Origin of the sequence: Paracoccus albicereus (assembly GCF_024359525.1) — a bacterium.
In the GTDB taxonomy this organism is placed as follows: Bacteria; Pseudomonadota; Alphaproteobacteria; order Rhodobacterales; family Rhodobacteraceae; genus Paracoccus; species Paracoccus albicereus.
In genome coordinates this window covers 113,176-168,735 of sequence record NZ_JAKZEU010000003.1, presented here as the reverse complement: position 1 = coordinate 168,735, position 55,560 = coordinate 113,176, and the positions used below count along the sequence as shown (strand labels likewise).

55 protein-coding genes (2 of these 55 cut by a window edge) are annotated in these 55,560 nt (G+C 65.1%); 31 read left to right on the top strand and 24 right to left on the bottom strand.

The genetic code is table 11. The annotated features are described in order from the left end of the window. Both MLD63_RS09610 and MLD63_RS09605 read left to right on the top strand, forming a co-directional pair. A protein-coding gene (locus MLD63_RS09610; RefSeq protein WP_255329691.1) for a YrhK family protein crosses the window boundary here: on the top strand, window positions 1-43 show its 3' portion. Its footprint begins 263 nt before the window's first position; the window shows 43 of its 306 coding nt (coding positions 264-306); its start codon lies off the left edge, out of view; it ends in the stop codon at window positions 41-43. A 203-nt stretch (window positions 44-246) separates the two neighbouring features. Further along, a complete protein-coding gene (locus MLD63_RS09605) occupies window positions 247-723 on the top strand; it encodes a DUF6173 family protein (RefSeq protein ID WP_255329690.1) in 477 nt (158 codons plus the stop codon). Here MLD63_RS09605 and MLD63_RS09600 read toward each other — a convergent pair. Beyond that, on the bottom strand, window positions 680-943 hold the full coding sequence (locus MLD63_RS09600; RefSeq protein ID WP_255329689.1) for a hypothetical protein: 264 nt from the start codon (window positions 941-943) through the stop codon (window positions 680-682). The genes MLD63_RS09605 and MLD63_RS09600 overlap by 44 nt on opposite strands. 466 nt (window positions 944-1,409) lie before the next feature. On the opposite strand from MLD63_RS09600, the gene pheT reads away from it, so the two are divergent. Continuing rightward, window positions 1,410-3,797, top strand: coding sequence for a phenylalanine--tRNA ligase subunit beta (gene pheT, locus MLD63_RS09595; RefSeq protein ID WP_255329688.1), 2,388 nt, complete (start codon window positions 1,410-1,412; stop codon window positions 3,795-3,797). A 103-nt stretch (window positions 3,798-3,900) separates the two neighbouring features. Beyond that, window positions 3,901-5,580 (top strand): pseudouridine synthase, encoded by a 1,680-nt coding sequence (locus MLD63_RS09590; protein WP_255329687.1) that lies wholly within the window; start codon window positions 3,901-3,903, stop codon window positions 5,578-5,580. A gap of 3 nt (window positions 5,581-5,583) precedes the next feature. Here MLD63_RS09590 and hemP read toward each other — a convergent pair whose 3' ends face one another. Together hemP and MLD63_RS09580 are read right to left on the bottom strand one after the other, a co-directional pair. Then, on the bottom strand, window positions 5,584-5,721 hold the full coding sequence (hemP, locus tag MLD63_RS09585; RefSeq protein WP_255329973.1) for a hemin uptake protein HemP: 138 nt from the start codon (window positions 5,719-5,721) through the stop codon (window positions 5,584-5,586). 122 nt (window positions 5,722-5,843) lie between these two features. Next, a complete protein-coding gene (locus MLD63_RS09580) occupies window positions 5,844-6,863 on the bottom strand; it encodes a zinc ABC transporter substrate-binding protein (protein ID WP_255329686.1) in 1,020 nt (339 codons plus the stop codon). Window positions 6,864-7,007: 144 nt separating this feature from the next. On the opposite strand from MLD63_RS09580, the gene MLD63_RS09575 reads away from it, so the two are divergent. The 4 genes from MLD63_RS09575 (at window position 7,008) to MLD63_RS09560 (ending at window position 9,450) form a co-directional block, all read left to right on the top strand. Beyond that, on the top strand, window positions 7,008-7,448 hold the full coding sequence (locus tag MLD63_RS09575; RefSeq protein WP_439957643.1) for a Fur family transcriptional regulator: 441 nt from the start codon (window positions 7,008-7,010) through the stop codon (window positions 7,446-7,448). Next, entirely contained in the window at window positions 7,445-8,242 is a 798-nt protein-coding gene (locus MLD63_RS09570; RefSeq protein WP_255329684.1) for a metal ABC transporter ATP-binding protein, read from the top strand. The genes MLD63_RS09575 and MLD63_RS09570 overlap by 4 nt, the downstream gene beginning before the upstream one ends. Continuing rightward, window positions 8,232-9,014 carry a metal ABC transporter permease gene (locus MLD63_RS09565; RefSeq protein WP_255329972.1) on the top strand — a complete coding sequence of 261 codons (783 nt, stop codon included), beginning with the start codon at window positions 8,232-8,234 and terminating at the stop codon, window positions 9,012-9,014. Before MLD63_RS09570 ends, MLD63_RS09565 begins: the two co-directional genes overlap by 11 nt. A 199-nt stretch (window positions 9,015-9,213) precedes the next feature. Then, entirely contained in the window at window positions 9,214-9,450 is a 237-nt protein-coding gene (locus tag MLD63_RS09560; protein ID WP_255329683.1) for a hypothetical protein, read from the top strand. A gap of 187 nt (window positions 9,451-9,637) precedes the next feature. Here MLD63_RS09560 and MLD63_RS09555 read toward each other — a convergent pair whose 3' ends face one another. The 4 genes from MLD63_RS09555 to MLD63_RS09540 form a co-directional block, all read right to left on the bottom strand. Further along, window positions 9,638-10,312, bottom strand: coding sequence for a YjbF family lipoprotein (locus tag MLD63_RS09555; protein ID WP_255329682.1), 675 nt, complete (start codon window positions 10,310-10,312; stop codon window positions 9,638-9,640). Then, a complete protein-coding gene (locus MLD63_RS09550; RefSeq protein ID WP_255329681.1) occupies window positions 10,309-12,441 on the bottom strand; it encodes a YjbH domain-containing protein in 2,133 nt (710 codons plus the stop codon). Before MLD63_RS09550 ends, MLD63_RS09555 begins: the two co-directional genes overlap by 4 nt. A gap of 112 nt (window positions 12,442-12,553) precedes the next feature. Further along, window positions 12,554-13,132: a COG3650 family protein gene (locus MLD63_RS09545; protein WP_255329680.1), complete on the bottom strand. Its 579-nt coding sequence runs from the start codon at window positions 13,130-13,132 to the stop codon at window positions 12,554-12,556. 141 nt (window positions 13,133-13,273) lie between these two features. After that, entirely contained in the window at window positions 13,274-14,653 is a 1,380-nt protein-coding gene (locus MLD63_RS09540) for an L-serine ammonia-lyase (protein WP_255329971.1), read from the bottom strand. 205 nt (window positions 14,654-14,858) lie between these two features. Between MLD63_RS09540 and dusB the strand changes: the two genes are divergently transcribed. The 7 genes from dusB to MLD63_RS09505 all read left to right on the top strand — a co-directional run bounded on the left by dusB (window position 14,859) and on the right by MLD63_RS09505 (window position 25,321). Then, the gene (gene dusB, locus MLD63_RS09535) at window positions 14,859-15,881 is read left to right on the top strand and encodes a tRNA dihydrouridine synthase DusB (RefSeq protein WP_255329679.1); all 1,023 of its coding nucleotides are present in this window, start codon (window positions 14,859-14,861) and stop codon (window positions 15,879-15,881) included. Next, window positions 15,878-16,996: a two-component system sensor histidine kinase NtrB gene (locus tag MLD63_RS09530; protein ID WP_255329678.1), complete on the top strand. Its 1,119-nt coding sequence runs from the start codon at window positions 15,878-15,880 to the stop codon at window positions 16,994-16,996. The genes dusB and MLD63_RS09530 overlap by 4 nt, the downstream gene beginning before the upstream one ends. 11 nt (window positions 16,997-17,007) lie before the next feature. Beyond that, window positions 17,008-18,477, top strand: a complete 1,470-nt coding sequence (locus MLD63_RS09525; RefSeq protein ID WP_255329677.1) for a response regulator — start codon at window positions 17,008-17,010, stop codon at window positions 18,475-18,477. Window positions 18,478-18,552: 75 nt separating this feature from the next. Continuing rightward, the gene (locus tag MLD63_RS09520) at window positions 18,553-20,853 is read left to right on the top strand and encodes a sensor histidine kinase NtrY-like (RefSeq protein WP_255329676.1); all 2,301 of its coding nucleotides are present in this window, start codon (window positions 18,553-18,555) and stop codon (window positions 20,851-20,853) included. Continuing rightward, window positions 20,850-22,238: a nitrogen assimilation response regulator NtrX gene (ntrX, locus tag MLD63_RS09515; RefSeq protein ID WP_255329675.1), complete on the top strand. Its 1,389-nt coding sequence runs from the start codon at window positions 20,850-20,852 to the stop codon at window positions 22,236-22,238. Before MLD63_RS09520 ends, ntrX begins: the two co-directional genes overlap by 4 nt. Before the next feature lie 76 nt (window positions 22,239-22,314). Next, window positions 22,315-23,691: a Trk system potassium transporter TrkA gene (trkA, locus tag MLD63_RS09510; RefSeq protein ID WP_255329674.1), complete on the top strand. Its 1,377-nt coding sequence runs from the start codon at window positions 22,315-22,317 to the stop codon at window positions 23,689-23,691. 7 nt (window positions 23,692-23,698) lie between these two features. Then, the gene (locus MLD63_RS09505; RefSeq protein WP_255329673.1) at window positions 23,699-25,321 is read left to right on the top strand and encodes a potassium transporter TrkG; all 1,623 of its coding nucleotides are present in this window, start codon (window positions 23,699-23,701) and stop codon (window positions 25,319-25,321) included. Between the two features lie 62 nt (window positions 25,322-25,383). Here the strand turns inward: MLD63_RS09505 and MLD63_RS09500 are convergent, their stop codons facing one another. Continuing rightward, window positions 25,384-26,073 carry a VPLPA-CTERM sorting domain-containing protein gene (locus MLD63_RS09500; RefSeq protein ID WP_255329672.1) on the bottom strand — a complete coding sequence of 230 codons (690 nt, stop codon included), beginning with the start codon at window positions 26,071-26,073 and terminating at the stop codon, window positions 25,384-25,386. 267 nt (window positions 26,074-26,340) lie between these two features. On the opposite strand from MLD63_RS09500, the gene hfq reads away from it, so the two are divergent. Both hfq and hflX read left to right on the top strand, forming a co-directional pair. Beyond that, window positions 26,341-26,574: an RNA chaperone Hfq gene (gene hfq, locus MLD63_RS09495; protein WP_090739774.1), complete on the top strand. Its 234-nt coding sequence runs from the start codon at window positions 26,341-26,343 to the stop codon at window positions 26,572-26,574. Next, window positions 26,575-27,891, top strand: coding sequence for a GTPase HflX (gene hflX, locus MLD63_RS09490; RefSeq protein WP_255329671.1), 1,317 nt, complete (start codon window positions 26,575-26,577; stop codon window positions 27,889-27,891). 290 nt (window positions 27,892-28,181) lie between these two features. Here hflX and MLD63_RS09485 read toward each other — a convergent pair whose 3' ends face one another. From MLD63_RS09485 to MLD63_RS09425, 13 genes are all read right to left on the bottom strand, one after another. Continuing rightward, window positions 28,182-29,093 (bottom strand): carbohydrate kinase family protein, encoded by a 912-nt coding sequence (locus MLD63_RS09485; protein WP_255329670.1) that lies wholly within the window; start codon window positions 29,091-29,093, stop codon window positions 28,182-28,184. Between the two features lie 92 nt (window positions 29,094-29,185). Continuing rightward, complete coding sequence (locus MLD63_RS09480) at window positions 29,186-29,431, bottom strand: hypothetical protein (protein ID WP_255329669.1); 246 nt, start codon at window positions 29,429-29,431, stop codon at window positions 29,186-29,188. Window positions 29,432-29,497: 66 nt separating this feature from the next. After that, on the bottom strand, window positions 29,498-30,781 hold the full coding sequence (locus MLD63_RS09475) for a TFIIB-type zinc ribbon-containing protein (protein WP_255329668.1): 1,284 nt from the start codon (window positions 30,779-30,781) through the stop codon (window positions 29,498-29,500). Between the two features lie 9 nt (window positions 30,782-30,790). After that, window positions 30,791-31,930 (bottom strand): SPFH domain-containing protein, encoded by a 1,140-nt coding sequence (locus MLD63_RS09470; protein WP_255329667.1) that lies wholly within the window; start codon window positions 31,928-31,930, stop codon window positions 30,791-30,793. A gap of 21 nt (window positions 31,931-31,951) precedes the next feature. Further along, complete coding sequence (locus MLD63_RS09465; protein WP_255329666.1) at window positions 31,952-32,959, bottom strand: DUF2927 domain-containing protein; 1,008 nt, start codon at window positions 32,957-32,959, stop codon at window positions 31,952-31,954. Further along, the gene (locus MLD63_RS09460) at window positions 32,959-34,140 is read right to left on the bottom strand and encodes a toxic anion resistance protein (protein ID WP_255329665.1); all 1,182 of its coding nucleotides are present in this window, start codon (window positions 34,138-34,140) and stop codon (window positions 32,959-32,961) included. Before MLD63_RS09460 ends, MLD63_RS09465 begins: the two co-directional genes overlap by 1 nt. Before the next feature lie 182 nt (window positions 34,141-34,322). Then, complete coding sequence (locus MLD63_RS09455; protein ID WP_255329664.1) at window positions 34,323-36,509, bottom strand: 3-hydroxyacyl-CoA dehydrogenase NAD-binding domain-containing protein; 2,187 nt, start codon at window positions 36,507-36,509, stop codon at window positions 34,323-34,325. Then, window positions 36,506-36,976: a cupin domain-containing protein gene (locus tag MLD63_RS09450; protein ID WP_255329663.1), complete on the bottom strand. Its 471-nt coding sequence runs from the start codon at window positions 36,974-36,976 to the stop codon at window positions 36,506-36,508. The genes MLD63_RS09455 and MLD63_RS09450 overlap by 4 nt, the downstream gene beginning before the upstream one ends. Then, entirely contained in the window at window positions 36,976-38,187 is a 1,212-nt protein-coding gene (locus MLD63_RS09445) for an acetyl-CoA C-acetyltransferase (protein ID WP_255329662.1), read from the bottom strand. Before MLD63_RS09445 ends, MLD63_RS09450 begins: the two co-directional genes overlap by 1 nt. Continuing rightward, window positions 38,184-38,825: a glutathione S-transferase family protein gene (locus MLD63_RS09440; protein ID WP_255329661.1), complete on the bottom strand. Its 642-nt coding sequence runs from the start codon at window positions 38,823-38,825 to the stop codon at window positions 38,184-38,186. The genes MLD63_RS09445 and MLD63_RS09440 overlap by 4 nt, the downstream gene beginning before the upstream one ends. A gap of 254 nt (window positions 38,826-39,079) precedes the next feature. Further along, a complete protein-coding gene (locus MLD63_RS09435) occupies window positions 39,080-40,852 on the bottom strand; it encodes an acyl-CoA dehydrogenase C-terminal domain-containing protein (protein WP_255329660.1) in 1,773 nt (590 codons plus the stop codon). A 4-nt stretch (window positions 40,853-40,856) separates the two neighbouring features. Beyond that, window positions 40,857-41,252 carry a MerR family transcriptional regulator gene (locus MLD63_RS09430; protein WP_255329659.1) on the bottom strand — a complete coding sequence of 132 codons (396 nt, stop codon included), beginning with the start codon at window positions 41,250-41,252 and terminating at the stop codon, window positions 40,857-40,859. Window positions 41,253-41,335: 83 nt separating this feature from the next. Then, a complete protein-coding gene (locus tag MLD63_RS09425; protein WP_255329658.1) occupies window positions 41,336-41,707 on the bottom strand; it encodes a MerR family transcriptional regulator in 372 nt (123 codons plus the stop codon). A 148-nt stretch (window positions 41,708-41,855) separates the two neighbouring features. On the opposite strand from MLD63_RS09425, the gene MLD63_RS09420 reads away from it, so the two are divergent. Genes MLD63_RS09420 through MLD63_RS09410 form a run of 3 tightly spaced genes read left to right on the top strand, consistent with a single transcriptional unit; the run spans window position 41,856 to window position 44,162 of the window. Further along, a complete protein-coding gene (locus tag MLD63_RS09420; RefSeq protein ID WP_255329657.1) occupies window positions 41,856-42,293 on the top strand; it encodes a PaaI family thioesterase in 438 nt (145 codons plus the stop codon). A gap of 9 nt (window positions 42,294-42,302) precedes the next feature. Next, on the top strand, window positions 42,303-42,806 hold the full coding sequence (locus MLD63_RS09415) for a PaaI family thioesterase (protein WP_255329656.1): 504 nt from the start codon (window positions 42,303-42,305) through the stop codon (window positions 42,804-42,806). A gap of 6 nt (window positions 42,807-42,812) precedes the next feature. Then, window positions 42,813-44,162 carry an MATE family efflux transporter gene (locus MLD63_RS09410; protein ID WP_255329655.1) on the top strand — a complete coding sequence of 450 codons (1,350 nt, stop codon included), beginning with the start codon at window positions 42,813-42,815 and terminating at the stop codon, window positions 44,160-44,162. Here MLD63_RS09410 and MLD63_RS09405 read toward each other — a convergent pair. Next, window positions 44,159-44,893 carry a sulfite exporter TauE/SafE family protein gene (locus MLD63_RS09405; RefSeq protein ID WP_255329654.1) on the bottom strand — a complete coding sequence of 245 codons (735 nt, stop codon included), beginning with the start codon at window positions 44,891-44,893 and terminating at the stop codon, window positions 44,159-44,161. The two genes, MLD63_RS09410 and MLD63_RS09405, sit on opposite strands and share 4 nt — an antisense overlap. 380 nt (window positions 44,894-45,273) lie before the next feature. On the opposite strand from MLD63_RS09405, the gene MLD63_RS09400 reads away from it, so the two are divergent. From MLD63_RS09400 to MLD63_RS09390, 3 genes are read left to right on the top strand one after another with little or no spacing between them, the layout of a single operon-like run. Further along, window positions 45,274-46,269, top strand: a complete 996-nt coding sequence (locus MLD63_RS09400; RefSeq protein ID WP_369696999.1) for a TRAP transporter substrate-binding protein — start codon at window positions 45,274-45,276, stop codon at window positions 46,267-46,269. Next, a complete protein-coding gene (locus MLD63_RS09395; RefSeq protein WP_255329653.1) occupies window positions 46,269-46,787 on the top strand; it encodes a TRAP transporter small permease in 519 nt (172 codons plus the stop codon). Before MLD63_RS09400 ends, MLD63_RS09395 begins: the two co-directional genes overlap by 1 nt. Further along, window positions 46,784-48,088 (top strand): TRAP transporter large permease, encoded by a 1,305-nt coding sequence (locus MLD63_RS09390; RefSeq protein WP_255329652.1) that lies wholly within the window; start codon window positions 46,784-46,786, stop codon window positions 48,086-48,088. Before MLD63_RS09395 ends, MLD63_RS09390 begins: the two co-directional genes overlap by 4 nt. A gap of 8 nt (window positions 48,089-48,096) precedes the next feature. On the opposite strand, the gene MLD63_RS09385 is transcribed toward MLD63_RS09390, so the two are convergent. Further along, complete coding sequence (locus MLD63_RS09385; protein WP_255329651.1) at window positions 48,097-49,014, bottom strand: LysR family transcriptional regulator; 918 nt, start codon at window positions 49,012-49,014, stop codon at window positions 48,097-48,099. Between the two features lie 97 nt (window positions 49,015-49,111). On the opposite strand from MLD63_RS09385, the gene MLD63_RS09380 reads away from it, so the two are divergent. From MLD63_RS09380 to MLD63_RS09365, 4 genes are read left to right on the top strand one after another with little or no spacing between them, the layout of a single operon-like run. Beyond that, complete coding sequence (locus MLD63_RS09380; RefSeq protein ID WP_255329650.1) at window positions 49,112-50,290, top strand: cytochrome P450; 1,179 nt, start codon at window positions 49,112-49,114, stop codon at window positions 50,288-50,290. Window positions 50,291-50,335: 45 nt separating this feature from the next. Then, window positions 50,336-50,659 (top strand): 2Fe-2S iron-sulfur cluster-binding protein, encoded by a 324-nt coding sequence (locus tag MLD63_RS09375; protein WP_255329649.1) that lies wholly within the window; start codon window positions 50,336-50,338, stop codon window positions 50,657-50,659. A 28-nt stretch (window positions 50,660-50,687) separates the two neighbouring features. Beyond that, the gene (locus MLD63_RS09370) at window positions 50,688-51,854 is read left to right on the top strand and encodes an NAD(P)/FAD-dependent oxidoreductase (protein WP_255329648.1); all 1,167 of its coding nucleotides are present in this window, start codon (window positions 50,688-50,690) and stop codon (window positions 51,852-51,854) included. 16 nt (window positions 51,855-51,870) lie between these two features. Beyond that, window positions 51,871-52,620, top strand: a complete 750-nt coding sequence (locus MLD63_RS09365) for an SDR family NAD(P)-dependent oxidoreductase (protein WP_255329647.1) — start codon at window positions 51,871-51,873, stop codon at window positions 52,618-52,620. Window positions 52,621-52,626: 6 nt separating this feature from the next. Here MLD63_RS09365 and MLD63_RS09360 read toward each other — a convergent pair whose 3' ends face one another. Then, on the bottom strand, window positions 52,627-52,944 hold the full coding sequence (locus MLD63_RS09360; protein WP_255329646.1) for a DUF1476 domain-containing protein: 318 nt from the start codon (window positions 52,942-52,944) through the stop codon (window positions 52,627-52,629). A gap of 151 nt (window positions 52,945-53,095) precedes the next feature. On the opposite strand from MLD63_RS09360, the gene purC reads away from it, so the two are divergent. The 4 genes from purC to MLD63_RS09340 all read left to right on the top strand — a co-directional run. Next, a complete protein-coding gene (gene purC, locus MLD63_RS09355) occupies window positions 53,096-53,860 on the top strand; it encodes a phosphoribosylaminoimidazolesuccinocarboxamide synthase (RefSeq protein ID WP_255329645.1) in 765 nt (254 codons plus the stop codon). An 11-nt stretch (window positions 53,861-53,871) separates the two neighbouring features. Next, entirely contained in the window at window positions 53,872-54,111 is a 240-nt protein-coding gene (purS, locus tag MLD63_RS09350) for a phosphoribosylformylglycinamidine synthase subunit PurS (RefSeq protein ID WP_255329644.1), read from the top strand. Window positions 54,112-54,192: 81 nt separating this feature from the next. Then, entirely contained in the window at window positions 54,193-54,981 is a 789-nt protein-coding gene (locus MLD63_RS09345; protein WP_255329643.1) for an ABC transporter ATP-binding protein, read from the top strand. A gap of 28 nt (window positions 54,982-55,009) precedes the next feature. Then, window positions 55,010-55,560: the 5' portion of a transporter substrate-binding domain-containing protein gene (locus MLD63_RS09340; protein WP_255329642.1), read on the top strand. 289 nt of this gene lie beyond the right edge of the window; 551 of the gene's 840 nt are visible here — the first part of the coding sequence; the start codon lies at window positions 55,010-55,012; the stop codon falls past the right edge of the window.

The following is a 55,560-nucleotide window of genomic DNA, read 5'->3' as shown; positions in this document are numbered from 1 at the left end:
GAGCCGTCTCGCTCGGAAAGTTGCGCCGCCGAAAATGCGCTGACGCCGCGTTTGTGATGATGAATTTCCTCGACAAAGCAATATTCTACCCCTATATCGACGTCACGGCGCTGCGTGGGGTCGCGGTTTCAGGTTTGACGAGCGGATTGTTACCCGGTTTTCGAAATCCACCCCCGCAGCGCTGATAGCTTCAATCCCCTCATCTCCCGTGACACACTCCACCTGATCGCTCAGGATGGAATGCGCATGACGAAGAAGAAAGCCGCCAGGGCCGCCTCGGCAGAGGCCGTCGCACCGCCCCCGGTTCCCGCCATCGCCGAAGATCTATGGCCGGTCGACAGTGCCGCCGATCAGGCCAGCCTGCATGCGGCCGAAGGCGTCTACGATCACCTTCGCGCACGGGTGAAGCATTTTCAAGAAAACCTGCCGCAGGACCATGAACTGGGCATTCGGCTGGCGAATTTCGGGGGCGGGGCGCCGGTCCACGTCCGGGGCATGGCATTCCGTAATCCGAACATCATCGAATTCTACGGGCTTCTGGACGGACGACAGTATGTTGCGGTCGTTCAGCATGTCAGCCAGCTGAACTTCATGCTGATGGCGGTGCCGCCCGCGCGCGAAGCCGAACCCTACCGGATCGGGTTCGGTGCCGAACTCGACCCGCCCGGGGATGCGAAGGCTACCAGTGCGCCTCGGCCCAGCGAAGGGTCGCGATCCCGGTGATCGCAAGGGCGGTCCCGGCCAGCATGATCAGCGGGAAGGGCGAACCGGCGATCCCCGCCATCGCGGCCACGACCAGCCACAGGGCCGCGACATGGGCCAAGGCGCGCAGGTCTCCGCGTGCCTCTGACCACAGCCACAGGCCCAATCCGCTCAGCAGTGTGGTTCCGAAGATCACCAGCGCGATTTCCCGATCGCCGAGGCTCGTCGGCACGATGTCCATGTCTTGTCCTTCCGTCAGCTTGGACGCCATTTCCAGCTTCCAAGATGGCGCCGAGTCTGCCAAGCGACAACGACCATTCACGCAAACCCGCCATGAACAGGGCAGATGGCAGACAGCCAAGGCCGCAACACCCGGACGCGCGCCGCAGCCCTCCATCAACCCTTTCTTCTGTCAGGAAAATATCCCCGCCGGAGGCGTCCCGGCGCAGCCGGGAATCCTTAACGCTTCCTGAACCGCACGGTCGCATCATGTGTACAGGGTGTGTACAGCCTGTGTACGCGCGGTGTACGGGCTGTGACTCGGCAAACTCAGCAAACGCTGGGCTTTCGAGGCCCCCTGGTGTTGCGCTGTTGCGCAGCACCGCACGCTGCTGTTGCCGTTCAGATTGGTTAACACGGCCTGCGTCCCACTGGACGTTTTTAGCCCCCGGGGCTAAGGCTTCCCGCGACCGAAAGGACGCGGACCCATGAAATTTACCCTCTCCTGGCTCAAGGATCACCTCGACACGCAGGCGAACCTCTCCGAGATCACCGAGGCGCTGACCGATCTCGGCCTCGAGGTGGAGGAAGTGGTTGATCCGGCGGCGAAACTTGGCGGCTTCACCATCGCGCGGATCGCCGATGCCCAGCCCCATCCCGATGCCGACCGTCTGCGCGTGCTCAAGGTCGAAACGGACGAGGGTGTCAAGCAGATCGTCTGCGGTGCGCCGAACGCCCGCGCAGGCCTGATCGGCGTCCTGGCCAAGCCCGGCGACTATGTCCCCGGCATCGACACCACGCTCAGCGTCGGGACCATCCGGGGCGTCGAAAGCCACGGCATGATGGCGTCCGAGCGCGAGCTTGAACTGTCCGACGAACATAACGGAATCATTGAACTTTCTTCGGGCGAGGTCGGCCAGACCTTCACCTCGTGGCTGGCCGAGAACGCGCCTGAAAAGATCGACCCGATGATCCATATCAAGATCACGCCGAACCGCCCCGACGCGCTCGGCGTGCACGGCATCGCGCGTGATCTGGCCGCGCGCGGTCTCGGGACGCTGAAGCCGATCAAGGACGTTCGGATCGAGGGCAAATTTCCCAGCCCGATCAACGTCACCATCGATCCCGCGATCGCCGACAAGGCGCCGTTCTTCGCCGGCCGCGTGGTCCGCGGTGTGTCCAACGGACCCAGTCCCGACTGGCTGCAAAAGCGCCTGCGCGCCATCGGCCTGCGGCCGATCAGCGCGCTGGTGGACATCACCAACTTCTTCACCTTCGATCTGAACAGACCGCTTCATGTCTTTGATGCGGCTAAGGTTTCTGGCGACCTCCACCTGCGCGCATCGCGCGCCGGCGAAGAGCTGGTGGCGCTGGACGACAAGACCTATCGCATGCCCGAAGGCGCCGTCGTCATCTGCGACGATAACGGCATCGAAAGCATCGCGGGTGTCATGGGCGGTGCGGCCTCGGGCTCGTCCGACACCACCGCCGATGTCTTCATCGAAGCCGCCTATTTCGACCCGATCACCACCGCCGCGACGGGCCGTGCGCTGAAGATCAATTCCGATGCGCGCTACCGGTTCGAGCGTGGCATCGACCCGGCCTTCACCCTGCAGGGACTGGATCTCGCGACTGCGATGGTGATGGACCTCTGCGGCGGCGAGCCGTCCGAGGTTGTGACGGCCGGCGCGATACCCGACCACACCCGTGCCTATCGGCTGGACACCGACCGGACGCAAAGCCTCGTCGGTCTGGACATCGACGCGGACACGCAGCGCAAATCCCTGGAAGCGTTGGGTTTCCGGGTTGAAGGTGACATGGCGCATGTCCCTTCCTGGCGTCCCGACGTGCTGGGCGAGGCCGATCTCGTCGAGGAAATCGCGCGCATCGCCAGCCTTACGAAGCTGCAGGGCAAACCGCTCCCGCGCCCTCGTGCGGGTGTGCCGCAGCCGGTTCTGACACCGCTTCAGCGGCGTGATGCGATGGCTCGTCGGACGGCCGCCGCGCTCGGTCTGAACGAATGCGTGACCTACAGCTTCATCGACCAGAAGGCCGCAACCCTGTTCGGCGGCGGCACCGATGCCGTGCGTGTTGAAAACCCGATCAGTAGCGAGATGACGCATCTGCGTCCCGACCTGTTGCCGGGCCTGCTGGCCGCCGCTGCCCGCAACCAGGCGCGCGGCTTTGCCGATCTGGCGTTGTTCGAGCTTGGCCCGGTCTTCTCGGGCGGCGAGCCGGGCGAACAGGCGGTCCAGCTTTCCGGTCTGCTGGTCGGGGCGACCGCTGCGCGTGACCCGTTCGGAAGCCGGCGGAAGGTCGATGTCTATGACGCCAAGGCCGATGCCGAAGCCATTCTGCAATCCATCGGTGCGCCATCCCGCGCGCAGATCAACCGAAAGCTCGATCCCTGGTGGCATCCCGGTCGCGCGGGCAACATCGCGCTTGGCCCCAACGTGCTGGCGACGTTCGGCGAGATCCATCCACGCGTGCTGCGCGAAATGGACGTGAAGGGACCGGCGATGGGCTTTACCGTGCGGCTGGCGGCGGTGCCGTTCCCCAAGGTGAAGACACCAACCCGACCGGCGCTGGATGCATCGGAACTGCAGGCGGTCGAGCGCGATTTCGCCTTCCTCGTCGATGCTCAGGTCGAGGCGCTGACGCTGGTGAACGCCGCACAAGGAGCCGACAAGACGTTGATTGAAAAGGTTTCCGTCTTCGACCAGTTCACCGGGCTGGAAGGCGGTCGCAAGTCCATCGCGATCACGGCGCGTCTGCAGCCGCGCGAGCGCACGCTGACGGACGCCGAGATTGAGGCCGTCAGCACAAAGATCATCGAAAAGGTCCAGAAGGCGACAGGCGGCACGTTGCGTCGCTGACTTGCACGCAACGACGCCGGGTTGATCGAGAGCCCTTCCCTCACCACCTCATTGGGCCTAAGCACGGGCCTTTGCCGCCGCAGCGATGCGCAGGAGATTTCGCATGACCGACCAGAACGACTCCGACCAAAACGAAACCGATCAGCCCGCGGCCGAAAAGCCCGCTGACGCAGACCGCATCGCCAAGGTGATCGCGCGCGCAGGCCGCGCCAGCCGACGCGAGGCCGAGCGCCTGATCCTTGAGGGTCGGGTGACGGTGAACGGCACCAAGATCGACAGTCCGGCGCTGGATGTCCGTCCCGGCGATCGCATCACTGTCGACGGCAGCCCCTTGGAAGAGGCGCAGCCGACGCGCCTGTGGCTCTACTACAAGCCGGTGGGGCTGGTGACGTCGGAATCCGACGAGAAGGGCCGTCAGACCGTGTTCGACGCGCTTCCGCGCGATCTGCCGCGGGTGATGTCGATCGGTCGGCTGGACCTGAACTCGGAAGGTCTGCTGCTGCTGACCAACGACGGCGAGTTGAAGCGCCAGCTTGAACTTCCCTCGACCGGCTGGATGCGGCGCTATCGTGTCCGCGTGAACGGCCAGCCGAGCGAGTTGACGTTCGATCCCCTGCGGCGCGGCGTGACCATCGACGGCGAAGATTTCCAACCGATGGAAGTGCGGCTGGACAGCCAGAAGGGCGCCAATGCCTGGCTGAGCGTCGGTATCCGAGAAGGCAAGAACCGAGAGATCCGACGGGCAATGGCCCATGTCGGACTTCAGGTGAACCGTCTGATCCGGGTGGGATACGGTCCCTTCAAGCTGACAGGTATGGAAGAGAACGAGGTCCGCGAAATCAAGCGCCGGGTTCTGCGCGACCAATTGGGCTCTCTGATGACCGGTGCGAGCGAAGAGGACGCCAAGGACGAAGGGCGCCCACGCCGCGCCGGAGGTGGCGATCGCTCGTCCGGTCCGCGGCGGGACGGTGACCGGACGCCGAACGCGCGCCGCGATGGAGAAGGGCGTCCGGGTCCGAAACGGGACGGCGACCGCAAGCCCTTCGGGCGCCGCGACGACCAGGACCGCAAGCCGTTCGGCCGATCCGCGGAGGGCGGCGGAAAACCGTTCGAGCGCCGCGGTGATGGCGACCGCAAACCCTATGGCCGCCGTGACGAAGGCGACCGCAAACCTTATGGCAAGCGGGATGACGGCGACCGCAAACCCTTTGCACGGCGAGAGGATGGCGACCGGAAGCCGTTCGCGCGTCGCGAAGACGGTGATCGCAAGCCCTATGGTAAGCGGGTCGATGGAGACCGTAAGCCCTTCGCACGGCGTGAAGACGGTGATCGCAAGCCATACGGCAAGCGCGAGGATGGCGATCGAAAGCCCTATACATGGCGCGACGATGCCGAAAGGGCGCCGCGTTCGGGGCCGAAATCGGGCGGCGCGCGCCCAGACCGCCGCACGGATCGCGGTGATGCGGTCAGCGCGGACACCCCACGTAAACCCCGCTGGTCCAAGGGTCAGGACGCTTCCGGTTCCGAGCGTCGTTCGGCCGATCGGTTTCCAGCCTCGCGAGAGGGTGGGGCCTCCAAACCGGGACCGCGCCGTGACGGCAAACCGTCCGGCGCCGGCAAGCCCTGGGCCAAGCGCGACGACGCCCGTGGTCCAAAGCCTACTGGCCGTCCCGGCGCTGGTCCGCGTCCGGGTGGCAGCGGTGGGCCGAAGGGCCGTCCGGGGCCCGCACGCGGGCCAAGGCCCGGTGGCGGAAAACCGGGCGGCGGCAAGCCCCGCGGCTGAACCCTACTTCGTCAGGATCAGTTTTCCGGCGCGCGTGATGCGAAGCTGGTAGACCTGTTCGCCCAACACGATGAGTGCCTGGTTGCCGCCGCGCGTCAGCGCTTCGGCGTCATGCGCCGGAAGGTGCTGTGCCAAGGCCATCGTGCCGGGGCGGGTGAAGTCGTGGGGATGGGATGCGGTCATCTGAGCCTCGCCATAACTGTGCGAGACAATTCCTGACAGTTACCATCGGATTTGTCAAAGACTGTTTTGTCGGCTGCCTCTCACCGTGCGGCAGCCTCATGACAACCGGCGATCGTATCGCCCATCTCGGTCAGGATCAGCGTGTAGAGGTCGGCTGAAAACGGGTGCGTCGCACCGCTCGGGTCAAGCGTCGCCGCGATCGTCGCATCGGTTCCGGCAAGCGCCGAGGTCAGCAGGTCGGGGTTGTGCTGGGCTTCGGGGAAGATGCAGCGGATATCCTGAGCCTCGATCTGGGCGCGAAAGTCGGAAACGCGCGCGGCGGACGGACTGGCCGCATCGCCGAGAGAGAGCGTCACGGCCGCAGGCAGGCCGAAATGATCGGTGAAATAACCGTAGGCATCGTGCGAGACGGCAAAGCGGGCGTCCTTTGAGCCTTCCAGACGTTCGGCAATCTGCCGCTCAGTCGCCTCGATGTCCTGCGCGGCGCGGTCCGCATTGGCGGCGTAGGTCTGCGCGTTGCCGGGGTCCCTGGCTGACAAGGCGTCCGCGATCGCCGACAACCAGACAATCCCGTTTTGGGGATCCAGCCAAGCATGCGGATCGGTCCCGGTGTGGTCGTGATCATGCTCTGCCGCATGATCGTGGCCTTGGTCATGCTCATCGTCGTGTTCATGTTCATGTTCATGTTCATGGTCATGGTCATGGTCGTGGTTATGTTCATGGTCGTGGTCGTCATGATCGTGACCGGCGTGCGGGTCTTCGTCGGGATAGACCCGGCGATGTGTTTCGGGCAGATCCAGCAATCGCAGCTGCGTGCCCGCCCCAAGGTTGTCCGTGGCTCTGGCGAGCCAAGGCGTCAGGTTCGGGCCTATCCAGATCAAGAGATCCGCGTTCTGCACTTGCCGCGCCTCCGAGGGCCGCATCTGGTAACTGTGCGCATTGCCGCCTTGAGGCAAAAGCACGTCCACAGTGCCAAGATCGCCCATGACCTGCTGCACCAGCGCACCCACCACCGGAATATCGGTGACCACCGCAGGTGGTTCTGCCTGCGCGGCGGCGGCAACGAATGTCAGGGCAGTGGTGGCGATCAGGCTTCTCATGGCGGGTCCTGCTAAGGTTGCGGAGGTTCTTGCATGGAGGTAATAACGTAACAGGTCAACCCGATTGTGATAAGGTAACAAATGTCCGCTCTTGGTCCCGAGGCTTTCGCCCCCCACGATCACGCGAGATGCGCAAAGCATGCGATGGACGCTGCGGTAGCACGGGTCGAAAAGCAGGGCGCTCGCATGACCCCGGTGCGGCGGCGGACGTTGGAAATCTTGCTTGAATCGCATCGCGCGATGGGGGCTTATGATGTGCTTGAGCGTCTGTCGCAGGATGGATACGGCAATCAGCCCCCAGTCGCCTATCGCGCGCTCGACTTTCTGGTCGAGCAGGGATTGGCGCATCGCCTTCAGCGGCTGAACGCTTTCGCCGCATGTCTTTCGCCTGATCGCGATCATGCGCCCGCCTTCCTGATCTGTCGGTCCTGCGACCGTGTCGCGGAAACCGATGCGCCAGTCCTTCGAGCCGCATTCCGCGAAACTGCCGCTGAACGCGGCTTCAAGGTAGAGCGCCTGACCGTCGAGGCGGTCGGGCTATGCCCCGCCTGTGGCGATGGTGACGATACCGGGGCCGACGCATGAAGACCGCGCTGATCGCGGCTCAGGGCCTGACCGTCGATCGGCCCGGAAGCCGGGAGGCTGCGCTGACGAATGTGGATTTCGCGATCGCGCCGGGTGAGATCGTGACCGTCGTCGGCCCGAACGGCTCGGGGAAATCGACGCTGATCCGTGCGTTGCTGGGAAACCTTGCGCCGCGGGAGGGGAAGGTGACGCGTCGGCCCGGTCTGCGGATCGGTTACGTCCCGCAGCGGGTGCAGATCGAGCAATCCATCCCGATGACCGTGCGGCGTTTTCTCTCGCTGCCGCGCCGCATCGGCAACGATGAAGCAGCCGCGGCGCTGACCCGTGCGGGCGTCGGCGACCTGTCCGACCGATCCATCGGCGCGCTGTCGGGCGGTCAGTTCCAGCGCGTCCTACTGGCGCGTGCGCTGTTGGGCGATCCGCAGATCCTTGTGCTGGACGAACCGACGCAGGGGCTAGACCAGCCCGGGATCGTCGCCTTCTACCAGCTTATCGAACAGGTGCGCGCCGAGACCGGCGCCGCCATCCTGATGGTCAGCCACGATCTGCTTGTCGTGATGCGGGCATCGGATCGTGTGATCTGCCTGAACGGTCACGTCTGCTGCGAGGGCACGCCGCAATCGGTCGGGTCCGCGCCCGAGTATCTCGCGCTTTTCGGCGGAAGGGGCGAGGGGACGCTGGCTCTGTATCAACACCAGCACAACCACGATCACGACCACCTTCATGACCATCCTTCGCAGGTCCATCGTCATGTCCAGCACAGCCCCGACGGGTGCAACCACAATGCTGGATGACTTCATGGTTCGTGCCGTGCTGGCCGGGCTGGGCGTCGCCCTAGCGGCGGGTCCGCTTGGCTGCTTCGTGGTCTGGCGGCGCATGGCGTATTTTGGCGATGCGACCGCTCATGCGGCGATCCTGGGCGTCGCCGCGTCCTTCGCCTTCGGCGTTTCGCTGTATCTGGGAACTCTGGCTGTCGCGGCGGGAATGGCCCTTCTTGTGGCGCGGCTGACGGCCCTTGGTCACGCCATGGACACGGCCCTTGGGGTGCTGGCGCATTCGGCGCTGGCGCTCGGCCTCGTCGCAGCAAGCTTCGTGCCGGATCTGCGGGTCGATCTCTCCTCGTTCCTCTTCGGCGACATCCTGGCGGTCGGCAGAACCGATCTGCTGTGGATATGGGGAGGGGCGCTGGCGATCCTGTCGTTTTTAATCTGGCGCTGGCAGTCGCTGGTCAGCACGACCGTGAACGAAGAGCTGGCGATGGCTGCGGGGATCGATCCGCGGGTCGAGCGGTTGGTCCTGTCGCTGGCACTCGCGCTGGTTGTCGCCGTCGCGATTCGGATCGTTGGGGCGCTGCTCATCTCGGCGATGCTGATCGTACCGGCAGCCGCCGCGCGCGGTTTCTCGCGCACGCCCGAGGCGATGGCCATCCTGGCAAGCGTCATCGCTGGCGTTTCGGTGATGGCCGGATTGTGGGGAAGTTTGTGGTTTGACACCCCTGCCGGGCCCTCAATCATTGCCGCCGCCGCTACGGTTTTCGCTGTTTCCACACTGCTTCGTCGGCCCTGAGGGACATTTCTGCAACATGCGGGAATTGCGTCAGATTTTGCCGGAACCGGCAACGCACGCAGGTGTTTGCGAATATGCAACAGTTGGCGCAAACCCGCCGTGGGACAGTCTCAATCCTGCTTTTCAACCGAATGGGTTTGTGCAAGTGTCGCAGCGATGCTGTCGGTAACGGCAGCTTTCAAAGAAACGGAGCATGATCATGACCAAATTCGCTACTTTCGCTGCCGCTCTCGGCCTGACCGCTACGTCGGCTCTGGCTGGCGGCTATGTCGCCCCCGTCGTTGAAGTTGAGCCGGACGTCGTTGACGAGCAGCCCGCTTCGTCGAACGCCGGCCTGATCGTCCCCGCCCTGCTGCTGCTGGGCGTGGTCGCGGCTGTCGCTTCGGACAACAACGATGACGACGACGACGACACCACCACCGACGGCGACAACTAAGTTCTGTCGGAAGAAAACTTGTCTGATCAGACAGGGGGGCTGGCCTTTGGCCGGCCCCTTTCTTTTGGGCGGATCAGATGGATACGATGTCGGAAACATCTCCGGTGCTTGATAGCAAAAGGGCCAGCCTGGCGGCTGACCCATTCCTTCACTACCGTCCAGATCGGCTAGCGGGCCAATCCTGCCTTCAGCGCCGCAATTCCTGGATCGTCATGTACCCCAGAGCGGGACCGATCCATTGGCGAGAAACGCTGATCGCACCGCCAGACGCCAGGTAGCTGTTCTGGAAGGTGACGCCACCCGCGCCCGTGCAATCCTCGACCATCACGCCGGGATTGGGGCCGGGGCCGATGTTGCAGGTCATCGGCAGGGGTCGTTCAAGCCCATCTCCGGTGATGTAGCGCATTGTCCGGTTGACCTGTCCCGACCGGCCGGCCAGCACCAGCGCCATCGACGGCCCCGCTTCGGCCACGCTAAGATCGTTGCCCAGACCCTTGGTTCCGACCAGCATGCCCCGTCGCAGGATCACAGCCTGCTCATTTTCCGTCATGAAAGTGCGCATGTCGCCGTTTTCGCCGACCATCGCCAGCGCCTGTGTGCGACCAGCGCTTTCCAGCCCGACAAGGATCAGCGGGCCCGGATTGACCCGCAACGCCGCTGCCGCGATGTCTTGATCGGACCGGGGCGAAGCAGGCGCCTCGCGGCTTGCTCGTGCGCCGGCCAGAGCTTCGCCGACAGCCAGCCGGGCAAGCCCGATGGGCGAGGTCGAATTGCCTGCGGGTTCCGAGCCGCAGGCCGCAAGCGTTCCGGCCAGTGCAAGAAACAGGGCGGTGGTTTTCAATCGGGTCACGCGGATGCTCATCGCCAGAATTTCCCCCACCCTTCATAAATCTTGCCGCTGTGGCTTTGACGGACGTTGTCGTACAAACGGCCGTCGCTGCGCAGCCGGGTGCCGCCGTCGCGAGACAGCGACCGGATGGTGCCGCCGATGCGATCCGTCGTCGGCTGGCCTGTTGCCCAGGACAGCGGGACAGAGATCGTGATCCCCTTGTCGAACGAGCCTTCGCCGAACTCTTCCGCCGACAGGTCGGTCTTGGACGCATAGGCGCCGACCTTCCAGCCGTTCGCGAATTCACGCGATACTGTCACTGTCGCGCCAACATCGCCCGCAAGGTATTTCCCGGCGTCGATCTGGCCCAGATAGCCTCCACCGAAATCGTAGTAGGCGGACACGAAGCCGGTCGTTGTTTCGTAGTCGCGGAAGCCGAACATATCCTCGAAGTCACGCTTGCGGACGCGGCTGATTTCAGCGCCGAGCGCAAGGCGCGAGTCGGCAGGCTTCCAAAGCACCTCGGCCGAGGCACCGCCGAATGCGCGCTCAAGCAACCCGGCTTCGACCCGCGTGTAGATCGCCTCGCTCGGATGCGCATACCACGCCAGGGTCAGGTCGGTGATGACCGGGCTGTCATTGCCCGAATACATCCGGCCGTCAGACCGGACGCGGGGCACGCCGAACGGTCCGATATCGGTGTCCAGAGCTAGATATTCGTCCGGCGTCAGGCCGCTCGGTCCGTCCTGCTCGATCGAACCGAAGGCACGCTGACGGATCGATCCGGACAGGACCAGGCCCGGCAGCGGCTCGTACCGCAACGAGGCGCGACCGCCGACTTCGTAGCGCAGGGGATCGTCGGGGTCGAAGAGCGAGGTGGTCAGATAGGGCCGGATCGCCCACTGGAAGCGCGGAAACAGGCCCGGCGTCCGAACCAGCCCTGCCGGGCGCGGGTCCGCATTCGTGACCGTAGCAACCTGCGCGATTTCACCGACAGGGCGGTTTTCCAGCCGTTCGATATCGGAACGGCGCAGCACCGTCGACGATACCGGTATGCCGGTTTCGACACTGGTGATGACGAAGGTCTCGACCGAGGGCGGCAGCGCCCGCGTCATCAGTCGCGCGGTCCGTCCAAGCGCCTCGGCCTGTTGCAGGTAGCGGCCGTTGCGAATGCGGACTTCGGCGCGATTGGCTGACAGAGCCATCGATTCAAGGATCTGGCCCTCTTTCGCAAGCGCGTCGCCAAGGGCCTTCTGGATGGCGGGCTGCGCGGTCGGATCGGCCGACCACGCGCCTGACCAACCTTCAGGATCGGCGGATGGGGCGGGACGCGGGCGCACCGGGGCAGGGGCGGGCTCCAACCCTGACGGGTAGGCCGGCTTGTTCGCGTTCAGCGCGATGTTGAACTGTGCACCGAAGCTGTCGCCACCGATCGTGTAGACGCCGACTTCGTAGTATTCGCCAAAGCGATAGGTCGCTGACAGGTTGAATTTGCTGCCGGGCTCTTCGGCTCCCTGGGTGACCTCAAGTCCGTAATTGTCGTTCGAATACTCCGCCGCCAGGCGAAGCTTGTCTGTTGCCTGCCACGTCACCGACGCGAATGGCTTGGCGCTGCCGGTGAACCAGTCATCGACGTTGGGCTTGCCGCCCTCGTCAGTGTAATCGGCCTGACGATATTCGCCCGCCAGTCGGCCCCAGGCGAGACCGGCCGAAACACGCAGGCGCGGGTTCAGGGTCTTGGTCGCGACGACATATTCGCCCGAATAGACCCCCGTGCCCAGAAAGTCCTGAAGTCCGATCGCAACCGCCGGACGCCAGCCAGATTCGTCCAGTGCCTGATAGCGCAGATCAAAGGACCGGTCCCAGATGTAGCCGCGACGCTGGTCAAGACCTTCGACACGCGAATAACGCAGTGCAGCCGTCACGCGGGGCATGATCTGAAAGGCGATGGTGTTGCGCCGATCATAGTCTGAAATACCCACCGTCGCGCTCAGCGTTCCGTCCTCGAACGCTTCGGCCGTCGGCATCTCGACCGCGCCGGGCAAACCGTAGCTGTTGACGCCGGTTCCGATCAGCGTTTCGGGCACCGCCGGTCCGGCCAGAAGCGCTGCGGGCAGCGCCGAGGTCAGGAACAGGCGAAGCAGTCGGGTCCGGCGGGGCATCGGCAATGTCCTCATGGGGCGTTGTGCCCGATCATAGCGAGTGGTGCGCGAACGGGACAGCCCGGCGCGTGCAAGGGGAACGCGGCTGCGCCCTCGCGGCCACAGGATTGGATCACCCTGCCGTCGCGGCGGAGGGTGCGTCCGCGGCTGCCGCAGCTTCTGGGGCGGGCATCTGACCAGCGGGTGCCGCGCAACCGGAACTCATGCGGCCGCCGATCTTCAGCTGCGCGCTCATCGGGAAGCGAGCGCCCGACATGCTGTCCACGCAATCCTGTCCGCGGATCGTCAGTGCGAAGACCTGACCGTTCAGCTCGCCGGCGTATTCGACGCCCTGCGCGAAGACCAGGCGGCGCACGGCGATGCTGCGGCCAGACTGATTTTCCGGCGTCTTGTAAACCGCCGTGCCGCCAGAGACGTCGACCAACCAGAACGGCTCGTTTCCGCGCGCCGTGAAGGCTGCCGTGTTCAGCGTTTCGGAATCGGCGTTGACCGCAGGTTTCCGCGCGCCACCGGCAACTTCGATCGCCTGATCCAGCGGCGAGACCGCGGGGGGACCGGAATATTGCGGCGTGGCTTCAACCGTCTCGGCCTCGCCCAGGCCCAGGCCGGACCGCAGGTCGGTCATAGCGGTTTCGCTGCACGCGGCCAGCATCAAAGGCATCGCCACAATCAGAAGTGGGCGGAAGATCATCGCAACATTCCCTTGCGCTTGGGTAGGATCACTGTCTGCCCAGCGTTAACAACTTCGAGCGCCGATGGGCAAGCAGGATCAGGGCAATTGGCCGCTTCGTGACCGATGGGCGCCGATCCGCGCGTGTGGGATGATCAGGGCTCAGCAATTCGGAACGTTGACGGCCAATCCGCCAAGCGAGGTTTCCTTGTACTTGTCGGCCATGTCGCGTCCGGTCTGGCGCATCGTCTCGATCGCGGAATCAAGCGGAACGAAATGGCTGCCGTCGCCTCGCAGGGCAAGGCTTGCCGCACTGACGGCCTTGATCGCACCCATCCCGTTGCGTTCGATGCAGGGGACCTGCACCAGCCCTGCGACCGGGTCGCAGGTCATGCCCAGATGATGTTCCAGCGCAATTTCGGCCGCATTCTCGACCTGCTCGGGGGTGCCGCCCATGACAGCGGCAAAGCCCGCGGCCGCCATGGCGCTAGCGCTTCCAACCTCGGCCTGGCAGCCGCATTCCGCGCCCGAGATCGAGGCGTTGGTCTTGATCAACCCGCCGATCGCCGCTGCGGTCAGCAGGAAGGTCGGCAGATCGCGCTCGGACGCGCCGGGAACGTGGTCGAGCCAGTAGCGGATCACCGCCGGGATGACCCCTGCCGCCCCATTCGTCGGCGCCGTCACAACCTGTCCACCCGCGGCGTTTTCCTCGTTCACCGCCATCGCGTAGACCGACATCCAGTCGTTGACGACATGCGGCGCGGCCTGGTTGGTCCCACGCTCTGCCAGCAGACGTTCGCGGATCGCACCGGCGCGACGTCGGATCGACAGGCCGCCTGGCAGGGTGCCGCGGCCTTCAAGCCCCCGATCCATGCAATCGCGCATGACCTGCCAGATCCGGTCGATTCCCTCGCGCAGTTCACGATCGCCCAAGCGCGTCAGTTCGTTGACCTGCTTCATCTCTGCGATTGACTTGCCCGACTGTGCAGCCATGCGCAGCATCTCGGCCGCGGACTTGAATGCATAGGGAACGGTCGCCGGATCCGCGGCGGCGATATCGGGCGCGGCCTGCATCTCAGCCTCGGTCAGCACGAAGCCACCGCCGATCGAGTAGTATGTCTCGGACAGGATGACGTCGCCCTGTGCATCGGTCGCCTGCAGGATCATGCCGTTGGCATGACCGGGCAGGGTGCGATCATAATCGAAGCGCAGATCGCAGTCAGGATCGAAGGCCAGCTCGGGTAGCCCCTCCGGTGTCAAAGTCCGGCTCTCGCGGTTCGCGGCCAGGACGCTCTCGGCCGCATCTCGGGTGATCGTCTCGGGCGTCAGCCCGGCCAAGCCGAGGATGACCGCGCGATCGGTCGCATGGCCCTTGCCGGTAAAGGCCAAACTGCCGTGCAGACTGGCGCGCAGCCCGCTGGCGCGGAACGGTTGGTCGCGCAACGCATCCAGGAATTGCGCGGCGGCCACCATCGGTCCCATCGTGTGAGACGATGACGGGCCGATGCCGATCTTGAAAAGGTCGAAGACCGAAAGAAACATTGCCAGTCGCTCCTGCTGCAGGCTTGTCATGCCATCGGGCCCCATGCCGCACTATATCCGAAGCGACCACTTGCGACACGTTTGTATGCCCGATTATAGGGCATTCTGCGTATAGAAGAGGCAGAATTGCAGGCGTGTTGATATGCTCTCGGTTGTGCCGTGATGCCTGCTTGAGCCTGCTCCGTCGCTGTTGAAAGGAAGGCACATGCGAATGCCGGAACCGATCCGACTTGCCGATGAGACGCTGTGGCCGCCGGTTTTTCTGGCGCCGATGGCGGGCATCACTGACCTGCCGTTCCGCCGCGCGGTGGCACGGCACGGTGGCGCGGGGCTGATGGTCAGCGAAATGGTCGCGTCGTCGGAAATGGTGACGCCCCGCCCCTCGACCCGCGCCGCGGTGCGGGCCAAGGCGCTGACCGAAGGCGCGGGCGCTGTCAGCGTCCAGATCGCCGGTCGCGAGGCCGATCCGATGGTCGAGACAGCGCGGATCGTCGAAGGAATGGGCGCACGGATCATCGACATCAACATGGGCTGCCCGGCCAAGAAGGTGACGGGCGGCCTGTCGGGCGCGGCGCTGATGCGCGATCTCGATCATGCGCTGCGGCTTGTCGATGCGGTGGTGGGCGCCGTCGCGGTGCCTTTGACGCTGAAGATGCGGCTTGGCTGGGACAGCGATTGCCTGAACGCGGCCGATCTGTCGCGTCGTGCGGCCGACGCCGGCGTGCAGATGTTGACGGTCCACGGCCGGACGAGGGCCCAATTCTACAAAGGCAGCGCTGATTGGGACGCGATCCGTACCGTCGCGAACCTGCCTGCGCGTCCGCCGTTGGTCGCGAACGGCGACGTGGTGGATGCGGCTTCGGCGCGCAAGGCGTTGTCCGCTTCGGGCGCCGATGCTGTGATGGTCGGGCGCGGGGCGCAAGGTGCGCCATGGCGCGTGGCGCAGATCGCGCATGAGGTTTTTGCGGCGCCTGCGCCGACCCTGCCAACTGGCGCTGCCCTCGCCGACGCGGTCGCCACGCATTACGAGGATATCCTGTCGCTCTACGGGGCAGAGCTTGGCCTGCGCGTCGCGCGCAAGCATCTGGGCTGGTACGCCGATGCAAATGGTGCGCCGATGCGGGCCGACATGCTGCGCGCCGATACGCCCGCCGAAACGATGCGCCTGATTGCCATGGCTTTTGCCGATGCATCGGGCACGCCTATAGATACAGCCGAGGCCGCATGACCTGCGCGCCGCCGCCTGATTTCGTCAAAGCCGCACCCGGCCCGGGATGGGAAGCGCTGCCGCTGCCCTCTTTGATCCTCGACGGGCGGGGACGCATCGCGGCGCTGAACGAAGCGGCAGAGGTGTGGCTGAACCTGTCGCGGCGATCCGCGCTTGGTCGGACGCTCGAAGGCGAGGATCTGAGCGGTCGCCTGCAAGTGACGCCGCCTCTGGCTCCGCTGCTGCATCGCGTAGTCGAAGGAGACGAGGCGCTGTACCAGCCGCATGTATGTTTCGAGATCGGCGACCGCGCGGGCGGTCATCAGGACCGGATGGCCACGGTCCATGCCGGGCCTTTCCCGGGTGCCGGCGGCGGGGTCATGCTCACGATGGTCGCAAGTCCCGATGCTGGCCAGCGCCCGGTGAAGACGGCGGCCCGCAGTGCGATCGGCATGGCCGAGATGCTGGCGCATGAGATCAAGAACCCTTTGGCCGGAATCCGCGGCGCCGCACAGCTGATGGCGATGAACGCGTCCAAGGAAGACCGCGAGATGGCCGACATGATCGTGGCCGAGTCCAAGCGCATCGTGGCGCTTCTGGAGCAGGTGGAACGGTTCGGCGACACCTCGGCCCCCAATCTTGCGCCGACGAACGTCCACGACGTTCTGGAGCAGGTTCGCCAGTCGGCGCTGGCGGGGGTGGCGCGGGGGCTCAGCGTGCAGACCGATTACGACCCGTCGCTGCCCCCGGCGCTGGCCGATGCGGACAAGCTCATCCAGGTCTGCCTGAACCTCGTCAAGAACGCCGCCGAGGCGCTGACTTCGCCTGCGGCTGCGGGGCGCGGCGGCACGATCCGTCTGCGCAGTTTCTATGACCACGGCGCGCGCGCGCCCATCGACGATGCCGGCCATCCCGGCCGTCCACTGCCCCTGCAGATCGAGATCGAGGATGACGGTCCCGGCCTGCCGCATGCCATCGCGGATCAGGTCTTCGAACCCTTCGTTTCGGGGCGCGAGAACGGCACCGGGCTGGGGCTGGCGCTGGTTTCCAAGATCATCACCGACCACGGCGCCGGGCTGCGCGTCGAATCGCGGCCCGGACGAACGGTCTTCCGGCTGTCGCTGCCCAAGGCCTAAGGAGAAGTTTCATGGACGGAACCGTTCTGATCGCGGATGACGACCGCACCATCCGCACCGTGCTGACGCAGGCACTGACCCGGGCCGGCTGTCGCGTCCACGCCACCGGCTCGCTTGCGCAGCTGTCCCGCTGGGTGGACGAGGGGCGTGGCGACCTGGTCATCACCGACGTAATGATGCCCGACGGCAACGGGATCGACCGGATCCCCGCGATCCGCTCGGCCCGGCCAGAACTGCCGGTCATCGTGATCTCGGCCCAGAACACGATCATCACCGCGATCAGGGCGAACGAGGCGGATGCCTTCGACTATCTGCCCAAGCCCTTCGATCTGCCCGACCTGATGAGCAAGGCCGGTCAGGCGCTGGCCCGACGGCCGCGCAAGGCAACCGACAGCAGCCAGCAGACAGGCGACACGGTGATGCCTGCCGCCGATCCCGCGATGCCGCTGATCGGTCACGCGGCCTCGATGCAGGCCTTGTTCCGCATGGTCGCGCGGGTGTTGAACGCCGATCTTCCGGTGATGATCGCGGGCGAAGCGGGGGTGGGGAAATCGACCATCGCGCGATCGTTCCACGATCTGTCGGACCGAAAGGACAATGGCTTCGCGGTCCTGACTTCGGCCGATGCAGATGAAGAGGCAATCAGCCGCGCTGGCGCCAAGGCTGCCGGCGGCACGCTGGTGATCGAAAATCCGTCCGGCTTCGATGCCGCCGCGCAGGCGCGTCTGATCGGCATGGTCGAGGCCTGGGAAAGCGGCCGCGACCGGCTGCGAGCCCCGCGCATCGTGTCGACCATGGGGCCGGACCCGCAGGCCGATGTCTCGGCCGGGCGCATCCGCTCGGATCTTTACTATCGGCTTGCCGGCGTCTCGATCACGGTGCCGCCGCTGCGCGCGAGGGTCGATGATATCGTGCCGCTGGCACGTCATCTGCTGGCGCGCGCAGCGAGCCAGGGGCTGCCCGACCGGATGCTGTCAGACAAGGCGGCCTCGGTGATCCGCGCGCATCCTTTCCCGGGCAACGTCCGCGAACTGGAAAACCTGATGCGCCGGCTTGCGCTGACCTCGGCCGAGGAGTCGATCAGCGAGGCTGAGGTGGCGGATGTCTTATCCCAAGGCAGCGCCTCGGCGATCCCTGTCACCGTCGCGTCCGTCAGCACACGCGAGCCCTCTCCAAGGGGCGAGCCGCAACCGTCGATGCCTTCGCTGCAACCCCTGCCGCCCGCCGGCGCGAAACTGTCGGATTCCGTCGAAGCGCATTTGCAGCGCTATTTCGACCTGCATGGCGACCGGCTGCCGCCGCCCGGCCTGTACGACCGCATCTTGCGCGAGATCGAGAAGCCCTTGCTGCAGGTCGCGCTGGACGCGACGGGCGGAAACCAGCTGCGTTGCGCCGATCTGCTGGGGATCAATCGCAATACGCTGCGCAAGAAATTGACCGACCTGAATATCGAGGTGACAAGGCGTCGCAAACTGATGTAAAATCGCCACAGATTGCAGCGTCGAAGTCACGCCGCTGCAACAACGAACGCCGCGGAGACGGCGGGTGGCGAGGCGATGACGGGCAGTTTGGCGGACCACACTTTCGACAGGCTGGCGCGGCTGCGTCGGCGACGTCAATTGCAGGGCGGTGCGGTCATCGGCGTCGTGGCGGCCGGCGCAGCACTGGCGATCGCGACGCTGATGGTGTTGGGACCATTCAGTGGCGAGGCGGCGAGCCGGTCGCTGCGCATGGTCCTGCTTCTGGATCTCGCCTACCTCATCCTGCTACTTGGGGTCGTGCTGGCGCGTCTGGCGCGCTTGGTCGCGGCACGTCGCGCATCCGCCGCAGGATCGCGTCTGCACATGCGGCTTGTCGGCATCTTCGCGTTGGTCGCCCTGGTCCCGACGGTGCTTGTCGCGCTGTTCGCGGGACTTCTGGTCAATATCGGGCTTGAAGGCTGGTTTTCTGACCGGGTGCGGCAGGTCGTCACGACATCGCAGGCCGCAGCCGAGGCCTATCACGAAGAACATCGGAGCGACCTGACCGAGGATGCGCGTCTGCTTGCAGGCGTGCTGACGCAGGCGGGACGCGAAAACCCGCTGATCGAGGACGGTGAGCTTCGCGTCTTGCTGTCGCAGGGGCAGGGGCTGATCCAGCGAGGGCTGCGCGAAGCCTATGTCATCGATGGTTCGGGAGAGATCCGCGCGCGCGGTGAGCGCAGCTATCTGTTCTGGTTCGAGCAGCCCAGCTCGGCCGAACTTGACCGGGCCCAGGCCGATGGTCTGACCTTGATCGAGGATTGGCAGAACAACGAATTCCGAGCGCTGGTCGCACTGCCGCCCCTGGCTGACCGCTACCTTTACGTCACGCGCGACGTGGACGGAAAGCTGCTGAGCCTGCTCGATGACACCCGCGCCACGGTGGGTGATTATCGCGAACTGGAGCAGACACGGGGTCAGGTTCTTTTCGAATTCTCTCTGGTCTATCTGGGCTTCGCGCTGTTCCTCGTCGCCGCTGCGATCTGGCTGGGCTTCTGGTTCGCGTCACGCCTGTCGCGGCCGATCGGGCAGCTGGCAATCGCGAGCGAGCAGGTTGGGCGCGGAGACCTGGACCTCCAGATCCCCTCGGCCGAGACCGGCGACGAAATCCAGACCCTAGGTGAATCCTTTAACCGCATGACGCGCCAGCTGAAGGCGCAGCGCGAGCAGCTAGTCGACAGCTACCGGGCGGCGGACGAACAACGTCGGCTTTTCGACAACGTCCTGTCATCGGTCACCTCGGGGGTGATCGGTCTGGACGCAGCGGGCGAGATCGATTTTCTGAACAAATCGGCGATGCGCATCCTCGACCTCGATGCGGCGCGCGACATCGACTCGCTTTTGTCCGAGGCCGTACCGGAATTCGCACCGCTTTTCGAAAGGCTGTCGGCTTCGGTCGCCGAGGCGGTGCAGGATGAGGTGCGTCTGAATCGCGAGGGAAGGGTGGAAAGCCTGCTCGTGCGGATGGCCGTCCGGCGCGGGGCCGAGGGCGCGCTGGAAGGTTACGTGGTCGCGTTCGACGATGTGACGGAACTCGTGTCCGCGCAGCGGATGGCCGCGTGGGGCGACGTTGCCCGCCGCGTTGCGCATGAAATCAAGAACCCGCTGACCCCGATCCAGCTGTCGGCAGAGCGACTGCGCCGCAAGTTCACCCCACTTGCGAACGATGAGGATCGCGCAAGCCTGGACCAGTATGTCGATGTCATCACGCGCCAGACGGCCGATCTGCGCCGGATCGTGGACGAGTTCAGCCGCTTCGCACGGATGCCCGAGCCCGACCGCGCCGAGACCGATCTTGCGCGCCTGCTGCGCGACGCGGTGCTGATCCAGCAAGATGCCCTCAAGGGTGCAATCGTGGCAAAGATCCCTGATCAGCCGGTGATCGTCGACTGCGATGCAGGCATGCTGGGTCAGGCCTTCACCAATCTTCTGAAGAATGCGGGCGAGGCGATCGACGAGCGGGCGGACGCAAGTCCAGGGGATGACTGGACGCCGCAGGTCCGGGTCACGATGGAGGCGTCGTCCGACATGGTGTCGATCACCGTGACCGACAACGGGATCGGGCTACCCTCGGACCGTTCGCGGCTGTTCGAACCCTATATCACGATGAAATCGCAGGGCACCGGGCTGGGCCTGCCCATCGTCAAGAAGATCATTGAGGAACATGGCGGCAGCCTGACGCTGACCGATGCCGAGGGGCACCAGGGCGCGACCGCGATCATTCGCCTGCCGCGCGAGCGCAATCCTGTCAGGTTGAGCGCGCGCAGCAGGGCAAAAGCCGGTCGCGAAGGCGGCCATAACGGAAAAACCGGCAGGGAACAGGCAGGGACGACATGAGCGATATTCTGATCGTCGACGACGAACGCGACATTCGCGAACTGATCGCGGACATTCTGAAGGACGAAGGTTTCACGACCCGCGTCGCGGGCACGTCGGATGACGCGCTGAACGAATTGAACGCAGCGGAGCCTTCGCTTCTGGTGCTGGACATCTGGCTCAAGGACAGCCGGATGGACGGGATCGATATCCTCAAGCACGTGAAGCGTAACAATCCCGACGTTCCGGTGATCATCATCTCGGGGCACGGCAACATCGAGATCGCGGTCGCCGCGATCAAGCAAGGCGCCTACGATTTCATCGAAAAGCCGTTCAATATCGACCAGTTGATGGTGGTGGTGAACCGGGCGATGGAAACCAGCCGTCTGCGCCGCGAGAATTCCAGCCTGCGGCGCGGCAATGGTGGTTCCGCCGAGATGCTGGGCCAGTCGCCGGCCTTCAAGCGCTTGCGCGACAATCTCGACAAGGTGGCGAAATCGAACGGGCGGGTGATGCTGACCGGTGAGCCTGGCGCGGGCAAGGAAATGGCCGCGCGCTACATCCATACGCATAGCCCGCGGAGCGGCGCACCGTTCATCACCGTTTCCTGCGCAACGATCGAGCCGGAGCGCATGGAAGAGGTGCTGTTCGGACGCGAGACCCCCGAACGTGGGGTCGAGCCGGGACTGCTTGAGCAAGCCCACGGCGGGGTGATCTACTTCGATGAGGTCGCCGACATGCCCGTGGGCACCCAGCCCAAGATCCTGCGTGTGCTGACCGAACAACAATTCAGCCGCGCGGGAGGGACAGACAAGGTGCGGGTGGATCTGCGCGTCATCTCGTCCACCAATCGCGACCTGGCGATGGAAATCGCGGCGGGTCGTTTCCGGCAGGAATTGTATGATCGGCTGAACGTGGTTCCCGTGCCTGTCCCGGCCTTGGCCGAGCGGCGCGACGACATTCCGCTGCTGGCGCAGCATTTCATCGAACGCTGCCATGCCGATCAGGGGCTGTTCCAGCGCGAGCTGCCCGACGAGACGATCGCTGCCCTGCAGGCGATGCGCTGGCCGGGCAACATCCGCCAACTCCGCAACATGATCGAGCGGGTGCTGATCCTCGCTGAAGGAACCGGGCCGATCATGCCCACCGAGCTTGAGCCGCAGGGCCGGTCGAACGCCGACGGCGAGCCGCTGAGCCTTGGTCCGCAGGTGACGGCGATGGCGCTGCGCGAGGCGCGCGAGATGTTCGAGCGCGAATATCTGCTGGCCCAGATCGGGCGCTTCGACGGCAACATCAGCCGCACCGCGCAGTTCGTGGGGATGGAGCGCAGTGCCTTGCACCGCAAGCTGAAATCGCTGGGCGTCGTCGGTGGCGTCCGGATCGAGGAAGAGATGATGGGCAAGTGACACCGCGGGTGCCAGCGTTGCCCTTGGGCCGCCGCTCGCCTAATCCTCGTGCAGACGGTCGCGATCGGGGATTCGCATGAAGATCATCATCTGCGGCGCGGGTCAGGTCGGCTGGCAGATCGCGCGGCACCTGTCAGGCGAACAGAACGACGTCACCGTGATCGATACCAGCGGCGAACTAGTCCGCCGTGCGACCGAGGCGCTGGACGTCCAAGGCATCACCGGTTTCGCGAGCCATCCCGACGTGCTGGACCGGGCGGGTGCGCGCGACGCCGACCTGATCATCGCCGCGACCCATTCGGACGAGGTGAACATGGTCACCTGCCAGGTCGCGCATTCGGTGTTCCAGATCCCGCGCAAGATCGCGCGGCTGCGATCTTCGGCCTATCTCGACGCGATCTATTCGGACCTCTACCGCACCGATCACCTGCCGATCGACGTTGTCATCAGCCCCGAGCGCGAGGTCGCAAAGGCTGCGCTGCAGCGTCTGGCAGCGCCCTCGACCTTCGATGCCGAGACATTCCTGAACGGCGAGATCCATCTGCTGGGCATCCTGCTGGAAGACGATTGTCCGGCGCTGAACACCCCCTTGCGCCAGCTGAACGAAATCTTTTCCAGCCTCAGCGCCATCGTCGCGGGCGTGCGCCGCGAGGGGCGCCTGTTCGCGCCCGAGGCCGGTGACCAGCTTTTCGCGGGCGACCAGATCTATGTCTTCACCCGTGCCAGCGATGCAGGGCGCACGCTGGAGGTGTTCGGCAAGCCAGCCGAAAAGCAGGAACGGGTGGTCATCATCGGGGCAGGCAATGTGGGCCTTGCCGTGGCCCGAGAGCTTGAGGCGAGGCCCGACCGCATCCGCGCCAAGATCATCGAGCGTGACCGCGGACGGGCAGAACAGGCCGCCGACTCGCTGGAACGGACCATTGTCCTGAACGGCGACGGATTGTCCGCCGAATTGCTGGAAGAGGCCGCGGTGCCGCGTGCCGATGCCGTGCTGGCGATCACCGACGACGACAAGACCAACATCCTCGCCTCGGTCCGTGCCAAACAGGCGGGCGCGGGGATGGTCATCACGCTGATCAACGACCCGACGCTGGTCCCGCTGATGGGGGCGCTGGACATCGACGCCTACATCAACCCGCGCGCCACGACCGTGTCGACCATCCTGCGCCACATCCGCCACGGCAGGGTGCGCGACATCTATTCCATCGGCGACGCCGAGGCAGAGGTGATCGAGGCACAGGTTCTGTCCACCTCGCCGATCTCGGGCCGTGCTGTGCGCGACATCGATTTCCCGGAAGGCGTGCTGATCGGCGCGGTCAAGAAGGGCCAGGATGTGCTGAAGCCGCAGCCGCAGATGCGTATCGACGAGGGCGACATCGTGCTGATATTCGCCCTCGCCAAGGACGTGCCCGAAGTCGAGAGGCTGCTGCAGGTCTCGATCGACTTCTTCTGAGGCGACCATGACCAGGATTCTCATCCGTCTGCCGCTGTTCGTGATCCTGATCGGGGTCGGCGCCTTGGCAATGATGCTGCCTGCCGCCTACGCCTCGGCCATCGACGAGGAAGAGATCGCGCGCAATTTCTTCTATTCCGGCACGCTGTTCCTGATCCTCAACGCAATGATTGCGCTGGCAAGCGCTTCCCGTCCCACCGAGTCGCAAGCGCGTTCGCTGCTGCTGACGCTGGTGGGCGCGATGGCTTTGCTGCCGGTCATGCTGGCGGTGCCATTCGCCGAAAGCCTTCCCGATACCGGCCTGTTCAACGCCTGGTGGGAAATGGTGTCGTCGATCACCACGACAGGGGCGTCGCTTTACGCGCCCGACCTGATCCCCGCACCGCTGCATCTGTGGCGCGCCACCGTGGGATGGATGGGTGGATTGTTCATCCTAGTGGCCGCCATCTCGATCATGGCGCCGCTGCGCGTGGGCGGGTTCGAGATCCTGACGTCGCCCTACGGCCGGAACGAGCGGTTCGAGCGGCTGCCCGAAACCGCGGACCCGTATGTCACCCCGAACCACATGTCGCATCCGCAGTTTCACACGGAACTGGCCGATCCGGTCAATCGCGTCATCCGAGCGTTTCAAGCGGTCACCCCGATCTATGTCGGGCTGACGGTGGCCCTGTGGGTGGTGTTGCTGCTGCTGGGTGACAGCTCGCTTCTGGCGCTGTGTCGGGCGATGGGCACACTGGCCACCTCGGGGATCTCGCCCGTGTCGGTGTCCGGCGAAAGCTCTGGCGTCTTGGGTGAGATGGCGGTGTTTCTGTTTCTGGTGCCAGCCCTGTCCCGCAGGTTCTGGCCGGGCGGTGGCGAGCTGCGGGCGACGGAACGCATGCGTGACGATCCCGAACTGCGGCTGGCGGCGGCGGTGGTCGGACTGGTGGCGCTGGTGCTCTTCGCGCGGCACTTCATCAGCTACATCGAGGTGACGCGGCAGGCCCGCGAAGGCATCCTCGCGGAGCTGGCCCGAGCAGCGGGGGCGGCTTGGGGCGGGCTTTTCAACGGACTCAGCTATTTGACAACCACCGGCTGGAACAGCGTCGAATGGCAGGGCGCGCGCAACTGGTCCGGTCTGACTGCGCCGGGCCTGATCCTTGCAGGCCTTGCCATCTTCGGCGGCGGCGTAGCGACGACTGCGGGCGGGGTGAAGCTGCTCAGGGTCTATGCCTTGGCGCGGAACGGTGAACGCGAGCTGGAGCGGATCATCCATCCTCGATCCATCGCGGGCGGTGGGCGTATGGCGCGGCGCATCCGGCGTGAGGGCGCCTATCTGGCCTTCATCTTCTTCATGCTGTTCGCGATGTCGATCGCGGCGGTGATCGCGCTGGTCTCGATCCAGCGGATCGAGATCGAGACGGCGACGATCCTGTCCATCGCCGCGCTGACCAATACCGGACCGCTGGCGGGGACCATTCCCCTGACACCCTCGTTCGAGGGTACGGCCGGGATCGCTTCTGCCCCGTGGGAGGGCTGGTCGGGCCTGTCCACCTTCACCAAGTCGATCCTGGCGGGTGCGATGGTGGTGGGGCGGCTGGAAACGCTGGCGATCCTTGCGCTGTTCACGCCGGAATTCTGGCGACGCTGAGCACAAAAGAGAACGGGCACCCGCCAGGGTGCCCGCGTCAGTTCATCGAAGTTGCAGGCCGCTCAGGCTTTCTTGGCCTTCCGGCGGGCAATCCCACCCAGCCCTGCAAGGCCGCCGGCGAGCAGCAGAACGCTGGCCGGAACCGGAACGGCCGACGGCGTCGCCGACAGCAGGTCCTGGCCTTTCGGCGTGCTGGTCGACTTGAAGAAGGTCAGGTCGTAGCTGCCGGTCTGCTTGCCGGTCAGACCCGACAGGTAGCTCTTGGCTTGGTTCATGACGGCGGAACTTGCCGTGGCGCTGAAAAAGCCCTTGGACAGGTCGAAGCCGTTCTTGCTGGTATCCTCGGTCACGATTTCCCACAGCGCCAGCTGGAAGCCGGCGGCTTGAACGGCGGTCGAGACCGACGCGTAAGCGGTGTTGTAGAGTTTCTGGACCGCCTCGGTCGCCTTGGTCGAGAACCAGCTCGTCTGGGTCGTGTCATATTTTCCCGGCGGGGTGCCGAGGGTATTGTAGACATCGATGCAGAAGGTTTCGAACTTGGTGCCAGAGACCTTGTCCTTCAGCATGAACAGGCCGGCGAGCACGTTCGTCGAAGAGCCGCCTTTCGTGATCTTCACGCCATCCTGGTAAAGGTTCTTCGAACCCCAGACCGTGCTGCCCTGGTTGACCAGATCGATCGTCGCGGCCTGTGCCGCACCCAGCGAACCCGCCACCGCCATCACCGCGCCGACGAGCGCGAACTTGATATTCATTCCCATTTCACAAACTTTCCGACACAGAACTGGTTCAAAGAACTGGTTACACCACACGCAGATTTGGCGGCCGATAAACGCAAGAGCCGTCAATAGCGCATTCAATACAAGTTTATGTCTGCGGAACTACCTGTTCTTTCGGTCAGGTCGCGCGCGATCCAAACCCCGAGTCGCATTCCGGTCACAGGTCGGCGGGGCGCTTGCATGGACGTTTGCCGTGACCTAAATATTCAATCATACAGGCCTGATAACAACACGGGAACGACAATGGCTGGTGACAAGCAGAACCTTCAGGACGCCTTTCTCAATCACGTCCGCAAGGCCAAGGTACCGGTCACGATCTTCCTGATCAACGGCGTCAAGCTGCAGGGCGTCATCACGTGGTTCGACAACTTCTGCGTCTTGCTGCGCCGTGACGGACAATCTCAGTTGGTCTACAAGCACGCGATCTCGACCATCATGCCGGGCCAGCCGATCAATCTGTACGAAGGCGAGGACTGATTGGCCGAACCCACCTCGACCGAGGCAAGGCCGACCCGCGCCCATGTGATCCATCCTGACATCGGCGGCGCGCGCGGCCAGCGACGCGAGCCCGATCTGGCTTTGGCCGAAGCGGTGGCGTTGGCTCATGCCCTGCCGGGGCTGGAGATCACCGGCGCCGAGGTCGTCAAGCTGCGCGCGCCGCATCCGGGCAAGCTGTTCGGCAAGGGCAAGCTGGCCGAGATCGGCGTGCGACTGGCCGAGGAAGAGGTCGATCTGGTGCTGATCGACGGGCCGGTCAGTCCCGTTCAGCAGCGCAACCTTGAAAAGGAATGGTCGGTCAAGCTTCTGGATCGGACCGGATTGATCCTTGAAATCTTTGCCGATCGCGCCCGCACGCGTGAAGGCGTGCTGCAGGTGGAACTGGCTGCGCTGGCTTATCAGCGCACGCGGTTGGTTCGCGCGTGGACGCACCTTGAGCGGCAGCGCGGCGGCCTGGGCTTCGTCGGTGGACCGGGTGAGACGCAGATCGAAGCGGACCGGCGCGCGATTGACGAGCAGATGACGCGGTTGCGCCGGCAGCTCGAGAAGGTCGTGCGCACCCGTGGGCTGCACCGGGCCGCGCGGGCCAAGGTGCCCTATCCGATCGTCGCGCTGGTGGGCTATACGAACGCCGGAAAATCGACGCTGTTCAACCGGCTGACCGGCGCCGAGGTCGAGGCCAAGGACATGCTGTTTGCGACGCTCGATCCGACGATGCGGGCTATCCGCCTGCCCGGAGCGGGACGGAAGGATCAGGGACGGCAGATCATCCTGTCCGACACCGTGGGCTTCATCAGCGACCTGCCGACCGAATTGGTCGCGGCCTTTCGAGCCACGCTGGAAGAGGTTCTGGAGGCCGACCTGATCTTGCACGTGCGCGACATCAGCCATCCCGAGACCGAGGAGCAGGCGGAGGATGTCGCTGAAATCCTTGAAGGATTGGGCGTGGCCGAGGATACGCCGACGATCGAGGTCTGGAACAAGATCGACGCCTTGTCGCCCGAGGCTCATGATGCGCTGATCCGCGCGGATGCCCGCCACGAGGATGTCGAGGCGGTCAGCGCGCTGACCGGCGAGGGGGTTGAGACGCTGATCGCGTCGGTCGATGCGCGGCTGGCCGAGATCCTGGACGAACCGCGACGCGATGACGTGGTGGACCTGCCATTTTCGGATGGAAGGAGACGCGCATGGCTGCATCAGGCGGGCGTCGTGCGCCGGGAAGAACCGCGCGAGAACGGGCAGCGTCTGCATCTGCGCTGGACCGACCGGCAGAAGGCGGCCTTCGAGGCGCTCTGACTTTCTGAACAAAGGGTTAATTTCGCGTTGCGATCTGGTGGATCGCACCGTTCGCCTGCGTTGCGCAACGGCGTCGCGGAACGATGCGTCTTCGGCCAGCATTTGCTGGGTTTCGAGAGTCACAAGGCGTACACCGCGCGTACACAGGCTGTACACAACCTGTACACAGGCTGCGAACGTGCGGTTCAGGAAGCGTTAAGCGTTCCCGGCTGCGCCGGGATGCCTCCGGCGGGGATATTTTCCTGACGGATGAGGGATTTAGGCGCAGGTCAGGGTGTTGCGCGCTGATGTCAGCCCAGTTCGTGCGCCCAGGGTGGGTTCGCGCCGTGGCGCGAGACGGTGATCGCTGCGGCGCGCGCGCCGAGCGTCAGCGCGTCACGAAGCTGGCCGGGCGTGATGCCGGCGAGGCCAGCTTTCGACAGCACCTTCTGCTCGTTCAGGCTGGCGAGGACCCCCGCGTTGAACGTGTCGCCCGCGCCGATCGTGTCTGCGACCTCGACCCGGATGGCGGGAGCGCTGACCGTCTCGCCCGACCACAGCGCGCGTGCGCCGGATGCACCGCCGGTCTGCAGCACGATCGTCGGTCCCAGATCGAGGACGCGACGGGCCGCGTCCTCTGGCTTGTCGTCGGGATAGAGCCATTCCAGATCATCGCCGGACAGTTTCACGATGTCGGCCATCGGGATCAGCCGGTTCAGGCGGGCGCGGTAGGCATCCGCATCCTGGATGAAAAAGGGGCGGATGTTGGGGTCCAGCATCACCGGCAGGCGATCGTGTTCGCGCGCGATAAGCGCTTCAACCGCCGCGCCGCAGGGATCGGGAACAAGACTTATGCCGCCCGCGAACAACGCCGATACGCTGTCGGGCAGCGGTGGAACGTCTTCGAGCGCCAGCATCCGGCCGGCAGAGCCTTCGTCGTAAAAGCTGTAGCGTGCCTCGCCCCCGGTCAGGGTGACGAAGGCCAGCGTGGTCAGCCGGTCGGTGCGCGGGCAAAGGCCGGTTTCGACCCCCGCTTCGGCCAGCGGGCGCAGCAGCTGCTCGCCGAAAAGATCGCGGCTGATCGGCCAGAAATATCCGGTCGTCTGACCGAGCCGCCCGAGTGCGACGGTGGTGTTATAGACCGCGCCACCCGACAGCGGCCGGAAATGACCCGACCCATCCGGCACCATGTCGATCAGCGATTCGCCCGTGCACAGGATCATGTGACGCCCCCCATTTGCGGCGGGATGTTAGCGGGTGACAGAGGGGAGGGGTAGGGGGTCGGCGACCGTCCGCGTCGCTGCGGCCCGAAGCGTCAGATCCGGCCAGAGCCTTCCCCTTCGGACGCGCGGGCGCGGCGACGCCAGAACAGGCGGACGGCCAGGACCAGCCCCAGGCAGGCACCGACCAACCACCCGGCGAGGGTCACGAACCCGATGAACAGCATTTCGCCGCCCCGCGCCTGACCCGCCGCCTGCGTGATCAGCAGACAGGCGATCCCAAACGCGACCGCCCCGACTATGGCAGCACCGGCGACGACGACCAGCGCCATCTTGGCCATGAGCACGATCAGGGCTGACCATGTCCGGATTCGGGGAGGGCGCTGGTCCATCTGATCCATGCGGCGCTAATATCCCTGGATGACGTAGCCGCCACCCGGCGCGCGCTGGATCGCGTCCAGCCCGCCACCTGCGTCAAGCCGCAGATAACCCGTTTCGTTCGCCAGCCAGACTGCCGCGGTCGCCAGCAGGATCGCCAGCAGCACCGCCAGGGCGATCTTCCAGACCGAATAAGGACGCTCGCCCTGCACGCGGCCGGACTGGCCGTTGACGATGAAGCGATAGCTTTGGCCGTTGTACTTGTAGGCCGCCGACCAGATCGGCAGCAGGATATGCTTGAAGGTTTCGGCATCGTGTCGGGTGTCGATGCTGGCGATGCGCTGTTCGTCGCCGCCGATCGCGCGGCGGACATCGACGGCGATCACGCCCGCCATTTCCTGCCGGGCGATGGAATGGCCGTCGGCCAGCGGGATCGTGTAGCCCTCGGCCAGGAAGCCCGCGAGATAGTCGGGGCGGTAGGGAACGAGGTGCGACAGGTCCCACGGCGTCAGCCCGTCGGTGAAGCGACGCGGCAAGGACGACGAGGCCAGAACGAGCACATCGTTGAAGTCACGCGCCACCTGACCCGAGGCAGGGCGCCACCGGAGGCGACGGACCTGCTGGGCCACGCGCTGGCTGCGGCCATTGATCGTCTGGGTGGTGTAGACGGTCTGATAATAGGCGTCGCCGCGCTGGCCCGAATAAGCAGAACGGGTGGAGGCATCGAAGGTCCAGAAGGGCGAATAGACCCCTGCCATGCGACGGCCCCTGCGGGCATAGGCGGTCAGGCCCGAAGGCGCGAACCACAGACTGCCCAGCCACTCGTCAAGCGCGGCCTTTGCCTCGGTCTCGGTCAGGACGAAGGGAAGCAGACCCTGCGGCTTGATCCGGCGCGTCTCGCCCGTGTCGGTGACGACAGGCGTGGCGCAGAACGGGCAGGTGGTGGCGTGCCGGGTCTGGTCGACCTCGATCCGCGCGCCGCAATTGGGGCAGGCGAGTTCGCGGCTGGTCTGGGCGAGGTCGCTGCCCGCGTCGAGGCGCAGCCCTTTCTCCAGCGGAATTTCGTCAAGCGAAGGCGCCTTGTGGCTGGCGTCCCATTGCAGCGCGCGACCGGTCGAGGGATCGCGCAGGATCAGCGCCTCTGCCTCCGTCCCTCCGGTCGGCTGGCGTGCGGGGGCGCGGGACGGCCCGTCGCCGATGCGCTGTTCATGACCGCAATAGTCGCAGACCAAGGTGGTCTGGCCGGGCTGGAAGCGCAGCGAGGCGCCGCAATTCTCGCACGGGTACCGGTATTCAGAGCGCGGCGTCGGCATCGCCGCGGCTTAGTCGCTTTTCGGTCTGGCGGGGACCGGGGGCGGCAACATGGTGAAGAGTTGGGCGAGTTCGGGCACGTCGTCAGCCGATTGCCAGCCGTCCTGACCCGGCGTCCAGACCAGCGTGTCGCGGGTGAACTTGCCCTCGGATGCAAGCCGGCCCAGATGGCCGCGTCCATAGGGGCCTTCGGGGCTGCCGCCATTGGCGATGTGCCAGACGGTTTCGACCGCCCGACCGGGCAGGGGTGGGGGCAGGGCGTTCGATGGGGCGGGTTGGGGCGCAGCCCCCCATGGCCCAGCGACCTGCGCGGGGCGGGCGTTCATGCCCATCGCGGCACCCATCGCCGCGCCGAAGCCCGCGCCCGCGCCGCCGTCGTTCTGGGCGGCGTTCAACATCGCTTCGGCTTGCGCATACTGGCCGAAGCGGTTCAGGTCGCCGACGATGCCCATGCTGGTGCGCTTGTCCAGCATAGCCTCGACCGCGTCGGGCAGGCTGATGTTCTCGATGTAGAATTCCGGGATGGTCAGGCCGTAGGCGGCGATCGTGGGGGCGATGGCCTTGGCGACCATCTGGCCCAGCTGTTCGGTGTTGGCCGCCATGTCGAGGACCCGGATGCCGCTGCCCGCGATCATGCGCGAAAATTCCTGCACGATCACGTTGCGCAGCTGGAAGCTGATCTCGTCACGGGTGAAGTCGCCATCGGTGCCGACAATTTCCGCCATGAAGCGGGCGGGGTCGGTCACGCGCATCGAATAGGTGCCGAAGGCGCGGATCCGGACTGGGCCGAATTCGGGGTCGCGCGCGATGATCGGGTTCTTCGTGCCCCATTTCAAATCGTTGAAGCGGGTGGTCGAGACGAAATAGATTTCCGACTTGAACGGAGAGCGGAAGCCGTGGTCCCAGTGCTGGAGCCGCGTCAGGATCGGCAGGTTGTTGGTTTCGAGCAGATAGAGGCCGGGGCCGAAGACGTCGGCCAACTGGCCTTCATGGATGAAGACCGCGGCCTGACCCTCGCGCACGGTCAGCTTGGCGCCGTACTTGATCGCGTTTCCGCGCGTCTCATAGCGCCAGACCATCGTGTCGCGGTCGTCGGCCGTCCATTCGATGACGTCGATGAATTCGCCAGAGAGGAAGTCGAGAATGGCCATGTCGTCCTCCGGTTGATGTCGTCAGTTGGCCGCCGGGACCAGTTCGGCCGCGATCTGGCGGACGATGGGGGCCGCCTCGGCCTCGGCCATGCCGGGACGCAGGCGCGGATCGTAGAGCATCTGCAAAAGCAGTTCGTCGTGGCGCGTCAGCAGCGCGAATTCCTCATCATCGTTGAAGATCGAGGGGCGGGATTCGTAGCTGTCATTGGCGAGACCCATGCCCTGGGCCAGCTCCTCTTGGATGCACGAGGCGCGCAGGCGGGGTGGAAGTTCGTCCCGGATCAGGGCGACGGCATTGGAATAGACAGCATCGCCACCGCGCGAATAGGCGAAGACGGTGCAGTAATTGCCGGGCGCGAGGCCCTGCAGGCGGGTGATGTCGCCGGGGGGAATGCCGGGCAAAAGCTCGGCCAGGCGCGGGCCGATGGTGCGGCGCTCATCCTCGGTCAGGATCAGGACCAGGAAATTTCCGCCGCTGGCGGTCAGGCCCACCGGGTGCCCACTGGCCGATTGCAGCCGCGCGGCATAGTCAGCCAGCGCGGCGCGGTCGCGGGCGCGAGTGGCCGTCCCGGATGCCTCGCCGAACACCGGCTGGATGCGAACGGGGGCCGACCAGCGGCGAAGGGGCGCGGGGCCGCCGGTCCCGTCGCTGCCATATTCGTCGCGAAGGGCCACGGCGAGAAAATCTCGCGCGAGGCTGTCAGCAGTGAAGGGCACGTCGTCCGGGGCGATTTCGGTCCGCAGCTTGCCGCGGCGGATCAGGTCGGATTCAGCCCCGCGTAGGAAGACAGCGATGTTGTCGCTGGCGGCGGTCGAAGCGCCGTCGGCTGCACGATTGGCAGCCCGTGCCGCCTCGGCGCGTGCCTGGCGCAGTTCGGCCTGCGTCGGGCGCGAGTCGGGTTCGACCGCAGAGACCACGGGGCTTTCAGCCGAGACATCCGACGATGCCTCTGGTTCCGGCGCACAGGCCGCGAGGGCACATGCAAGCGACGCCGTTCCGGCGATCCTGAGCCAGCCTGCGCAAATCATCAGGACGACGCGATCGGCTTTTGCGTTGCGGTGCCACGGGCGCGCGCGCTGGCGAGCGTGTCGCGCAGATCGCCCTCCATCCGCTGCAATTCCTGTTCGGCGGCGTTGCGGCGCGCCTTGCCTTCGTCGGCGATGCGCAGCGAATCTTCGATCGTCGCGATCAACTCGGCATTGGCAGTGCGAACCGTTTCGATGTCGAAGACGCCACGCTCCATCTCGGACCGGATGGCGCTGTTGGCGGTACGCAGGTTCTCCGCGTTGCGGGTCAGCAGTTCGTTCGTCAGGTCTGTCGCGCCCTTGACCGCGGCTGCGGCTTCGGCGCTGCGCCGGATCGTGACCGCCTGTGCCAGCTGGGTTTCCCACAGCGGCACCGTGTTCACGAGGGTCGAATTAATCTTGGTTACTAGGCTCTTGTCGTTTTCCTGCACCAGCCGGATCGACGGCAGCGACTGCATCGTCACCTGACGAGTCAGCTTCAGATCGTGGACGCGGCGTTCCAGATCGTCGCGCATCGTGCGCAGGTCACGCAGTTCCTGCGCTTCCATGACCTGGCCTTCGGAAGCAGTGGCCTTCAGCTCGGCCTCTTTCGCGGGGATCGTGGTCGAGTCGAGCTCGCGCAGCTTTTCCTCACCGGCCGCGATATACAGCGCGAGTTCGTCATAGAAGTTCAGCGTGCGTTCGTAGAGCACGTCGAGCGATTTGATATCGACCAGCAGACGCTGTTCGTGGCGTTCCAGATCGCCGGTGATGTTGTCGATCTGGGTCTGGACCTGTTCGTAGTTCGCAACGAATTTCGCGAAGGGCGCGCTGCGACCCAGAAGTTTTTCCCACCATGACCGATCGCGCCGCATGTCGAGTTCGCTGACCGAAAATCCGCGAATCGTCGTGACGATGTCGCGCAGGCTTTCGCCCGCGGGTCCCACATCCTTGTTCTTCACGTCGGCCAGCATCTTCTGGCTGATTTCCTGCAGTCCGGCCTGCGCGCGGCTGCCGAAATTCACGACCGAGCCGGTGTCGTTCGTGTCGATTTCATTCATGCGCTTGCGGATCTCATCGGCGACCGGGGGTGCCGCCTGATCCAGGGGGGTCACATCAGCCTGCGGTTCGGGCAGGACGATCGCCGTCGCTTCCTCGATATCCTTCAGCGCAGCCTCGGCGCGGCGTTGCGTTTCGGTGGTCATGCGCGGTCCTTCCGATTGCGGTCTTGGCAGGTCTCGCCGGATCGGTGTCACCTTAGGCGAAAGCATCGGCGGATCAACGACCTCGCGCGCGGAAAGTTCAGGCATCGGCATAGTTTGGATGAAGAAAAGGCCCGGCATGGATAGCCGGGCCTTCGCGTCTGCTGGCGCAAGCTGTGTGCAGGTCAGGCGGCCGCGCGGTCGCGCCCGAACCGGTCGTAGAACGTCTGGTCTGCGGACGCCATTTCGCGCAGCAGATCGGGCGCCTTGAAGCGCTCGCCGTGTTCGGCGGTTAGGCGGTCACAGATCTCGACCGCGCACCCCGCGCCCATCATGTCGAGCCACGAGAACGGCCCGCCAGACCACGGCGCGAAGCCCCAGCCCAGGATCGCACCGACATCGCCTTCGCGGATATCCTCCAGCACGCCATCTTCCAGCGCACGGACGGCTTCCAGCGACTGGGCGAACATCAGACGGTGCTGGACGTCGGTCAGGTCGGGCTGATCCTCGGACCGCGGGAACTTCGCGTCGAGGCCGGACCACAGGCCCTGCCGCTTTCCCTTGTCATCGTAGTCGTAGAAGCCCGCATTGGCCTTCTTGCCCAGGCGGCTTTCGTCGGCCATCCAGAACAGCACGTCGTCCACTGCCCCGTCGGGATAGGCGTCGCCCATCGCCGCGCGCGTGGCCTTGGCGATCTTCACGCCCAGATCGATCGAGGTTTCATCTACCAGTTGCAGCGGTCCCAGCGGCATGCCCATCATCTTGGCCGCGTTCTCGATCAGCGTCGGGTTCACACCCTCGGCCACCATGCGGATGCCTTCGTTGATGTAGGGGATGATGCAGCGGTTGGCGTAGAAGAAGCGTGCGTCGTTGACCACGATCGGGGTCTTGCGGATCTGGCGGACGAAATCCAGCGCCTTGGCGACGGCGCGGGGGCCGGTCTTGGCGCCCTTGATGATCTCGACCAACAGCATCTTGTCCACCGGACTGAAGAAGTGGATGCCGATGAACTGATCGGGCCGCGACGAAGCCTTGGCCAGATCGCCGATGGGCAGGGTCGAGGTGTTGGTGGCGAAGATGGCGTCCTGCGGGATCACGGCCTCGGCCTTTTGCGTGACCTCAGCCTTGACCTTCGGGTCCTCGAACACCGCTTCGACGATCAGATCGCAGCCGTCCAGCGCGGCGTAGTCGGTGGTGGCGGTGATGCGGGAAAGGACCTCTGCCTTCTTCTCCTCGGTCGATTTCTTGCGGGAGATGGCCTTGTCGAGAAGCCCTTCGGAATAGGCCTTTCCCTTGTCGGCGCTGGCTTGGGCCGCGTCGATCAGCACGACCTCGATCCCGGCCATGGCAGAGACATAGGCGATGCCCGCGCCCATCATGCCGGCGCCGAGGATGCCGACCTTGCGCACCTTCTGGTCCGGCGCCTCGGGCCGGTTCGCGCCTTTCTCAAGCGCTTCCTTGTTGATGAAGAGGCTGCGGATCATCGCGGTGCTGGAGGGATTCATCAGCACGTTGGTGAACCATCGCGCCTCGATCTTCAGCGCCTGGTCGAACGGCACCTGCGCGCCCTCATAGACCGCGGACAAGAGCGCCTTGGCCGCCGGGTAGACGCCCTGCGTCTTGCCGTGAACCATCGCCGAGGCGCCGACGAAGGTCATGAAGCCCGCCGGATGATAAGGCTCCCCCCCAGGCATCTTGTAGCCCTTGGCATCCCAGGGCTTGACCAGATCCGCGTCGGTGGCGTTCAGCACCCAGTCCTTCGCGGCGGCGATCGGATCTTCGACCACCTCGTCGATCAGGCCGGCTGCCTTGGCCTTCCTGGGATCGCTGAGCTTGCCTTCCAGCAGGAAGGGCGCCGCCGCCATCGCGCCCAGCTTGCGCGACAGCCGGGTGGTGCCTCCGGCGCCGGGGAAGATGCCGACCATGATTTCCGGCAGGCCGATCTTGGCCTTGGGATTGTCGGCCGCGAAGATGCGGTGCGTGGCCAGCGGCAATTCCAGCCCAATGCCAAGCGCGGTGCCGGGCAGGGCCGCCGCGATAGGCTTGCCGCCCTTCAGGGTCTTGGGGTCCATGCCCGCGCGCTCGACCTTGCGCAGCACGCCGTGGAGCTGCATCACCAGATCGAACACGGCCTGCGCGCCGCCGCGCTGCTTCATCGAGCCGATGACGTTCAGGTCCATCCCGGCGGCGAAATCGGGCTTGCCGCTGGTGATGACGATGCCCTTGACGGCGTCGTCAGACAGCGCCTGATCGATCAGCGTATCGAGTTCGCGGATCCCGTCTTCGGACAGCACGTTCATCGAACGCGCTGGCACGTCCCAGGTGATGATGGCGACGCCGTCGTCGCCTGTCTGCATGGTGAAATCGGTCATTCAATCTCTCCCTGTTTCGGGTAGGGCGTACCGTCGAGATGCGTGTGGCCCTGGGGCGTCGCCAGAAGGTCGATGCCCGGATAATGGCAGATGTTGTGGGGCTGGCGGCTGCCCATGATCAGGTAGACCGCCGGTTCGTCCGTGTGGTTGCGCAGCGTGTGGGCTGTCGGTTCGCCCGCCTTCCAGCAGCAGCAATCGCCGGGATGGATCACCGTTTCGCTATCGTCCTCGACCACCGTCAGCGCGCCTTCCAGCATGTAGAGGAATTCATCCTCGTGCTCTTCCCAGTGCTGCTGGCTCGACTGCTTGCCGGGATGCAGAGTCTCCAGCGCGACGCCGAACTGGGTCAGTCCGCCCGCCTCGCTCAGGTGACGATAGCTGAGAAAGCCGCGCCCGAGGTTCCACGGCGCGGGATAGCCCGACACCGCTTCGGTCACCGGCACGCTGTCCTTGCGGAAGATCGCCATCAGACGCGCTCGATGATCGTGGCGGCCCCCATGCCGGAGGCGATGCAGAGCGTGGCGAGGCCGACGTTCTTGTCCTGCCGTTCCAGCTCGTCCAGCAGCGTGCCGATGATGATCGCACCGGTCGCGCCCAGCGGGTGGCCCATCGCGATGGCGCCGCCGTTCACGTTGACCTTGTCGGGGCTGACCTGGAATGCCTGCATGAAGCGCAGCACGACCGAGGCGAAGGCCTCGTTCACCTCGAACAGGTCGATGTCGGAAATCGACATGCCGCTGTCCGACAGGATCTTCTCGGTCACCGGGACCGGGCCGGTCAGCATGATCGTCGGATCGGTGCCGATTTTGGCGGTCGCGCGGATGCGGGCGCGGGGCTTCAGGCCGTGCGCCTTGCCGAATTCCTCGTTGCCGATCAGGACCGCTGCGGCCCCGTCCACGATGCCCGAGGAATTGCCGGCGTGGTGGATGTGCTCGATGTGATCGAGATGGGGGTATTTCAGCATCGCCACCTTGTCGAAGCCGGGCATCACCTCGCCCATGTCCTTGAAGGCGGGCTTCAGCTTGGCAAGGTCTTCGGCGGTGGTGCCGGGGCGCATGTATTCGTCGCGGTCGAGGATGGTCAGGCCGTTCTGGTCCAGCACCGGGACGATGGACTTGTCGAAACGACCCTCCTCCCAGGCCCGCGCCGCACGCTTCTGGCTTTCCAGCGCCAAGGCGTCGGCGTCTTCACGGGTGAAGCCGTATTCGGTCGCGATGATGTCGGCGGAAATCCCCTGCGGGACAAAATAGGTCTTCATCGCAAGGCCGGGATCGACCGCGATGGCGGCGCCGTCGCTGCCCATCGCGACGCGGCCCATCATCTCGACCCCGCCGGCCAAATAGCCGTCGCCCGCACCGCCCTTGACCTGGTTGGCGGCAAGGTTCACCGCCTCCATCCCGCTGGCGCAGAAGCGGTTGATCGAGAGGCCCGGGATCGACTGGTCGAGATCCGAGGCGAGGACCGCCGAACGGGCGAGGCAGCCGCCCTGTTCCTTGACCTGGGTGACGTTGCCCCAGATCAGGTCCTCGACCGCGTGGCCTTCCAGCCCGTTGCGGTCCTTCATCGCGTTCAGCAGGCGCGCGGACAGCGCGAGCGAGGTGACCTCGTGCAGCGAGCCATCGGCGCGACCCTTGCCGCGCGGCGTGCGGGCGGCGTCATAGATATAGGCGTCGGTCATGTGTCCTCCTTGACGGCCCGGTCCGAAGGGTTGCCGGGCATCAGTTCGTAGGGATGTTTCCAGCCGGGCAGGGCGGCAATGCCGTCGAGCCAGCGGTCGATATGGGCCCAGTCAGTGCGGCGAAACCCGAAGGGTTCGGGATAGAACAGGTAGCCGCAGCAGGCGAAATCGGCGAGCGTCGGGCCGCCCGGCGCGATCCAGTCACGGTCGGCCAGATGGTCGTTCAGGACGGTGTAGGCACCTTTCAGACGGCCCTGCAGCCAGCCGATCGCGCCTTGGGGGCGCTTTGCCTCGGGCAGGAAGTTCATCATGAACCGCGTTGGACCGGCCTGAGCGGAAAGCTTGTGATTGTCGAACATCAGCCAGCGCAAAGTCTCGTTGCGATCGGTGCCGAGAAACTTTCCGGTCTTTTCGGCGACGTGAAGCTGGATCACGGCCGATTGCGTCAGGGTCAGGTCGCCTTCGCGGAAGACAGGCACCTCGCCCATTTCGTTGATCGCGCGGAATTCGGGGCTGCGCGCCTCGCCGTTGAAGAAGTCGACGTAGGTCGGCGTCCAGTCGTAGCCAGCCAGTTCCAGGGTCAGCGCCGCCTTGTAGGCATTGCCGGATTCGCCGAAGCAGTAGAGTTGGGCGGTCATGTCTGGTCTCTCCTTGTTGGGAAGACCGGGGGCTTCGCGCCCCCGGACCCCCGCGGGATATTTTCATGAAGAAGAAATGGAGGCGTCAACCTGAACGCAACCTTTCCGCTTCAGGGTCGTGATCGCGGTACAGGCGGGGACGCCGATGACCGCTGAAGGAGAAGGCTCCCGGTTCGCGCCTTGATGCCGATGGCCGTGCGCGTTCCGGGGCTGCTTCTTCTTCACGGAAATATCCCCGCCGGAGGCATTTTTCCTCAGAACGCCTCCGCCTCGAGTTCCATCACCGGCTCGGACCCGCTCTCGATCCGCGCCAGGTGGGTCGCCGTCATCGGCAGCTGTCGCTTCATGTAATAGCGCCCGGTGGCGAGCTTGGTCTTCAGGAACACCGCATCGCCTTCGCCGGAATCCAGCATCTTCTGCGCCGTGACCGCCATGCGCGCCCACATCAGACCCAGGGCCGTGTGGCCGAAAAGGTGCATGAAGTCGTAGCTGCCGGACAGTGCGGCGTTGGGATTCTTCATCCCGTTCTGCATGAAGAACATCGCGGCCGCCTGCAGGTCCTTGGAGGCTGCCTTGAGGGGGGCGATGAAATCGGCGGCCAGCGGGCCCTCGGCGTGGTCCTTGCAGAAGCTCTTGACCATCTCGAAGAAGGCCATGACGTGCTTGCCGCCGTCCGCGGCGAGCTTGCGGCCCACCAGGTCCAGCGCCTGCACGCCATTCGCGCCTTCGTAGATCATGGTGATGCGGGCATCACGGACGAACTGCGACATGCCGTGTTCTTCGATATAGCCGTGGCCGCCGTAAATCTGCTGGGCCAGAACCGCCGTCTCGAACCCCTTGTCGGTCAGGAAGCCCTTGATGACCGGGGTCAGGAGCGAAATCAGCCCCTCGGCATCCGCATCGCCTTCATCGGCCTGATCGATCAGGTGCGCGCCCCAGAAGGCCAGCATCCGGGCGCCTTCCAGGAAGCTCTTCTGGTCCATCAGCGAACGGCGGATGTCGGGATGGACGATCAGCGGATCGGCTGCAGCGTTCGGGTATTGCGTCCCGGTGACCGCGCGGCCCTGCAGCCGGTCCTTGGCGTAGGCGACGGCGTTCTGATAGGCGGGCACGGCGCCCGCGTAACCCTGCAGACCGACCCCGAGGCGCGCTTCGTTCATCATCGTGAACATCGCGCGCATGCCCTTGTGCAGATCGCCCAGCAGCCAGCCCTTCGCACCGTCGTAGTTCATCACGCAGGTCGAGTTGCCGTGGATGCCCATCTTGTGTTCCAGCGCGCCGACGGACACGGCGTTGCGGTCGCCGAGGCTGCCATCCTCGTTCACCAGGAATTTCGGGACGATGAACAGGCTGATCCCCTTGGTGCCCTCGCCACCGCCGGGCGCCTTGGCCAGCACCAGGTGGATGACGTTCTCGGCCATGTCGTGATCGCCGGCCGAGATGAAGATCTTCTGGCCGGTGATCAGGTAGCTGCCGTCGTCCTGAGGTTCCGCCTTGGTGCGCAACAGCCCCAGATCGGTGCCGCAATGCGGTTCGGTCAGGTTCATCGTGCCGGTCCAGTCGCAGCTGACCATCTTGGGCAGATAGGTCTGCTTCTGGTCCTCGGTTCCATGGGTGTGGATTGCGGAATAGGCACCGTGGGTCAGGCCCTGATACATGTTGAAGGCCATGTTGGCGGACACGAACATCTCGCCCGTCGCGACGCCCATGACATAGGGCATTCCTTGGCCGCCATAGTCGGGGTCACAGTCGAGCGCGGTCCAGCCGCCTTCCTTCATCTGTTCGAACGCTGCGGCGAAACCCTCGGGCGTGCGGACGACGCCGTTTTCCAGACGGCAGCCCTGCTGGTCGCCGATCACGTTCAGGGGCGCCAGCACCTCGGAGGCAAGCTTGCCCGCGGCATCCAGAACGGCCTCGGTGAAGTCACGGTCCAGCTCGTCGTGGCCGGGCAGCCCGGAGGCGGAGATGTTGAGGACGTCGTGCAGCAGGAACTGCATGTCGCTGACGGGCGCGGTGTAGTGGGGCATGACGCTATCCTGTCGTTTTGTCGGATGTGAGGGCGGAGAGCCGGGCCTCGGCCTCGTCGATCTGCTGACGCAGATCGACGATGGCGCCTTCAAGCTCGGCGTGCTGGCGGACCATGTCGTTCAGCCGTTCGCGCGCGGTGTCGAGCGTCGCGGAAAGCTGCGTGCGGTTGGTGCCGCCGGGTTCATAAAGTTCCAGCAACTGCCGGATCTGTTCGAGGCTGAAGCCAAAGCGCTTGCCGCGCAGGATCAGGGTCAGGCGGGCGCGGTCGCGCCGGTCGTAAAGACGGTGCTGGCCGCGGCGTTCCGGGAAGATGAGCTCTTTCGATTCGTAGAAGCGAAGCGCGCGCGGGGTCACGTCGAATGCCGCACACATCTGGCGGATGGTCATGATCTCGGACATGCCTGCACCTCCCCGTGCCGCCGATCCCTGTCTTGGTCCCGATATGGGGAAAGTTTACGCGAACGTAAAGATGGGACCCTGCGTCACTCGAGACGGGCGGCGGTCTCGTCGCGCAGTTTCTGCAGGTCGGCGCGCGCCTGCTGCAGCTCCTCGATCTGCTGCTCCAGCGTCCGCATCTGCTGGTCGGCCAGCGTCAGGAATTGCTGGAACTGTTCGCGCGTGCCTTCCTTGCCGTAGATTTCCAGCCATTGCCGGATGTCTTCCAGCGAAAAGCCGAAATGTCGGCCGCGCAGGATCAGCTTCATCCGCGCGATTTCTCGCGGACCGTAAAAGCGCGAGCGCCCGGACTTCTTAGGGCTCAGCAGTTCGATATATTCGTAGTAGCGCAGGGTGCGGGGTGTCACGTCGAACCGCGCGCACATGTCCTTGAAGCTGATGTAATTGTCCTCGGACATCGTGCAGCCCTTTGGTTCCCCACGAAAGTCTAGACCGGCGGCGTCGCGATCTCAACCGAAACGCGATCTGCGCCGTCGACCGTCGAAGGGGTTGAGATCGCCGCAGGGCCGGGGCAAGACCAAGGCGACGGCGCCAAGGGACAGGGCGATGGCGGAACAGGCACCAAGCGAGGAAGACCGGCTGCGGATCGCGCGCCAGTTCATCGAGGCGATCCCCTATGCCGCGGCGCTGGGGATGCGGATCGAGGCGCTGGGCCCGGGAGAGGCCACGATGTCGATGCCCTGGGCCGAGCATCTGGTCGGCGATCCGCAAAGCCAGGTGATCCACGGCGGCGTCGTCTCGGCGTTGATGGATACATGCTGCGGCGCGGCCGCGATGCTGCATCCAAGCCAGCCGCGTTCCACCGCGACGATCGATTTGCGCATCGACTACATGCGACCGGCGACACCGCGTCAGCGCATTACGGCGCATGCCTATTGCTATCACGTCACCCGCTCGGTCGCGTTCCTGCGGGCCGAGGCGCTGGACGAGGATGGCGAGCATCCCGTCGCCTCGGCGACCGGCGCCTTCACGCTGGATCGGTAGGGGTTTTCGATGGCCAACAGAAACGAACCCCTGCACCAGATCAAGTCGCGCAGAGATGCCGCCCTGAAGGCGCTGGTCGATGGCGTGCCGTTTCTCGCCTGGGTCGGCATCCGTTTCGACAGGCGGGGGGATGAGCTGACGGCCGTTCTGCCCTTCCAGCAAAAGCTGATCGGCAACCCGCTGCTGCCTGCGATCCATGGCGGCGTAACGGCCGCGTTTCTGGAAACTGCGGCGATCATCGAACTGGCCTGGGCCAGCCAGTGGGAGGATGTCGAGCAGGGGCGGCTGACGCCCGATGCGGACGATCCGTCCAGCCTGCCGCGCCTGCCGAAGACGATCGACTTCACCATCGACTATCTGCGCTCGGGCCTGCCCCGTGATGCCTATGCCCGTGCCCGCGTCGTCCGCAGCGGGCGGCGTTTCGCCAGCGTCTATGTCGAGGCGTGGCAGGATAACCGCGCGCGGCTTTTCGCGCAGGCAACGGGGCATTTCATGATGCCGCAGGACGAGTGACGCGTCATGAGTGACGCACCGCTGGGACCTGACCCGCTGCCCGATCCGCAGCGCCTGACCCATCGTCGTGTGGTGGCCATCGCCGGTCCCATCGTGCTGTCGAACGCGACCGTGCCGCTGCTGGGGCTGGTGGATACCGGCGTCGTCGGCCAGTTGGGTCAGGCGGCACCGATCGGCGCCGTCGGGATCGGCGCGGTCATCCTGTCCAGCATCTACTGGATCTTCGGTTTCCTGCGCATGGGCACGACGGGGATGGTGGCGCAGAGCCACGGGTCGGGTGATGGGGCAGAGGTCGGTGCGCATCTGCTGCGCGCGCTGACGATCGGCGGCGTGGCTGGACTGGCCTTTATCCTGCTGCAGGCGCCGCTGATCTGGGCCGCCTTCCAGCTTGCGCCGGCGACCACCGAAGTCGAGACGCTTGCGCGCGATTATCTGAGCATCCGCATCTGGGGTGCGCCCGCGACGATCGGCCTTTACGCGATCACCGGCTGGCTGATCGCGCTGGAACGCACGCGCTCTGTCCTCGTGCTGCAGGTCTTGCAGAACGGGCTGAACGTGGTCCTAGACGTGTGGTTCGTGCTGGGGCTGGGCTGGGGCGTCGGCGGCGTGGCGCTGGCCACGTTGATGGCCGAATGGTCCGGCATTTTGCTGGGCCTGTGGTTCGCGCGCCATGCGCTGGTCGCGGCTTTGCGAGCGGCGCAGGGTCCCACGCGGCTTTTCGCGCGCGACAAGCTGGCGCGGTTGGCCCAGGTGAACGGCAACATCATGATCCGGTCCGTCCTGCTGCAGGCCAGTTTCACCACCTTCATGTTCATGGCGGCAGGGCACGGCGATGTCACCTTGGCGGCCAATCAGGTCCTGCTGCAGTTTCTGGGCATCACCGCCTACGCGCTGGACGGTTTCGCCTTTGCCGCCGAGAGTCTGGTCGGTCAAGCCGTCGGGGCGAGGCGACCGCAGGCGGTCAGGCGCGCCGCGATCCTGACCTCGCAATGGGGCGTCGCAGGGGCCGTGGCACTGGGCCTTGTGTTCTGGTTCGGCGGACCGGCCATCATCGACCTGCTGACGACCGCGCCCGCAGTCCGTGAGGCGGCGCGCGACTACCTGTTCTGGATGCTGCTTGCACCGCTGATCGGGATCGCCAGCTGGATGTTCGACGGCATCTTCATCGGCGCCACCATGACGCGAGAAATGCGGACCGCGATGTTGCAGGCGGTCGCGGTCTATGCCGTCGCTCTGGTGGTGTTGCCGCCCCTGTTCGGCAATCAGGGCCTTTGGGCCGCGCTGATGATCCTGAACGCGGCACGCGGGCTGACCATGGCCCGGCTGTACCCCCGGGTCGAGGCCGCAGCGCGCTAGAGCGCGCCGCCGATCAGCCGCACCGCGATCACGGCCAGCAGCACCATGATCAACCGGTCGAACAGCTTCGGGCCGACCCGTGTCACCAGCCAGGCGCCGATGGGCATGCCCGCGAACAGCGGCACGAGTGCAGCGAGGCTGATCAGAAGTCGCTGCCCGTCCAGCACGCCAAGCGCGCCCAGAAGCGGCACCTGAACCGTGGACATCGCCGCGAACAGGACCGAGATCGTGGCGATGAACCGCTCGCGCCCTAGGTTCATCGCGTGCAGGAAGGTGATCGAGACGGGGGCCGAAATCCCCGCAGCACCCTGCAGCACCCCTGCCGTCAGACCGACCGGCAGCACGGTTCGACGCGCCAGGCCGAGGCTCAACTGCCAGTCGGGCTTGGCCAGTCGGAAGACGATGTAGAGAAGCGCAAGCAGTCCCACGACGATCGAGAGTGCTTCCGTCGGCGCCGAGGCAAGGATGACCGTCCCGACCGCTGCGCCGATGGCCGAGCCCAGGGCGAGGCGGATCAGGAACGGACGGTCGCGCAGCGAGGCGCGGAATTGCCAGCCCTGCCAGATGTTCGACAGAAGACCCGGCAGAACGAAGACCGCGACCGCATAGGGCACGTCGAAATAGATCGACATCAACGGGATCACCACGACTGGCGTGCCCGCGCCGATCGCGCCCTTCAGAATGCCGCCCAGCAGAAAGGCTGCCATCGTCACGGCGAGCATCTCGACCATCTTCGCTGCCTTCCCTTGGGCCTTCGTCGGGCCAATGGCTAGGTCGCGCGCTGCGGCAGCGCAAGGCCCGCAGCTACAACCCGGATTTGCGCGAGGATGATGGGGATATCGCGCTGGTGCGGCGGAAGCGGCAAGGCGGATTTTGGGAAAGACTTGGCTATGATACTGAGTTCATGTGCTTTATTGCTGCCGCGTCGGATATAAAGGGGTCGTTGGAACGACCTTCACGCGACAACGCTCAATCCTCACGCGGGACGCTATAGCCTCTTTTTATTTATGCCCCACGGAATTGAATGGACCTCAAGTCACGCGTTCGACTAGCGTTTGGCCCAGCAATTCGACGGGCGGGGCAGGCCCCGTCCGGATTTGAAACGGGAGGGATGACCATGATGACCATTCGCACGCTCGCGGCCTCGACCTGCGTCGCAGCCGGACTGCTGGCGCCGCTGGGCGCCGCCGCGAAGGAACTGAAATTCGCGAACTTTTCGTCCCCGCAGCACACGATCACCGCATCCGTCACGGACAAGCTGAACGAAGCGGCGCAGGCCGGCACGAATGGCGAGCTGACCGTACGCAGCTATGATGGTGGCGAGCTGGGCTCGGGTCCGGCCGACCAGTATGTCCGGGTCGTCCAAGGCGTGGCCGACATCGCCTGGGGTTTGCCGGGATACACCTCGTCGCAGTTTCCCAAGACCATGATCGTCGAGATGCCCGACGCGCTGCCGCTGGATCAGCCCGCCTATCCCGCGCTTTGGCGAGCCTATGACGACAACCTCGCCAGCGAGTTTCCGGGCGTGAAGCCGCTGGCCCTGTGGGGGTCCGAGCCGAACATCTTCATCATGAAGGACAAGCAGGTCCGCACCCCCGCCGATCTGGCCGGGCTGAAGATCCGTGTAGCCGGCGCTTCGGCGGGCGAGGCGATCGAGGCCCTGGGCGCCACGCCGGTGCAGATGCCGATGACGCAGGTCTATAACGGGCTGCAGACCGGGCTGATCGACGGCGCGATCTCGGGCGCGTCCACCCTCATCGACTTCAAGCTGGACGAGGTCGCCGACAGCTACACGCTGGGTGCGAACCTCGGCCGGCTGGTCTTTTTCACCGTGATGAGCCAGTCGGTTTATGACGGCCTCTCGGATGAAGAAAAGGCAGCAATCGATTCAGTCGCGGGCGAAGAACTGTCCAAATCCGCAGAGGAAGCCTGGATCGCCACGGCCGATCAGGCGCTGGATGCTGCCCGCGCCGATGATCGCAATACGGTCATCGATCTGAGCGACGAGGAAATCGCCGCCTTCACCGAGGCGCTTGCGCCGGTGACCGATGCCTATGTCGAAGCGGCCGGTGGCGCCGACGCGCTGGCGGCGATGCGGGGCGAGTGATGCTGAAAAGCTTGCGGGCGGTGACGGACAGGCTGATCGGCCTGTCCGCGCTGATCGGCACCCTTGCGCTTCTGTTCGTCGTGGGGGTGGTCCTGTTCGACGTGATCGGCCGGGCTTTCGGCAGCCCGCTTTACGGCTCGCTCGACATGACCACGATGGCCTTCGTCATCACCGTCTTCGGCGGCATGGCGCTGTGCGACAAGCGCGGCGCGCATATCAATGTGGACCTGTTCGAGCGGTTCCTTCCGCAGCGCATGAACCATCTGCTGGACATTCTGATCGACATCCTGGGGGCGGCGATCTTCCTTGCCATCGGCTACGCGGTGATCCGGGCCGCAGGGCTCAGCGCGATGCTGAACCTGCGCACGAACCTTCTGGGGCTGCCGACGGCGTGGTTTCAGTATGCGCTGGCCGCGCTGGCGATCGTCACCGGGATCGCGATGCTGCTGCGAGCCATCGACTTCATCATCTCTGGCCGCTCGGCCGCGCATGGGCAGCACGCGAGGCCGCTGGAATGAGTCCCGTCGCCATCGCACTGACCGGCATCGGCATCCTTCTGGTGCTGCTGGCGCTGCGGGTTCCGGTCGCCTTCGCCATGTTCCTGATCGGCTTTGTCGGCATCTGGGCGCTGAACGGCTTCAACGCCGCTATCGGGTTGTTGTCGTCGGAATCCTTCACGCTCGCCTCGAATTCCGAACTGATCGTCATCCCGCTGTTTATCCTGATGGGCAACGTCGCCAGCGTCACAGGCATGAGCCGCCGATTGTACGAGGCCGCCTATGCGATCATCGGTCAGGTGCGCGGCGGACTGGCCGCGGCGACCGTGATCGGGTGCGGCGGGTTCGCGGCGCTGTCAGGCTCGTCGGTCGCATCCGCGCTGACGATGGGCAAGGTCTCGCTGGCCGAGATGGATCGCTACGATTACGATTCGCGGCTGTCCACGGGCGTGGTGGCGGCCGGCGGCACGCTGGGCATCCTGATCCCGCCTTCGACGGGCTTCGTCATCTACGCGATCCTGTCCGAGCAGAGCATCGGGCGGCTGTTTCTGGCCGGCGTGATCCCCGGCATCCTGCTGCTGCTGATGTTCCTGCTGACGATCTGGGTTCTGTGCCTGATCCGGCCCGCGATGGGCCCGCGCGGGCCATCGACGAGCATGGCGGAAAAGACCCGCGCGGTGATGGGCGCGCTGCCGATTATAGTTCTGGTCCTGCTGACGATCGGGGGCATCTACAGCGGCTTCTTTTCGCCGACCGAGGCGGCAGGCGTCGGCGCAGGCGCGGTGGTGCTGATGGGCTTCGCGTCCCGCACGCTGAACCTGTCGACGCTATGGCAAGCCTCGCGCGACAGCATCGTGACCACCGCCTCGGTGATGCTGATCCTGATCGCCGCGCATGTGTTCAACCCGTTCCTCGCGCTGAGCCACATCCCCGATTTCATCGAAGAGGTGCTGATCGGGAGCGATCTGGGACGGATCGGCACGCTGATCGTGATCCTGGCGATCTACATGGTGCTGGGCACGTTCCTGGAAGGGTTCGCGATGCTGGTGCTGACGCTGCCGATCTTCGTACCGATCGCGACGGCCTTGGGGATCGACCTGATCTGGTTCGGCGTCCTTGTCGTGTTGACGCTGGAGATGGGGCTGATCTCGCCTCCGGTGGGCATCAACGTCTTCATCGTGAAGTCGGTGGCGCCGAACGTGCCGTTGGGTCGGATCTTCCGTGGCGTGATGCCGTTCTGGCTGGCGATGCTGGTCACGCTGGCGCTGCTGGTGGCGTTCCCGCAACTATCGTTGCTGCTGCCAGGCTCGATGATGGGATAGCGCGGGGGCTATTCTCCCGCGAATTGTCGCCGCAGGCCGGTGATCTGCCCGCGCATCCATTGATGCATCGCATCGGCATGGACGCGCGGCGGCCAGACCAGCGTGATATCGAACCCGCCGGGGACGGGGCATTCGACGATGCGCAACCCTTCGCCGATTTCGTGGGCTAGTCGTCGCGGGATCGTCGCGACCAGCGTCGAGCCTGCGACCAGCCGCGCGACGCCTGCCGGGCTGGGCACCTTCAGCGCGGGCGTGATGGCGTGGCCCGACCGCTCGAGCTCGACCAGGTAGGGCGAGGTCCAGTTGCCTTCATAGGTGATGTCGATGAGATCGAGCGTCAGATAGATGTCCAGCCTCAACGGCCCCGCTGCGGCCGGATGGGCGGGGTCCATCAGGCACACGTAATCTTCGGCCCACAGTCGGCTGACGTAGATGCCGCCCTCGGCCACGGGGCGGGGGCCGATCAGCATGTCGGCGCCACCGTGGAGCAGGATTTCAGGACCGCGACCGCGTGAGTTCACCACTTCAAGCGAGATCCCCGGAGCCTGCTCGCGCAGTAGGGCGACCAGATGCGGCACGATCAGCAGGCGTTCGTAGTAGTTGCAGGCAAGGCGAAACCGCGCTTGTGCCTGCGCCGGATCGAATGCCTCGGGCCGTGCCAGCCGGTCGAGCGTGGTCAGCATCGGCCGCACCTCGTCCATGATCTGCTGGCATCGGGCGGTAGCGATCTGCCGCCCCTTTTCGCGAACGAACAGCGGGTCGTGAAAGACCGCGCGCAAGCGGTCGATCGTATAGCTGACCGCCGACTGGTTCACCCCTAGAACCTGCGCTGCCGCGGTGAAGGAGCCGCTGTCTTCAACAAGGCAGAGTGTCCGCAACGCGGCGAAATCCAGGCTGAGCGGATCGACGGTAGATGTCTGGACCATGGCGTCATCAATAGATCTGATGCCAGCCATGAATGGCATCTTGTTGTCGCATGGGCAAGCCGGTGTTATCCATCCTTGCGAGGATGAGGAGGGGATGATGGCACTTGCACCGCTGAACGAGGACGTGACGTTCGACCAGCTGACGCTGGACCCGTATCCGATCTATCACCGCATGCGGCGCGAAACGCCCGTGGTGCGGGTGCCATCGGTGCACCGCACCTTTCTGGTCAAGTTCTCTGACACCAAGATGGTCAAGGACGACCCGGTCCTGTTTTCGTCGAATGATCCGCGGACGCCGATGCAGCCCGCGTTCCGCGCGCACACGTTGATGCGCAAGGATGGGGCCGAGCATCTGGCCGAACGCAAGGCGATGAACCCCGCGCTGACGCCCAAGGTTATCTCGGCCGAATGGGCGCCGCTTTATGAGAAGCTGGCGGCGGAATATCTCGACCGGCTGCCAAAGGATGGGCCCTGCGATCTGTTCGAGGCGCTGTGCGGGCCGCTGGCCGCGCGCATCCTCGCGCACATTCTTGGCATCCCCGAGGCGACGGACGAACAGATGATGCGCTGGTCGCAGAACCTGATCGACGGGTCGGGCAATTTCGCATGGCGCGACGGGCCGTTCGAGATCACCGACAAGGCCAATGACGAGATGGACGCGTTGTTCGACAAGCTGGTTGAGCGGTGCAGGGCCACGCCCGACGCCTCTGCGCTGTCGGTGATGGTCAACGCCGACGATCCGATCCCGATGAGCCAGATCTATTCCAACATCAAGATCGCCATCGGCGGCGGCATCAACGAGCCGCGCGACGCCCTGGCGACGATGATCTTCGGTCTGCTCACTAATCCCGGTCAGCTTGAAGAAGTGCGCGCGCAGGATGCGTGGGGCAAGGCGTTCGAGGAAACCGTCCGCTGGGTCGCGCCGATCCAGGCCAGCTCTCGGCTGGTGACGGAGGACACCCAGATCCGGGGCTACGACATCCCCAAGGGAGACACGGTGATGACGATCCAGGCCTCGTCCAATCGCGACGAGGAAGTGTTCGGCGACAATTCCGAAGAGTTCTTCGTTTTCCGCGACAAGAATCCGCACCAGGCGTTCGGCAACGGACCCCACCATTGCGCCGGCTCGCACACGGCGCGGCGGACGGTCGGCAAGATCATGGGCCCGATGCTGTTCGAGCGGTTTCCGAACATGCGCCTGCCCGATCCCGCCGCGGTGAAGTGGCGCGGCTTCGGTTTCCGCGGACCTATCAACATGCCGGTGATCCTCGGCTAAGGTCGCGGAACCGATCCCAGGACAGAACCCAGGAGGAAAAGCAGGATGGTGAAAGTCACCTACATCGCCGCCGATGGCACCGAAACCACGGTCGAGGGCAAGACGGGCGACAGCGTCATGCACACCGCCGTCAGCAATGACGTCGACGGCATTGTCGGCGAGTGCGGCGGCGCGATGATGTGCGCAACCTGCCATTGCTACGTGGACGAGGCCTGGACCGACAAGACGGGCGAGCGTCAGTCCGAAGAGGACGACATGCTGGAAGGCGCGGCAAGCGAGGTGAAGGCGAATTCGCGCCTGTCGTGTCAGATCAAGCTGACGCCAGATCTGGACGGACTGGTCGTTCACATGCCGGAAGATCAGTTCTAGTCTGACCGCGACCGAAGCGGAGGGCAGGATGGAACAGGGACCGATCGTCATCGTGGGCGCGGGGCAGGGCGGTCTTCAGGCCGCAGCCTTGCTGCGCCAGTCGGGTTACGAGGGCGAGTTGACCCTGATCGGCGACGAGCCGGGTCTGCCCTATCAGCGTCCGCCGCTCTCCAAGGCCTACATGGCCGAAGGGAACGCGGACGCGCTGATCCTGCGCGCGGCCGAGTTCTTCGACAGCAAGGCGATCCGCTACCTTCCCGAGACGCGCGTTCATGCGATCGACCGGGTCAGCCGTCGCGTCGGCACGGATGCGGGCGATCTGGATTATGGCCACCTGATCCTCGCCACCGGCTCCAGCAATCTGCGTCCTCCGATCCCGGGACTGGAACGCGCGATGGACCTGCGGACACTGGCCGATGCGGAAAGGCTGCGCGGCAAGATCGCGACGCCGCGCCGCTTCGCGGTGATCGGCGGCGGCTTCATCGGGCTGGAATTTGCGGCCGTCGCCCGTAAGGCGGGCCATGCGGTCACGGTGGCAGAGGCGGCGGCGCGGCTGATGGCGCGTGCGGTGTCGGAACACATGTCGGCGATGTTTCTGGCCAAGCACCGCGATCTGGGCGCCGAGGTGATCCTTGGTGATCCGGTATCGTCGGTCGTGGATGAAGGTGTGACCCTGGTCGGCGGCGATCAGGTCGCGGCGGACGAGGTTCTGCTCGCGGCCGGCGTGCGGCCGAACACCGATCTGGCAGAGGTGGCGGGTCTGGTTTGCGCGAACGGCATCGTTCTCGACGGGCGACTGCTGACCAGTGATCCGGCGATCTCTGCCCTAGGGGATTGCGCGAGCTTTCCCGATCCGCGGACAGGCCGAATGATCCGTCTGGAAAGCGTTCAGGCGGCGACCGACCACGCGCGTCATATCGCCGCACGCCTGACGGACAAGGGCGACGGGCCCTATGCGGCGGTGCCGTGGTTCTGGTCGGATCAGGCCGATTACAAGCTGCAGATCGCCGGTCTGGCACAGCCATCCGACCGCGCCGAGGTGGTTTCCGAAGACGTGGTGCTGCGGTTTGATGATCAGGATGAATTGACGGCGGTGGAGACGATCAACAACGCCAAGGTCCATATGAAAACGCGCCGCTCGCTGGCCGGGGGCGAACCTGTCACCGCCGACGATGCGCGCGCGCTGATCGGCTGAGCGCGAGGGAGCGGATATGAGAATCGATGGATGCGGGGCGTTCGTGACCGGTGGCGCGTCAGGCCTGGGTGCTGCGGTCGCGCGAATGCTGGCTGAAGCCGGGGCAGCGGTTACGATCTTCGACCTCAACGCGGATGCCGCGTCGGCCTCGGCCGAGCCGATCGGCGCCAGCGTCGCGTCGGGTGACGTCGCCAGCGAGGATGATGTCGGACAGGCGCTGTCAGGCATCGACAACCTGCGGATCGTCGTGAATTGCGCAGGGATCGCACCGCCCGGAAAGCTGGTCGGTCGCGACGGCCCGCTGCCGCTGGCAGCGTTCGAGCATGTGCTGCGCGTCAACCTGATCGGCACGATGAACGTGATGCGGCTTGCCGCCGTGCGGATGCAGGCGTTGGAGCCCTTGGAAGACGGCGCACGGGGCGCGATCGTCAATACGGCGTCGGTCGCAGCCTTCGACGGGCAGATCGGGCAGGTGGCCTATGCCGCGTCAAAGGCGGGCGTCGCCGGCATGACGCTGCCGGTCGCCCGCGAACTGGCCAGAAGCGGAATCCGCGTGAACACGATCGCGCCCGGCATCTTCCGCACCCCGATGCTGGAGTGTCTGCCGGATGACGTGCAGGAAAGCCTTGGCCAGCAGGTGCCTTACCCGTCCCGTCTGGGCGATCCGGCGGAATTCGCCGCCGCCGTCCGGTTCTGCGTCGAAACGCAGTACCTGAACGCCGAGATCATCCGGCTGGACGGCGCCATCCGCATGCAACCGAAGTAGGGCGGCTCAGTTCGCTTCTTCGATGACCTGGCGGCGCGCCTCGACCATCAGTTCGGCCATCTTGGCACGGATGGTCTTTTCGTCCGCCTTGCCGTTCAGATCGGTCGCGACCTTCTTGAAGACATCCTCTTCACCCGGCTCTTCGAAATCCGAGGTCACGACGGTCATCGCATAGGTGCGCACGTCCTCGCCGGATTTGCCCAGAAGATCCGCCGCCCATTCGCCCAGCAACCGGTTGCGGCGTGCCTCGGCCTTGAAGCGAAGCTCGGCGTCGTGGGCGAATTTCGTCTCATAGGACCGCTCGCGGTCGTCGAAGGTGGTCATGGCAGGTTCCCCGTTGTCGGTCGGTCGCGTCTGATATGCCCATTGCCCCCCCGCCTCGCAAGCCCGTATTGCCCCGGAAGCGGATTCCGCCTATCCCCCTCAATGGACCGGCCGCATCGGCCTGAACCGGGTTAGAGGAGCCGCGAGGGCGATGGCACCGAGGCGCAAGAAGATCTACGAGGGCAAGGCGAAGATCCTGTACGAAGGGACCGAGCCGGGCACGCTGATCCAGTATTTCAAGGATGACGCGACCGCCTTCAACGCGCAGAAAAAGGCCGTGATCGAGGGCAAGGGGGTGCTGAACAACCGCCTGTCCGAGTTCTTCATGAACGGGCTTACGAATATCGGCGTCCCGAACCACTTCATCCGCCGCATCAACATGCGCGAGCAGTTGATCCGTCAGGTCGAGATCATTCCGCTTGAAGTGATCGTGCGAAACTTTGCCGCAGGCAGCATCGCCAAGCGGCTGGGCATGGAGGAGGGCACGGCGCTGCCCCGTCCGATCGTCGAATACAGCTACAAGAACGACGAGTTGGGCGATCCCTTCGTGTCCGAGGAATACGTGATCGCCTTCGGCTGGGCGACGCAACAGGATCTGGACGACATCGTCAGCCTTGCGCTGCGCGTGAACGATTTCCTGTCGGGCGTGTTCTTCGGGGTCGGCATCAAGCTGGTGGACTTCAAGATCGAGATCGGACGTGTCTGGGACGGTGATTTCATGCGGCTGATCGTCGCTGACGAGATCAGCCCGGATTCCTGCCGCCTGTGGGATGTGAAATCCGGCCAGAAGCTCGACAAGGATGTGTTCCGCCGCGATCTCGGCAACCTGACCGACGCCTACACCGAAGTCGCGCGCCGGCTGGGGCTGATGCCCGCCAATACTGCCGGGCTGACCAAGCCCACGCTGATCAACTGAAAGGCCAATCGATGAAGGCTCGCGTCACCATCATGCTGAAGGACGGGGTCCTCGACCCTCAGGGCGAGGCGATCCGTCACGCGCTTGGCGGGCTTGGCCATCGCGGCATCAGCGGAGTTCGTCAGGGCAAGGTGATCGAGCTGGATCTGGACGGCAGCGACGCCGAAGCGGCCGAGGCCGAGGTCAAGCGCATGTGCGAAGGCTTGCTGGCCAACACGGTGATCGAGAAGTACCGGATCGAGATCGTTTAGGCGGCAATCGCGTGGTGGACGTTGCGGCAACTGCCACGCAACCGTTGCAATCGCCGGGCAAATGTTTCCAATGATCCGACCATGACCGACGACAGCCAGAACGCCCCGCCGGTGATCGCGATCCGCGATCTGCACAAGTCCTACGGGACGCTCGAGGTGTTGAAGGGTGTCTCGCTCGAGGCGCGGCGGGGGCAGGTGGTCAGCCTCATCGGTTCTTCCGGTTCGGGAAAATCGACGCTTCTGCGCTGCTGCAACCTTCTGGAAAACAGCCAGCAGGGCGAGATCGCCTTCAATGGCGAAGCGGTCCGCTGGAAGGGGCACGGCCTTGACCGCCATCCCGCAGACCGGGCGCAGGTGACGCGTTTCCGGACCAACCTTTCGATGGTGTTCCAGCAATTCAATCTGTGGTCGCATATGAGCGTGCTGCAGAACGTGATGGAAGCACCGGTGACGGTGCTGCGCGAACCCGCGCCCGAGGTCGAGGCACGCGCCCGCAAGCTGCTGGACAAGGTCGGCATCGGCGACAAGGCCGGGGCATGGCCCGCGCAGTTGTCAGGCGGCCAGCAGCAGCGCGCCGCGATCGCGCGCGCGCTGTGCATGCAACCCACCGCGCTGCTGTTCGATGAACCGACCAGCGCGCTCGACCCTGAATTGCAGCAGGAAGTGGTGCGCGTCATCAAGGATCTTGCGGGTGAACATCGCACGATGATCCTTGTGACCCACGACATGCGGCTGGCGCAGGATGTGAGCGACCACGTGGTCTTCCTGCATCAGGGACTGATCGCCGAGGAAGGCCCGCCCGACCAGCTTTTCGGCGCACCCAAGACCGAACGGCTGCGCCAGTTTCTTAGCGCCACGATGGCGGCGTGACAAAGACGACCAACAGGAGAGAAAAAACATGAAAACCATTTTCACCACCTTTGCCGCGCTGGCGATGACCACGGGCCTGGCCTTTGCGCAGGATACAATCCGCATGGGGACGGAGGGAGCCTATCCTCCCTACAACTTCATCGACGACGCCACCGGCGAAGTGACCGGGTTCGAGCGCGAACTGGGTGACGAACTGTGCGCCCGTGCCGAACTGACCTGCACCTGGGTCAAGAACGACTGGGATTCGATCATCCCGAACCTCGTGTCCTCGAACTACGACACGATCATGGCCGGGATGAACATCAACGAAGAGCGCAAGCAGGTCATCCAGTTCACCCAGCCCTACACGCCGGCGATGCCGTCGGCCTATGCGGCGCTTGCGCCCGATGCCGATATCGAAGGCGGGGTCGTCGCGGCGCAGACCGCGACCATCCAGGCGGGCCACGTCGCCGAATCCGGTGCGACACTGCTGGAATACGCGACGCCTGACGAGACCGTCGCGGCGGTGCGCAATGGCGAGGCGGACGCGGTTTTCGCCGACAAGGATTACCTCAAGCCGCTGGTCGAGCAGTCGAACGG

Bases quoted from the DNA above. Each gene is read 5' to 3' on its own strand.
- MLD63_RS09605 (WP_255329690.1), top strand. From the start codon at position 247: ATGACGAAGAAGAAAGCCGCCAGGGCCGCCTCGGCAGAGGCCGTCGCA.
- MLD63_RS09600 (WP_255329689.1), bottom strand. From the start codon at position 943: ATGGACATCGTGCCGACGAGCCTCGGCGATCGGGAAATCGCGCTGGTG.
- pheT (WP_255329688.1), top strand. From the start codon at position 1,410: ATGAAATTTACCCTCTCCTGGCTCAAGGATCACCTCGACACGCAGGCG.
- MLD63_RS09590 (WP_255329687.1), top strand. From the start codon at position 3,901: ATGACCGACCAGAACGACTCCGACCAAAACGAAACCGATCAGCCCGCG.
- hemP (WP_255329973.1), bottom strand. From the start codon at position 5,721: ATGGCCTTGGCACAGCACCTTCCGGCGCATGACGCCGAAGCGCTGACG.
- MLD63_RS09580 (WP_255329686.1), bottom strand. From the start codon at position 6,863: ATGAGAAGCCTGATCGCCACCACTGCCCTGACATTCGTTGCCGCCGCC.
- MLD63_RS09575 (WP_439957643.1), top strand. From the start codon at position 7,008: ATGGACGCTGCGGTAGCACGGGTCGAAAAGCAGGGCGCTCGCATGACC.
- MLD63_RS09570 (WP_255329684.1), top strand. From the start codon at position 7,445: ATGAAGACCGCGCTGATCGCGGCTCAGGGCCTGACCGTCGATCGGCCC.
- MLD63_RS09565 (WP_255329972.1), top strand. From the start codon at position 8,232: ATGCTGGATGACTTCATGGTTCGTGCCGTGCTGGCCGGGCTGGGCGTC.
- MLD63_RS09560 (WP_255329683.1), top strand. From the start codon at position 9,214: ATGACCAAATTCGCTACTTTCGCTGCCGCTCTCGGCCTGACCGCTACG.
- MLD63_RS09555 (WP_255329682.1), bottom strand. From the start codon at position 10,312: ATGAGCATCCGCGTGACCCGATTGAAAACCACCGCCCTGTTTCTTGCA.
- MLD63_RS09550 (WP_255329681.1), bottom strand. From the start codon at position 12,441: ATGCCCCGCCGGACCCGACTGCTTCGCCTGTTCCTGACCTCGGCGCTG.
- MLD63_RS09545 (WP_255329680.1), bottom strand. From the start codon at position 13,132: ATGATCTTCCGCCCACTTCTGATTGTGGCGATGCCTTTGATGCTGGCC.
- MLD63_RS09540 (WP_255329971.1), bottom strand. From the start codon at position 14,653: ATGTTTCTTTCGGTCTTCGACCTTTTCAAGATCGGCATCGGCCCGTCA.
- dusB (WP_255329679.1), top strand. From the start codon at position 14,859: ATGCGAATGCCGGAACCGATCCGACTTGCCGATGAGACGCTGTGGCCG.
- MLD63_RS09530 (WP_255329678.1), top strand. From the start codon at position 15,878: ATGACCTGCGCGCCGCCGCCTGATTTCGTCAAAGCCGCACCCGGCCCG.
- MLD63_RS09525 (WP_255329677.1), top strand. From the start codon at position 17,008: ATGGACGGAACCGTTCTGATCGCGGATGACGACCGCACCATCCGCACC.
- MLD63_RS09520 (WP_255329676.1), top strand. From the start codon at position 18,553: ATGACGGGCAGTTTGGCGGACCACACTTTCGACAGGCTGGCGCGGCTG.
- ntrX (WP_255329675.1), top strand. From the start codon at position 20,850: ATGAGCGATATTCTGATCGTCGACGACGAACGCGACATTCGCGAACTG.
- trkA (WP_255329674.1), top strand. From the start codon at position 22,315: ATGAAGATCATCATCTGCGGCGCGGGTCAGGTCGGCTGGCAGATCGCG.
- MLD63_RS09505 (WP_255329673.1), top strand. From the start codon at position 23,699: ATGACCAGGATTCTCATCCGTCTGCCGCTGTTCGTGATCCTGATCGGG.
- MLD63_RS09500 (WP_255329672.1), bottom strand. From the start codon at position 26,073: ATGAATATCAAGTTCGCGCTCGTCGGCGCGGTGATGGCGGTGGCGGGT.
- hfq (WP_090739774.1), top strand. From the start codon at position 26,341: ATGGCTGGTGACAAGCAGAACCTTCAGGACGCCTTTCTCAATCACGTC.
- MLD63_RS09485 (WP_255329670.1), bottom strand. From the start codon at position 29,093: ATGATCCTGTGCACGGGCGAATCGCTGATCGACATGGTGCCGGATGGG.
- MLD63_RS09480 (WP_255329669.1), bottom strand. From the start codon at position 29,431: ATGGCCAAGATGGCGCTGGTCGTCGTCGCCGGTGCTGCCATAGTCGGG.
- MLD63_RS09475 (WP_255329668.1), bottom strand. From the start codon at position 30,781: ATGCCGACGCCGCGCTCTGAATACCGGTACCCGTGCGAGAATTGCGGC.
- MLD63_RS09470 (WP_255329667.1), bottom strand. From the start codon at position 31,930: ATGGCCATTCTCGACTTCCTCTCTGGCGAATTCATCGACGTCATCGAA.
- MLD63_RS09465 (WP_255329666.1), bottom strand. From the start codon at position 32,959: ATGATTTGCGCAGGCTGGCTCAGGATCGCCGGAACGGCGTCGCTTGCA.
- MLD63_RS09460 (WP_255329665.1), bottom strand. From the start codon at position 34,140: ATGACCACCGAAACGCAACGCCGCGCCGAGGCTGCGCTGAAGGATATC.
- MLD63_RS09455 (WP_255329664.1), bottom strand. From the start codon at position 36,509: ATGACCGATTTCACCATGCAGACAGGCGACGACGGCGTCGCCATCATC.
- MLD63_RS09450 (WP_255329663.1), bottom strand. From the start codon at position 36,976: ATGGCGATCTTCCGCAAGGACAGCGTGCCGGTGACCGAAGCGGTGTCG.
- MLD63_RS09445 (WP_255329662.1), bottom strand. From the start codon at position 38,187: ATGACCGACGCCTATATCTATGACGCCGCCCGCACGCCGCGCGGCAAG.
- MLD63_RS09440 (WP_255329661.1), bottom strand. From the start codon at position 38,825: ATGACCGCCCAACTCTACTGCTTCGGCGAATCCGGCAATGCCTACAAG.
- MLD63_RS09435 (WP_255329660.1), bottom strand. From the start codon at position 40,852: ATGCCCCACTACACCGCGCCCGTCAGCGACATGCAGTTCCTGCTGCAC.
- MLD63_RS09430 (WP_255329659.1), bottom strand. From the start codon at position 41,252: ATGTCCGAGATCATGACCATCCGCCAGATGTGTGCGGCATTCGACGTG.
- MLD63_RS09425 (WP_255329658.1), bottom strand. From the start codon at position 41,707: ATGTCCGAGGACAATTACATCAGCTTCAAGGACATGTGCGCGCGGTTC.
- MLD63_RS09420 (WP_255329657.1), top strand. From the start codon at position 41,856: ATGGCGGAACAGGCACCAAGCGAGGAAGACCGGCTGCGGATCGCGCGC.
- MLD63_RS09415 (WP_255329656.1), top strand. From the start codon at position 42,303: ATGGCCAACAGAAACGAACCCCTGCACCAGATCAAGTCGCGCAGAGAT.
- MLD63_RS09410 (WP_255329655.1), top strand. From the start codon at position 42,813: ATGAGTGACGCACCGCTGGGACCTGACCCGCTGCCCGATCCGCAGCGC.
- MLD63_RS09405 (WP_255329654.1), bottom strand. From the start codon at position 44,893: ATGGTCGAGATGCTCGCCGTGACGATGGCAGCCTTTCTGCTGGGCGGC.
- MLD63_RS09400 (WP_369696999.1), top strand. From the start codon at position 45,274: ATGACCATGATGACCATTCGCACGCTCGCGGCCTCGACCTGCGTCGCA.
- MLD63_RS09395 (WP_255329653.1), top strand. From the start codon at position 46,269: ATGCTGAAAAGCTTGCGGGCGGTGACGGACAGGCTGATCGGCCTGTCC.
- MLD63_RS09390 (WP_255329652.1), top strand. From the start codon at position 46,784: ATGAGTCCCGTCGCCATCGCACTGACCGGCATCGGCATCCTTCTGGTG.
- MLD63_RS09385 (WP_255329651.1), bottom strand. From the start codon at position 49,014: ATGGTCCAGACATCTACCGTCGATCCGCTCAGCCTGGATTTCGCCGCG.
- MLD63_RS09380 (WP_255329650.1), top strand. From the start codon at position 49,112: ATGGCACTTGCACCGCTGAACGAGGACGTGACGTTCGACCAGCTGACG.
- MLD63_RS09375 (WP_255329649.1), top strand. From the start codon at position 50,336: ATGGTGAAAGTCACCTACATCGCCGCCGATGGCACCGAAACCACGGTC.
- MLD63_RS09370 (WP_255329648.1), top strand. From the start codon at position 50,688: ATGGAACAGGGACCGATCGTCATCGTGGGCGCGGGGCAGGGCGGTCTT.
- MLD63_RS09365 (WP_255329647.1), top strand. From the start codon at position 51,871: ATGAGAATCGATGGATGCGGGGCGTTCGTGACCGGTGGCGCGTCAGGC.
- MLD63_RS09360 (WP_255329646.1), bottom strand. From the start codon at position 52,944: ATGACCACCTTCGACGACCGCGAGCGGTCCTATGAGACGAAATTCGCC.
- purC (WP_255329645.1), top strand. From the start codon at position 53,096: ATGGCACCGAGGCGCAAGAAGATCTACGAGGGCAAGGCGAAGATCCTG.
- purS (WP_255329644.1), top strand. From the start codon at position 53,872: ATGAAGGCTCGCGTCACCATCATGCTGAAGGACGGGGTCCTCGACCCT.
- MLD63_RS09345 (WP_255329643.1), top strand. From the start codon at position 54,193: ATGACCGACGACAGCCAGAACGCCCCGCCGGTGATCGCGATCCGCGAT.